This window comes from Vibrio sonorensis, assembly GCF_001854765.1.
Taxonomy (GTDB): Bacteria; Pseudomonadota; Gammaproteobacteria; order Enterobacterales; family Vibrionaceae; genus Vibrio; species Vibrio sonorensis.
In genome coordinates, this window is record NZ_LJJE01000021.1 from 1 (window position 1) to 47,479 (window position 47,479).

General features: G+C 44.0%; 45 protein-coding genes, 7 pseudogenes and 1 riboswitch. Of the genes and pseudogenes, 34 read left to right on the plus strand and 18 right to left on the minus strand.

The genetic code is table 11. The features are described 5' to 3' along the window. Positions 1-7: 7 nt before the first annotated feature. The 5 genes from BLO31_RS03465 to hemC form a co-directional block, all read right to left on the minus strand. The gene (locus BLO31_RS03465) at positions 8-394 is read right to left on the minus strand and encodes a c-type cytochrome (protein ID WP_070962902.1); all 387 of its coding nucleotides are present in this window, start codon (positions 392-394) and stop codon (positions 8-10) included. Positions 395-500: 106 nt separating this feature from the next. Continuing rightward, positions 501-1,679: a heme biosynthesis protein HemY gene (locus tag BLO31_RS03470; RefSeq protein ID WP_070962903.1), complete on the minus strand. Its 1,179-nt coding sequence runs from the start codon at positions 1,677-1,679 to the stop codon at positions 501-503. After that, positions 1,679-3,007 carry a uroporphyrinogen-III C-methyltransferase gene (locus tag BLO31_RS03475; protein WP_084659589.1) on the minus strand — a complete coding sequence of 443 codons (1,329 nt, stop codon included), beginning with the start codon at positions 3,005-3,007 and terminating at the stop codon, positions 1,679-1,681. Before BLO31_RS03475 ends, BLO31_RS03470 begins: the two co-directional genes overlap by 1 nt. Positions 3,008-3,009: 2 nt before the next feature. Further along, positions 3,010-3,753 carry a uroporphyrinogen-III synthase gene (locus tag BLO31_RS03480; RefSeq protein ID WP_070962904.1) on the minus strand — a complete coding sequence of 248 codons (744 nt, stop codon included), beginning with the start codon at positions 3,751-3,753 and terminating at the stop codon, positions 3,010-3,012. 5 nt (positions 3,754-3,758) lie between these two features. Continuing rightward, the gene (gene hemC, locus BLO31_RS03485; protein WP_070962905.1) at positions 3,759-4,697 is read right to left on the minus strand and encodes a hydroxymethylbilane synthase; all 939 of its coding nucleotides are present in this window, start codon (positions 4,695-4,697) and stop codon (positions 3,759-3,761) included. Between the two features lie 338 nt (positions 4,698-5,035). Here hemC and BLO31_RS03490 point away from each other — a divergent pair, with 338 nt between their 5' ends. Then, positions 5,036-7,570, plus strand: coding sequence for a class I adenylate cyclase (locus BLO31_RS03490; RefSeq protein WP_070962906.1), 2,535 nt, complete (start codon positions 5,036-5,038; stop codon positions 7,568-7,570). A gap of 29 nt (positions 7,571-7,599) precedes the next feature. Here the strand turns inward: BLO31_RS03490 and cyaY are convergent, their stop codons facing one another. Next, the gene (cyaY, locus tag BLO31_RS03495) at positions 7,600-7,914 is read right to left on the minus strand and encodes an iron donor protein CyaY (RefSeq protein ID WP_070962907.1); all 315 of its coding nucleotides are present in this window, start codon (positions 7,912-7,914) and stop codon (positions 7,600-7,602) included. 75 nt (positions 7,915-7,989) lie between these two features. Here cyaY and lptM point away from each other — a divergent pair, with 75 nt between their 5' ends. From lptM to yigB, 6 genes and pseudogenes are all read left to right on the plus strand, one after another. Further along, positions 7,990-8,109 (plus strand): LPS translocon maturation chaperone LptM, encoded by a 120-nt coding sequence (lptM, locus tag BLO31_RS25110; RefSeq protein WP_425425262.1) that lies wholly within the window; start codon positions 7,990-7,992, stop codon positions 8,107-8,109. A gap of 28 nt (positions 8,110-8,137) precedes the next feature. Continuing rightward, positions 8,138-9,390 (plus strand): annotated as a pseudogene (gene lysA / locus BLO31_RS03500) (diaminopimelate decarboxylase). A 10-nt stretch (positions 9,391-9,400) separates the two neighbouring features. Next, positions 9,401-10,231, plus strand: coding sequence for a diaminopimelate epimerase (dapF, locus tag BLO31_RS03505; protein ID WP_070962908.1), 831 nt, complete (start codon positions 9,401-9,403; stop codon positions 10,229-10,231). Positions 10,232-10,234: 3 nt separating this feature from the next. Further along, positions 10,235-10,956: pseudogene (locus BLO31_RS03510) on the plus strand (DUF484 family protein). After that, positions 10,925-11,878, plus strand: coding sequence for a tyrosine recombinase XerC (gene xerC, locus BLO31_RS03515; protein WP_070962909.1), 954 nt, complete (start codon positions 10,925-10,927; stop codon positions 11,876-11,878). The pseudogene BLO31_RS03510 and the gene xerC overlap by 32 nt, the downstream one beginning before the upstream one ends. Continuing rightward, positions 11,875-12,585: a 5-amino-6-(5-phospho-D-ribitylamino)uracil phosphatase YigB gene (yigB, locus tag BLO31_RS03520; RefSeq protein ID WP_070962910.1), complete on the plus strand. Its 711-nt coding sequence runs from the start codon at positions 11,875-11,877 to the stop codon at positions 12,583-12,585. Before xerC ends, yigB begins: the two co-directional genes overlap by 4 nt. Here the strand turns inward: yigB and BLO31_RS03525 are convergent. After that, on the minus strand, positions 12,574-13,164 hold the full coding sequence (locus BLO31_RS03525; protein ID WP_070962911.1) for a tRNA-uridine aminocarboxypropyltransferase: 591 nt from the start codon (positions 13,162-13,164) through the stop codon (positions 12,574-12,576). The genes yigB and BLO31_RS03525 overlap by 12 nt on opposite strands. Next, positions 13,161-14,668 (minus strand): annotated as a pseudogene (locus tag BLO31_RS25115) (COG3650 family protein). The gene BLO31_RS03525 and the pseudogene BLO31_RS25115 overlap by 4 nt, the downstream one beginning before the upstream one ends. Before the next feature lie 38 nt (positions 14,669-14,706). Between BLO31_RS25115 and BLO31_RS03535 the strand changes: the two are divergent. Continuing rightward, positions 14,707-15,165, plus strand: a complete 459-nt coding sequence (locus BLO31_RS03535) for an EVE domain-containing protein (RefSeq protein ID WP_070962912.1) — start codon at positions 14,707-14,709, stop codon at positions 15,163-15,165. Positions 15,166-15,226: 61 nt separating this feature from the next. Here the strand turns inward: BLO31_RS03535 and BLO31_RS03540 are convergent, their stop codons facing one another. Next, positions 15,227-16,054, minus strand: coding sequence for a Cof-type HAD-IIB family hydrolase (locus tag BLO31_RS03540; RefSeq protein ID WP_070962913.1), 828 nt, complete (start codon positions 16,052-16,054; stop codon positions 15,227-15,229). A gap of 140 nt (positions 16,055-16,194) precedes the next feature. Next, positions 16,195-17,190 (minus strand): alpha/beta fold hydrolase, encoded by a 996-nt coding sequence (locus BLO31_RS03545; protein WP_070962914.1) that lies wholly within the window; start codon positions 17,188-17,190, stop codon positions 16,195-16,197. A gap of 77 nt (positions 17,191-17,267) precedes the next feature. Between BLO31_RS03545 and rhtB the strand changes: the two genes are divergently transcribed. The 6 genes from rhtB (at position 17,268) to BLO31_RS03575 (ending at position 22,341) form a co-directional block, all read left to right on the plus strand. Then, a complete protein-coding gene (rhtB, locus tag BLO31_RS03550; protein WP_070962915.1) occupies positions 17,268-17,885 on the plus strand; it encodes a homoserine/homoserine lactone efflux protein in 618 nt (205 codons plus the stop codon). Positions 17,886-18,080: 195 nt separating this feature from the next. Continuing rightward, complete coding sequence (locus BLO31_RS03555; protein ID WP_070962916.1) at positions 18,081-18,422, plus strand: metalloregulator ArsR/SmtB family transcription factor; 342 nt, start codon at positions 18,081-18,083, stop codon at positions 18,420-18,422. Positions 18,423-18,434: 12 nt separating this feature from the next. After that, on the plus strand, positions 18,435-19,436 hold the full coding sequence (locus BLO31_RS03560) for an ArsJ-associated glyceraldehyde-3-phosphate dehydrogenase (RefSeq protein WP_070962917.1): 1,002 nt from the start codon (positions 18,435-18,437) through the stop codon (positions 19,434-19,436). After that, positions 19,436-19,939, plus strand: a complete 504-nt coding sequence (locus BLO31_RS03565; RefSeq protein ID WP_070962918.1) for a cyclin-dependent kinase inhibitor 3 family protein — start codon at positions 19,436-19,438, stop codon at positions 19,937-19,939. The genes BLO31_RS03560 and BLO31_RS03565 overlap by 1 nt, the downstream gene beginning before the upstream one ends. 55 nt (positions 19,940-19,994) lie before the next feature. After that, entirely contained in the window at positions 19,995-21,218 is a 1,224-nt protein-coding gene (gene arsJ, locus BLO31_RS03570; protein WP_070962919.1) for an organoarsenical effux MFS transporter ArsJ, read from the plus strand. 109 nt (positions 21,219-21,327) lie between these two features. Further along, positions 21,328-22,341 carry an acyltransferase gene (locus BLO31_RS03575; protein WP_070962920.1) on the plus strand — a complete coding sequence of 338 codons (1,014 nt, stop codon included), beginning with the start codon at positions 21,328-21,330 and terminating at the stop codon, positions 22,339-22,341. Here BLO31_RS03575 and BLO31_RS03580 read toward each other — a convergent pair. After that, positions 22,338-22,667 (minus strand): DUF2500 domain-containing protein, encoded by a 330-nt coding sequence (locus BLO31_RS03580; RefSeq protein ID WP_070962921.1) that lies wholly within the window; start codon positions 22,665-22,667, stop codon positions 22,338-22,340. The genes BLO31_RS03575 and BLO31_RS03580 overlap by 4 nt on opposite strands. A gap of 242 nt (positions 22,668-22,909) precedes the next feature. Here BLO31_RS03580 and BLO31_RS03585 point away from each other — a divergent pair, with 242 nt between their 5' ends. The 4 genes from BLO31_RS03585 (at position 22,910) to BLO31_RS03600 (ending at position 25,782) form a co-directional block, all read left to right on the plus strand. After that, entirely contained in the window at positions 22,910-23,278 is a 369-nt protein-coding gene (locus BLO31_RS03585; protein ID WP_070962922.1) for a DUF4145 domain-containing protein, read from the plus strand. A gap of 894 nt (positions 23,279-24,172) precedes the next feature. After that, on the plus strand, positions 24,173-24,793 hold the full coding sequence (locus tag BLO31_RS03590) for a lysoplasmalogenase family protein (RefSeq protein WP_070962923.1): 621 nt from the start codon (positions 24,173-24,175) through the stop codon (positions 24,791-24,793). Positions 24,794-24,856: 63 nt separating this feature from the next. After that, positions 24,857-25,093: a YecH family metal-binding protein gene (locus BLO31_RS03595; RefSeq protein ID WP_070962924.1), complete on the plus strand. Its 237-nt coding sequence runs from the start codon at positions 24,857-24,859 to the stop codon at positions 25,091-25,093. A gap of 104 nt (positions 25,094-25,197) precedes the next feature. Continuing rightward, positions 25,198-25,782, plus strand: a complete 585-nt coding sequence (locus BLO31_RS03600) for a YhgN family NAAT transporter (protein WP_070962925.1) — start codon at positions 25,198-25,200, stop codon at positions 25,780-25,782. Positions 25,783-25,799: 17 nt separating this feature from the next. Here the strand turns inward: BLO31_RS03600 and BLO31_RS03605 are convergent, their stop codons facing one another. Continuing rightward, positions 25,800-26,081: a DUF1145 domain-containing protein gene (locus tag BLO31_RS03605; protein WP_070962926.1), complete on the minus strand. Its 282-nt coding sequence runs from the start codon at positions 26,079-26,081 to the stop codon at positions 25,800-25,802. A gap of 2 nt (positions 26,082-26,083) precedes the next feature. After that, entirely contained in the window at positions 26,084-26,677 is a 594-nt protein-coding gene (rsmD, locus tag BLO31_RS03610; RefSeq protein WP_070962945.1) for a 16S rRNA (guanine(966)-N(2))-methyltransferase RsmD, read from the minus strand. 220 nt (positions 26,678-26,897) lie between these two features. Between rsmD and ftsY the strand changes: the two genes are divergently transcribed. The 6 genes and pseudogenes from ftsY (at position 26,898) to glpG (ending at position 32,341) form a co-directional block, all read left to right on the plus strand. Further along, positions 26,898-28,088 carry a signal recognition particle-docking protein FtsY gene (gene ftsY / locus BLO31_RS03615; protein ID WP_070962927.1) on the plus strand — a complete coding sequence of 397 codons (1,191 nt, stop codon included), beginning with the start codon at positions 26,898-26,900 and terminating at the stop codon, positions 28,086-28,088. A gap of 42 nt (positions 28,089-28,130) precedes the next feature. Further along, complete coding sequence (ftsE, locus tag BLO31_RS03620; protein WP_070962928.1) at positions 28,131-28,805, plus strand: cell division ATP-binding protein FtsE; 675 nt, start codon at positions 28,131-28,133, stop codon at positions 28,803-28,805. Further along, complete coding sequence (gene ftsX, locus BLO31_RS03625) at positions 28,795-29,763, plus strand: permease-like cell division protein FtsX (RefSeq protein WP_070962929.1); 969 nt, start codon at positions 28,795-28,797, stop codon at positions 29,761-29,763. Before ftsE ends, ftsX begins: the two co-directional genes overlap by 11 nt. Positions 29,764-29,935: 172 nt before the next feature. Next, positions 29,936-30,793: an RNA polymerase sigma factor RpoH gene (rpoH, locus tag BLO31_RS03630; protein ID WP_070962930.1), complete on the plus strand. Its 858-nt coding sequence runs from the start codon at positions 29,936-29,938 to the stop codon at positions 30,791-30,793. 386 nt (positions 30,794-31,179) lie between these two features. Then, positions 31,180-31,500, plus strand: a complete 321-nt coding sequence (gene glpE / locus BLO31_RS03635; protein WP_070962931.1) for a thiosulfate sulfurtransferase GlpE — start codon at positions 31,180-31,182, stop codon at positions 31,498-31,500. 2 nt (positions 31,501-31,502) lie between these two features. Beyond that, a pseudogene (gene glpG, locus BLO31_RS03640) lies at positions 31,503-32,341 on the plus strand (rhomboid family intramembrane serine protease GlpG). Between the two features lie 33 nt (positions 32,342-32,374). Here the strand turns inward: glpG and BLO31_RS03645 are convergent. Further along, positions 32,375-32,782, minus strand: coding sequence for a flagellar basal body-associated protein FliL (locus BLO31_RS03645; RefSeq protein ID WP_070962932.1), 408 nt, complete (start codon positions 32,780-32,782; stop codon positions 32,375-32,377). Positions 32,783-32,946: 164 nt separating this feature from the next. Here BLO31_RS03645 and BLO31_RS03650 point away from each other — a divergent pair. Next, positions 32,947-33,485, plus strand: a pseudogene (locus tag BLO31_RS03650) (chorismate lyase). After that, on the plus strand, positions 33,486-34,340 hold the full coding sequence (gene ubiA / locus BLO31_RS03655; protein WP_070962934.1) for a 4-hydroxybenzoate octaprenyltransferase: 855 nt from the start codon (positions 33,486-33,488) through the stop codon (positions 34,338-34,340). Positions 34,341-34,407: 67 nt separating this feature from the next. On the opposite strand, the pseudogene plsB reads toward ubiA, so the two are convergent. Beyond that, positions 34,408-36,839: pseudogene (plsB, locus tag BLO31_RS03660) on the minus strand (glycerol-3-phosphate 1-O-acyltransferase PlsB). A 175-nt stretch (positions 36,840-37,014) separates the two neighbouring features. On the opposite strand from plsB, the gene BLO31_RS03665 reads away from it, so the two are divergent. The 3 genes from BLO31_RS03665 (at position 37,015) to BLO31_RS03675 (ending at position 39,004) form a co-directional block, all read left to right on the plus strand. Then, positions 37,015-37,377 (plus strand): diacylglycerol kinase, encoded by a 363-nt coding sequence (locus BLO31_RS03665; RefSeq protein ID WP_070962946.1) that lies wholly within the window; start codon positions 37,015-37,017, stop codon positions 37,375-37,377. A 111-nt stretch (positions 37,378-37,488) separates the two neighbouring features. Next, positions 37,489-38,106, plus strand: coding sequence for a transcriptional repressor LexA (gene lexA, locus BLO31_RS03670; protein ID WP_070962935.1), 618 nt, complete (start codon positions 37,489-37,491; stop codon positions 38,104-38,106). Positions 38,107-38,185: 79 nt separating this feature from the next. Next, complete coding sequence (locus BLO31_RS03675) at positions 38,186-39,004, plus strand: class I SAM-dependent methyltransferase (protein WP_139158928.1); 819 nt, start codon at positions 38,186-38,188, stop codon at positions 39,002-39,004. A gap of 44 nt (positions 39,005-39,048) precedes the next feature. On the opposite strand, the gene sthA is transcribed toward BLO31_RS03675, so the two are convergent. Then, positions 39,049-40,449: a Si-specific NAD(P)(+) transhydrogenase gene (sthA, locus tag BLO31_RS03680; protein ID WP_070962937.1), complete on the minus strand. Its 1,401-nt coding sequence runs from the start codon at positions 40,447-40,449 to the stop codon at positions 39,049-39,051. A 276-nt stretch (positions 40,450-40,725) separates the two neighbouring features. Between sthA and fabR the strand changes: the two genes are divergently transcribed. Together fabR and BLO31_RS03690 are read left to right on the plus strand one after the other, a co-directional pair. Next, on the plus strand, positions 40,726-41,367 hold the full coding sequence (gene fabR / locus BLO31_RS03685) for an HTH-type transcriptional repressor FabR (protein WP_070962938.1): 642 nt from the start codon (positions 40,726-40,728) through the stop codon (positions 41,365-41,367). Next, the gene (locus BLO31_RS03690; RefSeq protein ID WP_070962939.1) at positions 41,367-41,771 is read left to right on the plus strand and encodes a YijD family membrane protein; all 405 of its coding nucleotides are present in this window, start codon (positions 41,367-41,369) and stop codon (positions 41,769-41,771) included. Before fabR ends, BLO31_RS03690 begins: the two co-directional genes overlap by 1 nt. A gap of 44 nt (positions 41,772-41,815) precedes the next feature. Here BLO31_RS03690 and trmA read toward each other — a convergent pair. Next, a pseudogene (trmA, locus tag BLO31_RS03695) lies at positions 41,816-42,921 on the minus strand (tRNA (uridine(54)-C5)-methyltransferase TrmA). 154 nt (positions 42,922-43,075) lie between these two features. Next, a riboswitch (cobalamin riboswitch) is annotated at positions 43,076-43,274 on the plus strand. A 49-nt stretch (positions 43,275-43,323) separates the two neighbouring features. Between trmA and BLO31_RS03700 the strand changes: the two are divergent. Genes BLO31_RS03700 through murI form a run of 3 tightly spaced genes read left to right on the plus strand, consistent with a single transcriptional unit; the run spans position 43,324 to position 46,725 of the window. Next, the gene (locus BLO31_RS03700; protein WP_070962940.1) at positions 43,324-45,147 is read left to right on the plus strand and encodes a TonB-dependent receptor domain-containing protein; all 1,824 of its coding nucleotides are present in this window, start codon (positions 43,324-43,326) and stop codon (positions 45,145-45,147) included. A 50-nt stretch (positions 45,148-45,197) separates the two neighbouring features. Further along, positions 45,198-45,869: a Dph6-related ATP pyrophosphatase gene (locus tag BLO31_RS03705; RefSeq protein WP_070962941.1), complete on the plus strand. Its 672-nt coding sequence runs from the start codon at positions 45,198-45,200 to the stop codon at positions 45,867-45,869. 52 nt (positions 45,870-45,921) lie between these two features. Further along, the gene (murI, locus tag BLO31_RS03710; RefSeq protein ID WP_070962942.1) at positions 45,922-46,725 is read left to right on the plus strand and encodes a glutamate racemase; all 804 of its coding nucleotides are present in this window, start codon (positions 45,922-45,924) and stop codon (positions 46,723-46,725) included. Here murI and BLO31_RS03715 read toward each other — a convergent pair. Continuing rightward, positions 46,654-47,115 (minus strand): RNA recognition motif domain-containing protein, encoded by a 462-nt coding sequence (locus BLO31_RS03715; RefSeq protein WP_070962943.1) that lies wholly within the window; start codon positions 47,113-47,115, stop codon positions 46,654-46,656. The genes murI and BLO31_RS03715 overlap by 72 nt on opposite strands. Between the last annotated feature and the right edge of the window lie 364 nt (positions 47,116-47,479).

Genomic DNA, 47,479 nt, shown 5'->3' on the forward strand with positions numbered 1-47,479 from the left:
CAGACACTTATTCTTTTGCTAAGGTTTGTCTAGAAAAATTCTGGTTGTCTAATATGACCTTATCCAAGTTAATTGTTCGCAGATACGCAAATATCTCTTTGACGTCTTGAGGTGTCAGTTGAGATCGCCAAGCAGGCATCGTGCCTTCTCCGCTTAAAACCGTTAGTTCAAGATCGTTATCACTTGTGTACCAAGTACTCAGGGCTTGGTTCATGTTCGAAGGTGGTTTAGAAAGTGTTTTCGCGAGTTTTCCATTGCCTTGCCCTTTTTCGCCGTGGCACGACATGCACAGTTGTTGGTAGTTCAGCTTGCCATTATCAAAGTTAGCTTGTGCTGGTAGGGTTGCGCTCAGGCTTGCACTTGTCAATATTGCATAGATGGTGGTTCTATTCACAGTGGCTTCCTTTTACTGGTTTGTCTAAACAGTAACGGAATAGGGGTGAATTTTAAGTGGACAAAAAAGCCAGCTTTAATAGCTGGCCTATGTTGATGGATTTGCCTTATTGTTGCGCGAGACTTAGCGCCTTACGGGAGACTTCGCTTGCTGCCTTTGATAAGTTTTGCTTTTCTAAAGCATCAGCCAATGAGGCGTAATCTGACACGCTTGAGCGTAGCGAGAGTGCTTTTTCTAAATGCTGCTGAGCTTCTGTCCACTCCGAGTTACGCAGTTTTAACTGTCCAATGGCACTATGTGCTTCAGCATTGTTCCCGTCTTTGCGCAGTGTGTTTTCTAGCAAAGTAACGACAGGGTGTGTATCACTCACTTTTAATTTTGTAAGTAGTTGATATAACTCGGCGTTAGGGTGTTTTTTTAGTGTCTCTTTTACGATGGTAAACGCTTCGTGGTCAGCGTTCCTAGCAATAAGCTGCTTGGCAAAACAAGTGACCAGATGCGTGTCTTTTTTCACTGCTCTTGGTAAACCATTCCAATGCTTTATGAGACCTTCACTGCCTTGCTGAAGCGCAATGTCTTCCAGTAATCCACATTGGGCAAGTTGCATGAGTCGTTGTTTTTCATCTTTATCGATACACTTTGTTTTGAGCAATTGTGGTAATACATCGATCAGTGGCTGCCACAGTTTAAGCTCTATGTAGACAGTTTTAAGTAAGTTGAGCAGAATGGCGTTGTTCGCGTGGTTGTGCTTAAGAGTCGTAAGCGTATCAAATGCTTCGCTGTAGAGGCACTCTCTTACCTGCTGCTTGGCCCTTGTTAGCTCAACAGCCAATTCTGAATTCTCTTGTTCTGAGGCAAGTGCTAGGTACTTATCGCGTAGTTCTTTATTACCTTGTCCTTGGGCGGCCTCAGATGCAACTAAATAACACAGCAATGGCATATCGTGATGTTTAGCCCACTTAGTGACTTTCTTCTCTGCCAGCTTAAAATCACCTTCAAGTAGCTTAATGATCCCTTCGTTAGTGTATCGACGAGAGCGTCTCATCTTACGAACACTAAACCAGTTCCAAGTTGCTGAGCTAGCTGATAGTGCTTTTTTAATCAGATATTCTAGAGCAAACAATCCCGCTAGAGCTGCAATAACGAATACAACCAGCGTAGTTACACTCATTTCGATGGTTTTATTGGCAACGTTGATCAATACGTAGCCTTGATGACCGGCGAACTGAGTCCCGGCAAACAGCCCCGCCCCTAATACAACAAATAGGAAGACAAATCTAAACATTACTTCTCCTCCGTTACGAATGTTGTAACTTCGCGTCTTAAACGCTCACGTATCACGTCTGAAAGTAACTGCTGAGTTTCTAGTTTAACTGGATAGTCGACTTGGATAGTTTGTTTCGATAGTGACTGTAGTGCCTTATTAAACTCTGCTACGGTATTGTCATCGATATTGAAGAACGAGTTCGACCAAGAATCGGCGGTTGTTAATGCCGTTGTATAGATTTCCTGTTGTTCGACATAAACGGCTTTAATTGCTGTTTCAATCTTCGCTTTTAAGTTTTCTTTCAGAAAGAAATGTTGCTCGGGTGATAGCAATGGAATTACGTTGCCATCACGGCTGCGAAAAGTGATAAAGTTTTCGGAAAAATCTTTTAAAGACGTTTTTAAGTTGGCCTTCCAATCGTCGATATTATCGGAGACGATACGCTCTTCTATGACTTGTGCTTCTGGCAAAATAGCATTTGCGAGGGGTAACCCATCTACTTGTTGCTGCAGTGATGTCAGCCTAAGTACTAATCCGTCTCTATCGATTAATGGTACGGATTTAAGTTTCACTATGTCGTTTGCCATCGATTGACGAAGTGGCACTAAACTTGGGTCGTTTAATGCTGCAATGCGTTGGTCGGCACTTTCCATTAAGCTTGTTGCGCTCGAGACATCGTGCTCTAAGAAGAGTTTACGGCCGGCGAGTTTCACTAAGTAGTCTGCTTCTGCGAGAAGCCAGTCGTTAGGTCTGCGGCCTTTTACGTCTGCAACAGCCACTTGTAAGCTTTCGATGCTTTGTTGCTGCTGCTTTAATGCTGTTGCAGTTTTTAGTGTTACTTGTTCTGCTTGGTTGAATACGTGTTTTTTCGTTTCTGACAACTCGCTTTGTACCTGTGATCGAGTTTGCTCAAGCTGGGAAGTGAGCGCTTTGATTTGTGCTTGGTACTGGGCATCTTTTTGTTGAATATGGAAAGCTAAACCACCAGACAGAACAATGGAAAGAATGATAGCTATGGTAGCGACTTTTACGCCTTTTCTATCTGTTTTTTTAGCTGGAGCCTGTGCTTTTACTTGAGCAGTGGCTTTTTTGTTAGATATTTTGTTTAACTCGTCATCAGACTCAGTTTTAATACTTTCTTTAGAATCTTTAGAATCTTTAGAATCTTTAGAATCTTTAGAATCTTTAGAATCTTTAGAATCTTTAGAATCTTTAGAGCTTAGCGGTGTTTCCTCGGCTTTAATTGGTTCAGCAGCGTCTACTTCAAGCGCAGCATCTTGAGCAACTTTGCTTTCTGTTGCTTCTTGGCTTGTTTCTTTTTCGTCTTTTTTGCTTTTGTTTGTCATCGCTAATCGTCCTGTTTGTTTAGCCGGAGAGCAGCCAGTAGTTCTTTGTTGGTTGCAGAACCCACATTGGTAATGTAAACAAACCCCAATGCTTTGGCCTGACGGGCTATACGTTCGCTAGGAACATATAGCTGTAATGTTTGTATCCAGTGGATTTGCGCTGAAGTTAACTGTGAGAGGAAGTGTGTTAACTGATCGCTACTGGTCACCACTAGGTGTGACACCTTGGCTTCTTGCCACTGAATCACCTTGCTATCAGAATTGAAATCTAAGTGTTGCCGTGTGTAAGTTTCGACGTAACTGACGTCAGCCATACGCTTATCGAGCGTTTGATAAATTAACTCTCGGCCGCTATTACCACGCAGTATCACAATTTTTTGATGAGCAACGTTTTGTAGTTCATCCAATTCAAGTAAATGTTCGCTATCACTTTGCGACGGATAGTTTACTTTCTGTTGACTTAACTTGCTTAATAACTGTGCGGTTTTTTGACCCACGGCAAGATAGTGACTGGTTTTTGGCCAGTTTAAAGCGTGTTCTTGAAGATATTGATGTGCATAACTAACTGCATGTTGGCTAACGGCTATAACAATGTCAGCGCGTTGTAATGCGCGATCGAGCCCAGTTATCTTTGAACTGGGTTCGATGTTTATCAGCGGGTGGTGCAAACTCGCAATACCACTTTCGTTGAGCATCATGCATAGTTCATGACCTTCGACATTTGGGCGAGTGACCAACACTACCATTGCTATTACTCGTGTTCGCAGTACAGTTTTTCTAGGATCTCTTTCGCACCTTGGTTTAGTAGTTGATTGGCTAACTCAATACCTAACTTCTCTGCATCAGTGCGAGGGCCGCGAATTTCGCCACGTACAATTTTGCTGCCGTCAGGTTCTCCAACCAAGGCTCTGAGCCATATGTCTTCACCCTCAAGTAATGCATAACTGCCAATGGGAACCTGGCAACCGCCTTCCAAGGTTAGGTTCATCGCTCTCTCACACTTTACTCTGTCCGCAGTGTCGTCGTGATTGAGTGGGGCGAGTAATTCAAGCAAGCGCTGGTCGTCAGTTCGGCACTCGATACCTACGGCACCTTGTCCAACCGCTGGAAGAGACTGCTCTGGTTCAATAAAACTTTGTATACGTTCTTCCAATTTGAGGCGTTTCAATCCTGCCGCAGCAAGAATAATGGCATCGTACTCACCAGCATCCAGCTTAGATAAGCGAGTGCCCACATTGCCGCGAAGCTCTTTGATCTGAATATCTGGGCGGTAGGATTGCAATTGACATTGGCGGCGCAAGCTACACGTACCCACAATTGCGCCTTGAGGAAGCTCGTCGATACTTGTGTATTGATTAGACACAAATGCGTCGCGAGGGTCTTCACGCTCACAAATGGTGACCAGTCCTAAGCCTTCTGGAAAATCGACGGGTACATCTTTCATCGAGTGAACGGCGAGATCGGCTCGATTTTCTAACATGGCAACTTCTAGTTCTTTCACAAATAAGCCTTTGCCACCCACTTTAGCTAGCGGAGTATCTAAAATGATGTCGCCTTTGGTTACCATGGTAACCAGCTCGACCTCTAATCCGGGATGAGCAGCTTGTAAAGCATCCTTTACATAATGGGCTTGCCAAAGCGCAAGTGGACTTTTTCTTGTTGCGATACGAATTGGAGTATTTTCAGCCATGGTTCTTCTAGCGTAGTGATATTTAGATGTCTCATCCTACCATTGTCGCCGTTAAAGTCTTATAGATAGATTCGCTCGATGATAAATAGAATAGGCATTAGCACAAAACCATTAAAATAGTGTGATGGGTGTCTCGTTTGTAAAATAGGCTATTATTAGAAAGTAGAGTTACGTACCACACTATGTCGCAACAATAAGAAAAAAGAACCTGATGTCGATTGGATCGTACATTTCTTTACCAATGGAAAGAAAAGTGTTAAATTGATCACGTTTTGATAGTGCTTTAGCACGAAATATAGTCAGGCACTTAACTAGGTTTACTATTCAAGGAACATACCTTGCAGGCTTACACTGAGACTTTAGTTCAAAGATTAGACGGTCTTAACCAGCAACGCAGAGCGCGTGCGCTGGCGCTTATGGATTTACAGAGTCAACGTGTATTCCAACTGATTCCTGCCCTTCTTCACTTCAATCATCCCGTTATTCCAGGCTACTACGCAAATCCAGTGCCCTATGGTGTGTATGGGTTAGATGATGAACTGACGGATACTCAGCAACAGTTTATCAAAGATACTGAGTTGACGATTGGTGAACAGCTTCAGTCCCCTTGTGAAGCCGCTATTCTCGGTTTGTATACTATGGGTAGTACTTCTTCTATCGGCCAGAGTACCTCTTCTGATCTGGATATATGGGTATGTATCGCCCCTTCCATGAATAGCGAAGATCGCGAGTCTCTGACCAACAAGTGTTTGCTTATTACTGAATGGGCGCAAACCCAAGGTGTTGAAGCTAATTTTTTCTTGATGGACGAAGACCGCTTCCGCACCAATCGCTCTGAAGAGATGACGGGTGATAACTGTGGTTCTTCTCAGCACTTGCTTCTACTCGATGAGTTCTATCGTTCTGCGGTGCGTCTGGCAGGCCAAAGACTCTTATGGCAAATTGTGCCGCCAGAAATGGAAGAGTGTTACGACGATTACGTGAAAGAGCTATGCGCACAGGGCCAAATAAACTGCTGCGAGTGGATCGATTTTGGTCAGCTTGATCGCATTCCCGCGGAAGAATACTTTGGTTCTAATTTGTGGCAACTTTATAAGAGCATCGATTCGCCTTATAAGTCGGTATTAAAAGCCATCTTGCTAGAAGCCTATTCGTGGGAGTATCCACATACGCAGTTACTTAGTTTAGATACTAAGCGTCGCTTTTTTGCTCACGAGCCTGATCTCTATGGTATGGATGCATACTACTTGATGCTTGAGAAAGTGACTCGTTACTTACAGCGTATCAATGACCACACGCGTTTAGATCTTGTTCGTCGCTGTTTCTACCTGAAAACTCATGAAAAGCTCTCAAGAGAACCGGGGACAGGATCGGTAGCGTGGCGCCGCGAAGCTTTACAAGACATGATCAAGTCTTGGAACTGGAGCGACGACGTTATTCGCGAGCTTGATGACAGACGAAACTGGAAAGTTGAGCAGGTCAAAGTTGTTCACCACTCTTTGCTTGACGCTTTGATGCTGAGTTATCGCAACCTGATTCAATTTGCTCGCCGCAACGACATTACCTCGGCTATCAGTCCGCAAGATATTAGTATTCTAGCGCGTAAGCTCTATGCTGCGTTTGAAGTGTTGCCGGGTAAAGTAACGCTGCTAAACCCTCAGATCTCTCCAGATTTGCACGAGCCTGACCTGTCATTTATTGAAGTTCGTCCCGGCAGAACCAACAAACCCGGTTGGTACTTATATAAGCAGCCATTAACCGCTCATCGCTTGGTTGGGCAACCAAGTCTTGAACATAATGAATATCTGAGCAAGTTGGTTGCTTGGGCATTCTTTAACGGTTTGATTACTGAGTCTACTCGCCTTAACTCGGTGATTCGAGATGCGCACCTCGATATCGATAAGTTCTATCAAATGGTGAGTGATTTGCGCAACACCTTCTCATTGCGTAAGCGTCGTCCAACGATGCAAGCCCTGGCTAGCCCATGTGAGATAAGCCAGTTGGCAATGTTCATTAACTTTGAGAATGATCCAACCTCAGAGCTTGATGGTAAAACGCAAAAGATAGATCTAAAGAACACCGATATTTTCAGTTTTGGCCCGCACCAAAAGTGTTTAGTGGGCAGTGTAGATCTGGTTTATCGGAACTCTTGGCACGAAGTCCGTACCCTGCACTTTAAGGGTGAGACTGCGATGTTAGACGCATTGAAAACCGTACTTAGCAAAATGCATCAAGATGCGATCCCACCAGAGTCCGTGGACGTGTTCTGCTACAGCAAAAACATGCGAGGCGTGATGCGCAATATGGTTTATCAGTTACTCGCTGAGTGTATAGACCTAAGATTGAAACCCATTGAACAAGAGAAACGTCGTCGCTTTAAAGCACTTCGAATTGGTCATCAGACATACGGTCTGTTTTTTGAACGTCGCGGTGTGTCAGTACAGAAACTCGAAAACTCAGTCGATTTTTATCGAAGTATTTCAACCAACAAACTGAAAGGTTCACCTTTGCTCATGCTGGATAAAGAGCAGGACTATCAGATGCCAGAAGTGGTAGACAGCTTTGCAAGTGAAGGTTTGATTCAATTCTTCTTCGAAGATGACGAGCAGGGCTTTAATATTTATGTGTTGGACGAAGCCAACAATGTTGAAGTTTACCACCAGTTTAGTGGTGAAAAAGATGAAATGATTACGAGTGTGAATAGTTTCTACACATCCGTTCACGATGAAAGCGACGTGAGTGGTAAAATCATTAACTTTAACTTGCCTCAGTTTTACCAGATAGTGCACCCAGAAGATGGCCACTCTTATATCGTTCCATATCGCAGTGAATGTGCTAACTCGGTAAAGACGACGCGCGTGGTTAACGCGTAAAAAGATAAAAGAGCACTAAGTGCTCTTTTTTATTGCCAGTCAATGTCTTCGTTGGCGTGCTTTTCACATTCTTGTTTGACCATATCGAAGAAGATCAGTCCGGTTTTAGAACACGTCCATTCGCCATCAACTAGCTTAAAGTGAAAACCACCAGACTTTGATGCTAACCATATCTCATGCATAGGTTCTTGGCGGTTGATAATGATTTGACTGCGGTCTTCAAAATCCAAAGTCATAACGTTACCAGTTGTTTCAAAATCGATGTCTGCGCCTGAGTCATCTATGGCTTCTTCTATGGTTTGCAGTTGAATATCGACTAATTGGTGAAATTCAGTGTCGTTCATCCCATCTATCCTATTGCTTTTCCTGAGTGTGGTGCGATTATAGGGGGCATTGAAAGAATAATCACGAATAGACTCATGAAAAAAATCATTGCAACACTATTTATATTTTCAATATTGGGATTGGCAGGGTGTGGACAAACGGGCCCACTTTACATGCCAGAAGATGCACCTCAAAATGAGCAGTCGTCACAGTAAATAACCATCGCATTTAAGGGAATCAATTTTGGATTACTTCAACTATCAGGATGATGGCCAGCTTTGGGCTGAAGGCCTTCCCCTAACTAAGTTGGCGGAGCAATACGGCACGCCACTATACGTCTACTCACGTGCAACTTTAGAGCGTCACTGGCATGCATTTGATAAGTCTGTTGGTGAGCACCCACATTTGGTTTGTTATGCGGTTAAAGCGAACTCGAACCTAGGTGTACTAAATACCTTGCGAGACTCGGCTCTGGCTTCGATATTGTATCTGGCGGCGAGCTAGAAAGAGTGCTGGCTGCTGGTGGTGATCCAGCTAAGGTCGTTTTCTCGGGTGTCGGTAAGACATCAGACGAAATGAAGCGTGCATTGGAGCTTGGTATCAAGTGCTTTAACGTTGAGTCAGAACCAGAGTTGGAGTTATTAAACCAAGTCGCAGGTGAGTTAGGCGTTGTCGCGCCGATTTCATTGCGTATTAATCCCGATGTTGATGCGAATACCCACCCTTATATTTCAACAGGACTGCGTGATAACAAGTTTGGTATCGCCTTTGATAGAGCGCCTGCGGTATACAAGTTCGCAAGCAGCTTAGAAAACCTAAAGGTCAAAGGCATTGATTGCCATATAGGTTCGCAGTTAACGGATATTGAACCCTTTATTGACGCCACGGATCGACTTCTAGCACTGATAGACGATTTAAAAGAGCAGGGTATCGAAATCGAACACCTTGATGTCGGTGGTGGTTTAGGTGTGGTCTACAACGACGAAACACCACCAGCCCCTTCGGATTATGCGAAAGCACTACTTGGTCGTTTGACTAACCATCAATACCTAGAATTGATCTTTGAACCGGGTCGAGCGATTTCCGCCAACGCCGGTGTTCTTTTGACAAAGGTAGAGTTTCTAAAACACACCGAACACAAGAACTTCGCTATTATCGATGCCGCGATGAACGATCTTATGCGTCCAGCCTTATACCAAGCATGGCAAGATATTGTGCCTGTTGTTCAACGTGAAGGCGAAGGGGAAACGTATGACCTAGTAGGCCCAATTTGTGAAACGGGTGACTGCTTAGGTAAAGATCGCAAACTGAACATAAAGCAAAGCGATCTGTTGGTCATTCGTTCTGCAGGCGCGTACGGGTTCGTAATGTCTTCTAACTACAACACTCGCGCACGAGCTGCGGAAGTGATTGTAGATGGCGAACAATCTCACTTGGTTCGTCAGCGAGAGACTGTCAATCGCCTGTGGGAGCTGGAAAGCGTACTACCGGAGTAATAGCTAACTTATGCATTTCCATTTTTCAAAAATGCACGGATTGGGTAATGACTTTATGGTCGTTGACTGCATTACCCAAAACGTATTTTTCTCACCAGAACTGATCCGTCGTTTGGCGGATCGGCACACTGGGGTGGGCTTTGACCAACTGCTTGTGGTTGAAGCGCCTTATGATCCAGAAACCGATTTTCACTACCGCATTTTTAATGCAGACGGAAGTGAAGTTGAGCAGTGTGGTAATGGTGCTCGCTGTTTTGCTCGTTTTGTGCGAATGAAAGGTTTGACTAATAAGTTCAGCATTTCAGTAAGTACCAAAAAGGGCAAGATGATCCTGAACATCGAAGAAGATGATCAGGTGACGGTAAACATGGGTGAACCCGAGTTTGAGCCTGGCAAAATTCCTTTTCGAGCTAAGCAGCAAGAAAAAACGTATATTCTTCGCGCCGACGATAAGACCTTGTTCTGTGGAGCAGTAAGCATGGGCAACCCGCATGTAGTAACCGTTGTCGACGATGTTGATACTGCGGATGTAGATACGCTTGGTCCGCTACTAGAATCTCATGAACGCTTCCCTGAGCGTGTTAACGCTGGCTTTATGCAGGTCGTGAGCCGCAATGAAGTGAAACTCAGAGTTTACGAGCGTGGTGCTGGTGAAACTCAAGCTTGCGGTAGCGGCGCATGTGGCGCAGTTGCGGTTGGTATTTTACAGGGCTTACTGGATGAAAGTGTTGCGGTGCACCTTCCCGGAGGGACACTCAAGATCCGCTGGAAGGGAGAAGGTACTCCTCTCTACATGACCGGCCCAGCAACCCATGTTTTTGATGGCCAGTTGAGCTGTTAGGTTATGAATAGAGAAGAACAGCTAACCGAAGTTGTCGCAGACGAGTTAACCGCAGAGGCGGTGGCAGAGTATTTGAGAGACAACCCTGATTATTTTTTGAGTCGTCGAGAGCTGGTGGATCGCTTAGCTTTGCCCAATCAAGAGCAAGGTGCGGTCTCTCTAGTTCACGTTCAACTAAACCGTCAAAGACAGCGCATTGAAGAATTGGAAGAAGAAATTACCGCTTTGATGTCATTGGCCGCTAGCAACGATAGGACTTTCCATGAATTTATGGATGTTCAAGAGAGAATACTAAGTTGTGACTCTCTAAGTGAAGTGGTGGAAATGATTGAAGATAAGGCGATGCAACTTGGCTTGAAAGCACACGTTCGCTTGTCAGAAAACGCGCCAGAACCTTATGTTCTCAATACTGAATATGCTCGACAGTTTGTCACTCGTTCTTTTAATGGGCGTGATGCTATTTGGGACGAATGAGAAAAGTCGATAGAGATAATTTGTTTGGGGAGTACAACGAAACACCAGAAATGGGCTCCTATGTGTTGCTGACCTTAAATCGCGGTGGTTTCCAAGGGCTATTGGCGTTTTCGAGCGAAGATGGTGGTCATTTCCAGCCTAGTATGGATACCTTATTCCTGCGTCATCTGGCGTTGGTACTCTCTCATTTAGTCTCGACTCTACCTTGGCAGGTGAATCATGAAGAGCGATGCTCCAGCCCACTTGCCTAAAGGCTTTGAAGAACACCTTCAGCTCTTTTATCAGTATCTAAACAACGAAAAAGGGCTGAGTCTTCACACTCAACGCAACTATCGTCAACAGCTAGAAACCATGGCGCTACACCTTTCTCAAATGGGGCTATCTCGTTGGGAACAGGTCGACGCCGCTTGGGTTAGGCAATTGGCGAGTAAAGGTATGCGCGAAGGAATGAAGTCCAGCAGTATTGCGACACGACTATCGACTTTGCGTAGCTTTTTCGACTTTCTTGTTTACAAGCATGTCCTTGTGGCAAACCCAGCAAAGGGGGTGTCTGCCCCTCGCAAGCAAAGACCGCTACCCAAAAACTTGGATGTTGATGAAGTTGGTCAACTCTTAGAAGTCAACGAAGATGACCCACTAGCAGTGCGTGATCGAGCTATGATGGAGTTAATGTATGGCACGGGTTTGCGGTTGGCAGAGCTGGTAAGCATTGATGTCAGTAATGTTGAGCTGTGGTCAGAAGAGATAAGAGTCATCGGTAAAGGCAACAAAGAGCGTAAAGTTCCCTTCTCTGGAAAAGCCAAAGAGTGGGTTGAAAAGTGGGTCAAAGTACGTTCTTTAATGGCTAAAAGCGACGAACCAGCGTTATTTGTTTCTAAGTTGGGAACTCGAATTTCTCACCGCAGTGTGCAAAAGAGGATGTCTGAGTGGGGTCAAAAACAGGCGGTTGCCAGCCACATTAGTCCACATAAATTGAGGCACTCTTTTGCTACCCATGTTTTAGAGTCGAGTAACAACCTCCGAGCCGTTCAAGAACTGCTCGGCCACGAGAACATTTCAACGACTCAAATCTACACTCACTTGGACTTTCAACACCTAGCTGAAGTGTATGACCAAGCGCATCCGAGAGCGAAAAAAGGCAAGGGTAAAGATAAAGAGAAGGACGACGAATGAAGTATTATCGCGCAATAGGTCCAATTAGAGCGATGACGTTTGATTTGGACGATACTCTTTACGACAACTGGCCAGTCATTCTTCGGTTAGAGAAAGAACTGCAATCGTGGTTTGCAAAGCATCACCCTATTTATTTCCAAAAAGACCATACTTGGTGGCAGAGCTTGAAAAAGCAGGTGGCGATAGATAATCAAAGCCTTATCCATAACTTATCGGCGTGGCGACAAAAGTATCTAGAAGAGGGTTTTCGCCAACTGGGTTATAGCGATGCCAAAGCTGTGCGAGTCGCCGAGGAAGCGATGGTAGAGGTATTAAAATGGCGCAATCGAGTGGATGTGCCAGATTCCACTCATAAAGTGATGCGCGCGTTAGCAAACAAGTACCCCTTAGTTGCTATTACGAATGGCAATGTTGACGTTAAAAAAATTGGTCTAGAAACGTATTTCTCTTGTGTTTTGAAAGCTGGCCCAGATGGCCCCGCGAAACCTTTGCCCGATCTATTCACAAAAGCGGCCCAACATTTGGGGCTTCCTGCCAAACAGATTTTACATGTGGGAGATCACCTGATTAGTGATGTAAAAGGTGCGGTGGACAGGGGCTATCAGGCATGTTGGATTAACGATCACCAAAAGTGTCTCCGTCAGGAGAGGGCGACACTTGTTCCTCATATTGAAATCACTGAACTGTCACAGTTACTACTTCTTTAGCGCGTGACCACTTTTGTCAGCCTTAAACGCGAGTGTGTATTGTCGCAGAAACTCATTGAGCTGTTTGGAATCTCGTGTGTCGAGATTTGCTTCGAGCAAGCAAGCGGCAACCTCTAGAGTGCAAAGATTCCCGTCTTGCTGGTTCCGTCTAAGTTGATACTGAGATTTCGGCGTATTTTCTACAACAACAACGGGAAGGCTCTGTAGCCAAGGGCTCTTGCGATACATCTTGCCCGCCTCTTGCCACGTACCATCAAGGATAATAAATAGAGGTTGTTGGCTTTCCTCGTTGGCGAGCTTGATCGCTTGTTGTGGCACAAGATATTTTTCTGAAGGAAAAACAAGGTAGGGCGCGTAATTAGGATCTTTAATTTGCTGGATAAGCGCCTGAGGTGGCTTCACTCTATCCCAAATATGCATTTGGCATGAAGAGAGAGCATCGACCACCCAGCGGCCAGTGTTTGTGTCTCTTTGCAGTTCATTGCTATGGGTTAACATAGCAATCGCCAATGTCGACTTTATACTAGGGATCTCTGGGCAAATACACTGATGTTTTAACTGGCACTTAGGGCAGCTCATTGCAGATCAATTCCTTTTTGGTATGGAGAAACCACGTCAGAAAATAAGAGCGCGTCTATATCAGGATCTTTTGCCAATGGAGCAGTACTCGGATTGATTGGATATTGATTGCCTTGGTAATGTAATTGATGGCGCGCAGGCTCTGCGCCACCGCCGCTTACGTTAACAATCAAATGACGCCAACCCATACTCTTGTTTACGCTCACTTCGATTGGTGTTCTGACTAAAGTAATACGACTGTTGAATACCCAGTTGTTATTGCTATTCTCGAAAACCAATACTGTGCAACCACCACTACCGCACCAGTTGAGTTCAACCAAGAGCTCATGGGCGTTATCGCCATTGAGATCATAGGTCAACCAACGGTATCGAGAGTTGTCAAAAGGCAAACGGTTTTGTTGAAAGAAGCTTCGCACGGCTTGGTCAACCTGGTGATTGAACTCATTGCTCGACGGCACTTGGATCTTTGTATCAACAGCAACGGATGTTTCTGGCCGAGCGTCGGAGCGATACAAGGTAAGACCTTGAGCTATGGTATACAGCTTGCCGGAAATCTTCTCTTTGTCCGCCGTAAGCTTGTCATTATTTCGGGTAAAAATGCGCTCAGAGATTAAGTATTGCTGCTGGTGGTGAGTCATTACCACTTGTACTTGATTGTTATTGAGCTGCTGCCAATAACCGTGTTCTCTGGTTTCACTCTTACCGTTATCGTAAACATATGTCGTTGTAGCAGTGTGGTCGGAATTTAACTGCATATCGACACTAAAGTTGTTTTGCTTAGTCGATTTTGCCAAATAGCGGCCAGCCCATGATTGCGTGGCATCTAGGTTTGATAGACTTGCACACCCTTTATAGCTTGTGCCCTTCAGGTTGAGAACAGAGCGCCATCCAAAGAGAGAATCGCTCATTGAGTCTTTACAGCTCTGAGCCGATAAGGTTAGTGAGCCTTCACTTAACTGATAGACGCGTTCACTCGGAGTAAAGCGCGAGCTGATTATATCGAGTGCTACGGACTCTTCACCCAGTGGTGAAAATTGTACTGATTGACTGGAAAAGTGCGCAGACCAAAAAGGTTCATTACCAAATGCTCGGGTGGTTTTTCTTTTTGTGTACACCTTTGAGGGTTTTCGGTACTTAAGTGGTTCACTTGTGTCACAACAAAGCGGGCGTGGTAATCGGCTCCAAAGCCGCCATTACTCGGTGGTTGAAGGTATCCAATTAACTCGCCGTAAAGTGGTTGATAAGGTTGTTGAACTAAGTTTAAGGCTTGCTGAAAGCGGTCTTTGGGAAGATCTATCCAGTATTGTTGATGACTATTACAGGGCGTGATGGCTCTGACTTCATGACCTAGCGTCACCTCCCCTCTGATAATAAACGTGGGGATCGAGGTGGTATTAGCTTCCGTCAGTGAGATTGTGTTGCTAGAAGCGGGAGTAGGAGACGAGCCACACGCTTGAATTAATGCCAGAGAAGAGAGAACCATTAGGTTTCCGAGAAGCTTCATGCTATACCATCCAGATGAAATAGAGACTGGACGTTATTATGGCATATTGGCTTTTTAAAACCGAACCTGACACGTTTTCCATTGATACTCTGAGAGTGCAAGGCAGTTCTTGCTGGGAAGGGGTTAGAAACTACCAAGCGAGAAATATGATGCGAGATTTAGTAAAAGAAGGAGACTTGGTTTTGATCTACCACTCTTCTTGCAAACAAGTGGGTGTTGCGGGCATTGCGAAAGTGACCAAAGAAGCCTACCCGGATCATTTCGCTTTGGACCCAAACAGTGAGTATTTCGATCCTAAGTCGGACCCTGAAAACCCCAGATGGGTTATGGTGGATATTGAGTTCGTTAGGAAAACCAAGCGACTTATTCCTTTGGCAGTGATGAAAGCGATGCCAGAGCTCGCGGAAATGCCATTAGTGAAAAGAGGTAATCGACTGTCGATAATGCCGGTAAGTGAAAGCGAGTGGCAGGCGATCCTCGATAAAGAAACGCGATAACTTGTCTATAAGAAAGGCTACCAGAGGTAGCCTTTTTTCAATCGATAAGTTCTGCTTTTACTTAGAACAGGTGCTCGTGCAAGTAGTGTGCAACGGCATCATCGGCATTGCTGCCTATCACTTCATTTTCAGGAAGCGCTTGTTTAACCTTGTCATGAGAAGAACCCATAACAATGCCTTTTCCTGCCATTTTTAGCATTTCATAATCATTCATGCCATCGCCAAAGGCAATGCAGTCTTTTAAACCAAGACCTAAAGTTTCAGCCACGGCTTGCAGGGCTTCGCCTTTAGATACTTCCGCGGCCATCACTTCTAAACACCACGGGGTAGAGAAAGAGATGTTTAGCTTATCGCCAAAACGCTCATTCAAAAGCTCTTCGTATTTTACCAACTGTTCGTGGTCTTGATCTGGGTTGGTAAAGAAGATTTTAGCAATACCAGTATTTGGTGTTTTGTTGGCATTAAATACGGTGTAAGTGAAACCAGAATCACCGTGGAAATCACGTAGGAACTCATCTTCCTTGTTTAATAGCCAAGCATCGTCTTGGTATAAGTGGATGAATAAGTTGTCATCGTGCTTTACAACATCCACAACCTGCTGAACTAAGTCGGTAGGTACGTTTTGACTATAGAGTAATTGGTCTTTGGTATCGTGGACGCGCGCTCCATTAGAAGTAATCATGTAAGCAGGAATACCCACGATTTCTCGGATACCAGCAACGTCGACGTGATGACGACCAGTAGCAAAGATAAAGGTATAGCCTTTTTCGTGCAGCTCTTTGAGAGTCTGCTTAGAAAAAGTTGTCAGTTGGTGGTTCGGCGCAAGCAAAGTGCCATCGAGATCAGAAGCTACAATACGGAAAGGACTTTTAAGTTGTACGTCGGTCATATCACCCTCGTTGTCGGACTATTGGCAAACTACAACACTTCGAGTTTGCGAAAGCTATTTTACTTCAACTAAAGGGGAGAAAAGAGGGTAAAAAAACACCACATTGATTTCCTGTTTTTTAAACAGTGTATAAATCACAATTATTTATGGTGTTGGCAGAAGAAATCTAGCGTACTTTGAATTGCACTGTTTCGATAAACATCTTTTTCAAACAACACTTCATGTTTAGAGCCGGAAATGACTTTCATCGCGCAATTTGGATTGGTTTTAGCCAGTTTTTTGATAAACCTAGATTGAGCCTCATTGGATACAATGGCTTCGTTACTCGCTTGCAGCAACAGCAATGGAATCTTGATTTGGCGGCTCAGTTGAATGCACTGTTTTGCTGCCATTAATCCCTGCCAAACCCAGTGTGTGGATGGGCCTCCGATTTTTAACTCTGGCATCTGTTCATACAAGTCGCGAAACCAAGAGTAGCGCGCTTTGCTTTGACTAAGAGGGTTAATCTCAAACGGCTTTGGGTAATAGGCTTGATACCCGGGAGCATAGGTTGGCTGAGAGTAGAGTGCACTCATTATTTGGCTGAGAGGTAGTGCAACCGGTCTAAAATACCACGGCATCGAAACACCAAACATTGGAGCACTGAGAGAAATGGCGCTAAAAGGTGTGCTACTGCGAGTTTGAAGGTATCGAGTGGCTATTGTGCCCCCCATTGAATGCGCCAACAGGTAGCTATCTTGGTAGCGTTCGAGCTGAAAATGTTCGACCATTTGAGCCATATCATTCACATAATCATCAAACTCATCCACATAGCCCATCTCTTTGTCTTCAATTAGCCGTTCAGAAAGGCCTTGGCCCCTATGGTCAAAAGAGTATATGTCATAGCCTTGTTGAAATAGGTCGTAAAAGAGCTCCTGATACTTCCAACAACTCTCTATCCTGCCATTAACGACAAAGATGGCACGCGTGTGGTGTTTCGCCGTCATTTTTACCCAAAACAGCTGCTTTTTATCTTTCGATTTGATGTAACCTTGCTCTCGTTCTTGCCAGAAGAGAGAAATCTTGGTATTGATGACTTGCTCAAAATCCGCCTCTTGAGTATAAGAGGGAGCTACCGTATCGCTGGATGCGTTCATATTATTGTTTTGTGGCTAAGTGATATCACTCTTTGAGATTATCATAGCCAATAGTCGTGAAGTCGAGGAGAAATTCCATGGATATGCATGTTTGGTTTGCTTATGTGCTCACTGCCATAGTGTTTAGTTTGGCTCCAGGCTCAGGAACGGTGAACTCAATCAGTAATGGGCTTAGCTATGGCGCTAAAAAGTCTTTGGCTGCGGTCGCAGGATTACAGCTTGGGCTCTCGATACATATTGTTCTTGTCGGTGCTGGTATCGGAGCACTGGTGGCGCAATCGGCTTTGGCGTTTACCATTATTAAATGGGTAGGGGTGGTTTACCTGATTTGGTTAGGTGTTCAAAAGTGGCGTGACCGCTCTGATCTTACCGCAGACATTGAGCAAAACCAGTTATCTTCTTGGCAACTGATGCGCAATGCGACGCTGATTAACTTAACAAACCCCAAATCGATCGTTTTTCTTGTCGCTCTATTCCCTCAGTTTATTAACCCATCACAGCCACAGCTTATTCAGTTTTTCATTTTGGGTGTTACCACGGTTGTGATTGATACCATTGTTATGGTTGGGTACACCAGCCTTGCTGCTCAGATGGGGCGATTTATTCGCTCAGAAAACATGATGAGTCGAATCAATAAGGTATTTGGTTCCATGTTTGTTGGCTGTGGCGCGCTTCTCGCAACCGCCAAAAGTTAATACTCTTGCGCTGCGCTCAATCGAGTGCAGACAATGATTTTTCTTTCCAGCCGAACACGACTTTATCTGCACTCTGCTTACTTAGCTGACCTCTTGTCGTAGATGAAAGTTTTGTGACATTAACTCCTCACCTATTGCTATTTCAATCGAAAATAGATAAACATATACGCATATCCATATATGAGTATGTATCTAATGCTTCCACACCAGTTTTTTAAAGTGCTTTCAGATGAGACCAGAGTGCGACTTTTAATGTTAATCGTCAGGGAAGATTGCCTTTGTGTGGCTGAACTGACTCAGGCACTTAATGAAAGCCAACCGAAAATTTCTCGTCATCTTGCACAGTTAAGATCACAGGGGATTTTAGTGGATGTTCGACAAGGTCAGTGGGTGTTTTACCGCTTGTCTAACAGCCTACCGGGATGGATGAAAAAAATGATAGATGATCTGGTTGCTTCAAACTGTTTAAAAACAGAGTACCAGAGTGATTTAGAGAGATTGAGCGAGATGAAGTCTCGTCCTGTCTGTTGCCAATAGAGAGAGCACGTCATGACAATTAAAGTAGGTATTAACGGTTTTGGACGCATTGGTCGACTAGCAATGCGCGCGGCATTTGACTGGCCAGAACTAGAATTTGTACAGATAAATGATGTAGCCGGTGACGCGAAAACACTGGCGCATTTGCTGGAATTTGATTCGGTACAGGGTCGCTGGCACCACGAAGTCGCTGGTCAAGATGGTCTATTAGTCATCGGAGACCAAAAGATCGTATGCAGACAAGAAAAGAACATCGATGCGATTGATTGGTCAGGCTGTGATGTGGTTATTGAAGCAACAGGTGTGCACCGCAAAACAAGTTTCTTAAACAAATATCTTGAGCAAGGTGTCAAACGCGTTGTGGTGTCTGCACCTGTTAAAGAAGATGAAGTAGCAAACATAGTGGTAGGGGTGAACGACAGTATCTTCAACCCAGAGAAGCATCGAATCGTAACAGCGGCATCTTGTACTACCAACTGTATTGCCCCGGTAGTGAAAGTGATTCACGAGAAACTCGGTATCGAGCAATCTTCATTCACGACTATTCATGACCTTACCAATACGCAGACCATTTTAGATGCGCCTCACAAAGACCTTCGTCGCGCACGTGCTTGTGGCATGAGTCTGATACCAACGACAACAGGTTCAGCAACGGCTATCGTTGAAATCTTTCCCGAGCTAAAAGGCAAGATTAATGGCCATGCGGTACGCGTTCCGTTGGCGAATGCTTCTTTGACGGACATTATCTTTGATGTAAAGAAAGACACGACGGCAGAAGAAGTAAACCAATTGCTAAAAGAAGCATCGGAAGGTGAGCTAAAAGGCATTTTGGGTTTTGAAGCGCGACCATTAGTTTCTATTGATTACAAAGGTGACCAACGCTCAACGATAGTTGATGCACAATCCACTATGGTTGTCGGCTCTCGCATGGTGAAAATCTATGCTTGGTATGACAATGAAATGGGGTATGCCACACGTACAGCCGAGTTAGTGCTAAAGGTGGGACAAGCGTAATGACACAAGAAAACCAACATCCAATTTGGCAGTTACCTCTGGAGAGAGGTGGCTTAGTATTGACGCCTTGCCCGGGTACAAAAGGTGTGGACCTCGATACTTCTCTCGCTCAACTAAAAGCCGAGTGTGTATCGACATTAGTGACGGCGATTTCCTCGCAAGAAATGGACAATAAAGGCGTGAGTGAACTGGGTTATAAAGTACAAGCGTTAGGGATGCAGTGGTACCACCTAGTGATCGAAGATGACTGCGCTCCAGACCAAGACTTCTCACAGCGATGGGAATCGGCGAGTACTTCTCTACATCAAGCCATTGAACAAGGCCAGAAAGTTGCCATGCACTGTATGGGAGGTTCGGGTCGAACGGGCTTGCTAGCGGCGCACTTTCTGTTAGAGAAAGGTTGGCAACTGGAAGAGATCATCTCGAAAGTGCAAGCGCTTAGACCGGGCGCGTTTACCAAGCAAGTACAGGTTGATTACATCAAGCAAGTCGCGAATGCGTAGCAAATTTAGCTTTTGGCCTACGATAGGTCAAAAGCTCTTTTAGTTAGGGTAAGTTATGTTTGCCAGTCTTAATCGCAACGTTCGCCAGTATATGCTGGTCACGTTTAACTACTGGAATTTCACTGTAACCGATGGTGCACTGCGCATGCTGGTGGTGCTCTATTTTCACGATTTGGGGTACTCCACCTTAGAGATCGCATCCCTTTTCCTCTTTTATGAGTTTTTTGGTGTTGTTACTAACTTGGTTGGAGGTTGGCTAGGTGCAAGGTTAGGGCTCAACAAAACCATGAACCTTGGGCTAGCGATGCAGATCCTTGCGTTGGGAATGCTGACCGTTCCAGATGTTTGGCTGACTATACCTTGGGTGATGGCAGCTCAGGCATTGTCTGGTATCGCAAAAGACCTCAACAAGATGAGTGCAAAAAGCTCAATTAAGACGTTAGTTCCGGATGAAAAGCAAGGTGCCTTGTATAAGTGGGTTGCGATTTTAACTGGCTCTAAGAATGCACTCAAAGGTGTGGGCTTTTTTGTGGGCGGATTACTGCTGACCACGGTCGGCTTTAAATATGCCATGGTGTTGATGGCAAGTGTATTGAGTTTAGTACTTATAGGCAGCTTAATCGGCTTAGATAGCGGTATGGGTAAGGCGAAGAGCAAGCCTAAGTTCAAGCAGATCTTTTCTAAGTCTCCTTCTATTAATATTCTGTCCGCCGCGCGTATGTTTCTATTTGGCGCTCGTGACGTGTGGTTTGTCGTCGCACTGCCTATCTATTTAGGCAGCGTATTTGGGTGGGAACACCTATGGGTTGGCGGCTTTCTTGCTTGTTGGGTTATTGCTTATGGCTTTGTTCAAGGCTTTGCTCCCAAAATTACCGGTAAATCTGAAGGCAAAGTCCCCGATGGCAAAGCTGCGCTATTCTGGGCGGGATTGCTCGCATTGGTCACTGGCGTGATCGCTTATGGCGTTCAGATCCAATGGCAACCTGAACTCGTGATAGTAGGGGGGCTGATGATCTTTGGTGCTATATTTGCCGTTAACTCATCATTGCACTCTTATTTGATTGTGAGTTACGCCAAAGGCGATGGCGTGTCGTTGGATGTAGGTTTTTATTACATGGCAAATGCTATGGGGCGCTTGATTGGCACCATACTTTCCGGCTGGATTTTCCAAGTAGCAGGGTTTGCCGCTTGCCTTTGGGTTTCGTTTGCCTTTCTCGCCATCACCACACTGATCTCTGTTCGATTACCAAAAAGAAAATCTCAGGCTGTTACTCAGTAAGCCCTATTATGACTTAACGCTGACTTGCGCAAGGTGCGGTCAGCCTTTTTATTGGTATAGTAATACTTTCATTGATTTAGCGTTTATCGGTATTGTGTAGGGGAGCGAGATGAATCAGAGAGAGTTGGCTTTTGACCTTATGAGGTGTGTTGCCGCCGTCGCTGTCATCGCCATACATGTATTGGCCCCTTATCGGCAGGAGTTTGGAGTGATCCCTTTTAATGAATGGAACACGGCCATTGCAGTAAATGGTGCAAGCCGCTGGGCAGTACCTGTTTTTATTCTTATCTCCGGTGCTTTGCTTCTCAATGATCCTCGCCCCTTTCAACTCTCTTATTACTTAAAGCGGCGTCTCTTTAAAGTATTGATACCCTTTATAATATGGTCACTGTTTTATGCGTTGTTCTCAGGTTTAAGTGCACAAGGCTATGATTCAGCGCTCGCGACAAAAAAACTGATGTCTAGTCACGAACACGCAACTTATTACCATTTGGGCTTCTTCTATTACTTTATCCCACTCTATTTTTTAGTGCCTTTTTTCCACTATATGGTGAAGCAAAACCAAGAACAGGTGCTTAAGGCATATGTTGCTATTTGGCTGGTCACGAGTCTCTTGTACTTGCTCGGTATAGATGGTCTCTGGAGTAACCAGATGTGGCTGTACAGTGGCTACTTACCTCTCGGATATTTGCTTTATCAAAGATTGGAAGTGACTACTTCGACCGCTTTACTGTCGACCATATTAGGCTTGCTGTCGGTTACTGTTACTGTGGTTATGGTGGTTTTATTGAGTCATGAGCATGGCGAGTACACCGTAGGTCGCTGGTTATCCTACAAAACGTTTAATGTTGTCGTTGTTGCGACTGCCGTATTTATTTTATGTCGGTTCGTTAGCGGCAAGGTGAAAGGGCGTTGGTCTGTTTGGGTTGAACTGATTAGCCGACATAGCTTGGGCATTTATTTACTACACCCGATTTTTCTATGGCCAATGAAGACGTTTGGATGGTATCAAGGACACCCTATGTGGGTGATACCGGTATGGGTCGTTGTCAGTGGTGCTGGCGCGCTATTGCTGAGTGTGGGGATCGCACGCCAGAAAGGGCTTAAATGGTTGTTGCCTTAGCGTTTCATCGCAAAATGCAGGAACTTATCACCTTGATAAGTGAGCTCTCCCTTATCTCCGGGGTTCAGTGCATTAAAGTAGTGTATACCGACTTGGAATTCGCGTTTAGGGCCTAATCTTCCGCGTTGAACGTATATCCAATACTCCTGATCATCTTGTCCCGGTTTTGCGTCTTCAACTTCAATGGCTTGCTTGTCGAGAATGGTGACTTCAACCTTTTGCTCAGGTGCGTTTTCACCTAGTGTGTGCTGACGATAAAACTTTACTGCTAACCACCCTGCAGCGAGTGCAAGAAATACTAAAGCTAAGAAGTAAGTTACTGGCATGAGGTCTCTCCGTTAATTCGCCCTATATTCTAGCGATTTTGTCTGGGTCTTGCTGTTACTTGGCATTCTGTTTGCGTGGTTTTTATCCACTGAAGTCGAAACTTCGACGTGCTTCACGTTACTAGACTCAGTGTTAACTGTTGATTGCTTTACACAAATTGACACGAAAAAGGTCGAATTTACACTTAGAATATAGAAGAATGAGAATTCACCCCCTAAACTTTAAAGGGATGGAGGTAGTCATGTCAGATATTGAAAAAGTGGTACTACGCACCCGCAAGATAGAAAAGCTACTTAGGATGCAATATCACGCTGAAGGAAAGGGATTACACCAGCTAATTACTAGCTGTGAGGAACGTTTGCCTCATGATGTCATCGCTAAGCTCAGATATATAGCGACTATCCGCAATAAAGTGGTTCACGAAGAGGACTTTAAACTCGATAACACTCAAGATTTTTCAGGGGTCTGCGATGAGTGTGAGAAGGAGTTAACGCCGAGGAGTGGGCGCTTTATATGGAGGACAGCGGTAATGCTGATGATGTTAATCACTACTGCTGCACTGTTTTTTTACTACGCTCATTGGGATGTACTGAGCCGGCATTTCCCTTAGTTATACCCTGTTTAGTTTTGAAACAAAAAGGGACGCTTTTGCGTCCCTTTTTTGATCTTTAGTACAGCATTGGCAGCGTCATTAGGCCGACAACCACTGCAATCATTACTAATCCCTGCACTTGTGAAGATGTGATCATTACGCTGCTCCTCTGTATTAATTTTGAACTTGCACTTACTTTAGCAAACTTTTGATTGTTTGATCAAGTTTATTATTTGTAGGTGCTAAAAAATCAACTTTTCTATGTGTATTGATGTCAATTCTTGTCAATTTAGTGTCATTTTTTGTTTTGTAATTTCGTGTCTCTCATCTGGTTTGTAAGTTATGGTGGGGTTAAGTTGTTGTTTTTGTTGGCTAATTTTTGTGGTTTTCAATTGGTTAAAAGTTGACATTGCTATTATAGGGGCTTTGAGTTTTTTAGTGTTGTTTTTAAGATAAAATGGATTTTGCTTGTGTGGTTGTTTGGGTTTAAATGATATTGGTTCTCACTTGTAGGTGTGGATGAGGTTTTAATTGCTGTTTAATTATCAAGAATGGAGTTGGGTTTTTAAAATTTTCTCGTACTGTTGTTTTTGTGAATTAAGTTTGTAACCTTATGTTATTAAATGGTTTTATTTTAACTTTGAACAAAAACCTATGTGCTTTTTTGGCCGTTTTTTCATGATTTTTATAAAGTTAAACTGTCAATTAATGGAGGTTTATGTGAAGGATTGGTTTAGTTTCCTAAATGTGGGGTACGGTAAACAAGGGTAATGAAATGACAACAAAATGACAGTGTTACTATTTTGTACGATACAAAATTAACTATTATCAAGATCCAAATTTTATTCATTGTGTCTGGACATCTTTAGTCACCATCCTAAACTGGCGGCGAATGTTTGAAGAGGTGCGCTCATGTGGAGCTTGTTGTCTGTTGCTCTATCAGGCTATATAGGTGTTACCGCCCAACAAGATGGTAACAGTAAAAAATCGCTACTGTTTAAAACGCTGACTTGTCTGATGCTGATGTGGTTATTGGTGTTCTCCAATGAGATGACCAATGCCAGGTACTGGGTTGTCGGTGGCTTACTTATTTCTCTCATTGCAGAAGCGGGCTATCTATTAAAGAAACATTCCAAATTCAGTTTTACTGCTCTTATTGTCGCTCAGTTGTGCTTTAGTAAGTCGTTTTGGATGCAATTGTCCGGTGATATTATCTGGTGGCTTCCCGCTTTGTTACTTGGCAGTGCGATAGTGGCTTTTTTCCTATTACTTCCTAAGTTAGATCGGCTTGTTTTTCCAGTTATTACGATGGGGATCATACTGATACAACTCAATTGGGCAGCTGGTGAAATTTGGTTGCTAGAAGCAAGTTGGCAAGCTGGTACCGGCTTTCTGGGTACATTGTGCTTAGCTTTTGCTGCTCTTCAGTTTGCGGTAGAAGACTACGGCCGAAAAGTTTCGATTAGACGGTACTACAGTGCGTATCTTCATTTGGCCGCTCAGGCTCTGATAACTGCATCATTGATTATCTAAAATCAATAAATCGTTTCTCAAACAAACTTAAAGTGTGGCTATTAGTAGGAAAGAGAGAAAACCATGGCTAATCGTATCCACGCTCATAGCGTATTAAACCTTCTTCAAGAGTCACCTATGACAAAAGACGACCTTACTGCCAAAGTGCTTGAGGAGTTTGGGGCTGACGCGTTATTTCATACTTGTTCATTAAGTGATTTGGACTTTGACACTTTGTTTAGTTTCTTTGTCAATCGACAAAAAATAGTCGAAGCAGAGGGAAAATGGGCACTAAACGCAGCCCGAGTCTGTAATCACTAAAACATTTAGCTTGGCATTTGTCCTCTCGGTTTATAGTGCTGTCTAGCATCCTATAGTGAGTTGGGTATATACTTCGCGCATTCTTGTCAGCGAAGGTGATTTTCATGGATATTATCTCAGCGGCAACCATGTTATTCCTTATCATGGACCCGCTAGGCAATCTGCCAATTGTTTTATCTATTTTAAAGCATTTAGATCCTAAGCGTCGCCGTAAGACATTGATTAGGGAGCTGTTTTTTGCTCTTCTGATCTTGATGTTATTCCTGTTTGCAGGGCAAAGCATTTTGGGATTCTTGCATGTACAACCGGAAACGCTCAGTATTTCTGGCGGTATTATCCTGTTTATTATTGCTATCAAGATGATCTTTCCTAGTGCGGGAAGCATAACTGGACTGGCGGCCGGTGAAGAGCCATTTATTGTACCAATGGCGATACCAATGATTGCAGGGCCATCGGTTATTGCCGCTTTGCTTTTGTTATCAACGCAGCATCCAGAGCGCATGCTAGAGCTATCGGCAGCGGTGTTGATAGCTTGGGGAGCAACATTTTTTATATTGATGTTCTATGGATTCTTCCACCGAATTCTTGGTGAGAGAGGCCTAAAAGCGATAGAAAGGCTGATGGGACTATTGCTGGTTATGATCTCGACGCAGATGTTCCTCGATGGCGTTAAGGGCTATCTAAGTTAGAAAAGCAAAACGCCACATTATGTGGCGTTTTCTTCTTTTAAGTACTTGTTTCTGATATGGAGCAGAGAAAAGACGCCAAAGACCAATATCGACCACTTTTCCCAAGTCGTCATGTTTATTTTTTGCCCAAATACCTTCACAAACATGAGCATCTGAATACCGTGCATAAAGAACAAACACGCGGTAAAGATATAAAGCGCAACAGCGGCATTGCCGGCAAAAGGCTGAATAATGTTATAGAGCAACACTAACCAAACACCAGCAAACAGAGCTTTTCCAAGCCAGATTACAATCTTCATTATCACGTCCTTTCATATAGTCGATAAGCAACTTGCCCAGCGGTTTTCTCTCTATGTAGATGCCATTGGCTTGGCATTTCTGGAAGGACAAGTTCTTTCTCGGTTTCAATATAAATCATGGCATCTTTGGCCAGCCATTGGTTTTTTTCGAGTAGTTGAATGACCTCTTCAAGTAACCCTTTTCTAAATGGAGGGTCAATAAAGACAATGTCATAGGGTGTGCCTTCTCGCGAAAGAAAATCCAGAGTATTTTGATTTAATGCCTCTATTTGGGAGGTATTCAGCGCCTTGATGTTTTGTTGCAACTGCTTATGAGCATCCGCGTTTAGCTCTAACATGGTGACTATTTTTGCTTGGCGTGATGCGGCTTCAAAACCGAGCCCGCCCGACCCTGCAAAAAGATCTAAACAGCGTGCATGGGGAATGTCTTGTGCTAACCAGTTAAACAGCGTCTCTTTAACTCTGTCTGTGGTTGGGCGGAGTCCTTCTGCATGGTGAACGGGTAGCTTTCGTCCCCTCCAAAGTCCGCTTATTATGCGAATATGCCCATTGGATGGCTTTTTTTGTGATGTGTTTTGATGGCGACGTCTTACCATAGATTTTTTGACCGCTAATAAAGTGATACTATATCCAGTCGTTCTGGTTAAAACGCCAGGAATAGCCATATTTTAAAGTCAGAGTTTATACCCATTTCAAGTATAGATACATGCTTGATTGTGGTGGTTTGTGATTATCGCTCTGGCTCTATTATTGATCTCACGGTATAAGGTGGGATAAGACTTATTACACAGTTTAGGATATCTAGGACATCACCAGATGACGGAAAGAAAAAAGCGCGGATTACTTTCGTGGTTAGGTTTCGGTGAAGAAGACCAGTCAAAAGCAGAACAAAACCAAGAGCTCGAACAAGAAGTCGTTCAAGGATCTGAAGAAACAGCAGAAGAAATAGAGCAATCAGTGGTAGCGGATGCTGTCGCAAACGAAAACACTGAAGAAGCAGAAGCAGAAGCAGAAGCAGAAGCAGAAGCAGAAGCAGAAAGCCAACCTGAACCAGTAGCAAGAGTCGAAGAACAACAAAAGCCGACCGAAAGCTTTTTTGCACGCCTTAAAAGAGGTTTGGCAAGAACTAAAGCTAACATCGGTGCTGGTTTCTTTGGTCTGTTTCAAGGCAAAAAAATCGATGATGACCTGTTTGAAGAGTTAGAAGAGCAGCTTCTTATTGCTGACGTTGGTATGGATACCACGGTTAAAATTATCGAGAACTTAACGGAAAAATCTTCACGCCGCGACTTAAAAGATGGTGAAGCACTGTATGGTTTGCTCAAAGAGGAAATGGCGGAAATTTTATCCACTGTAGAGCAACCGCTGGTGGTTGATACTGAGAAAACGCCCTACGTCATTCTTATGGTCGGTGTGAATGGTGTTGGTAAAACAACCACTATTGGCAAGCTTGCGAAAAAGTTCCAGTCGGAAGGTAAGAAGGTCATGTTAGCAGCGGGGGATACCTTTAGAGCGGCTGCGGTTGAACAATTGCAAGTTTGGGGTGAACGCAATAGCGTCCCAGTGATAGCGCAACATACGGGTGCCGATAGTGCGTCTGTTATTTACGATGCCATTGAAGCGGCAAAAGCTCGGGGTGTCGATGTGGTTATCGCCGATACCGCCGGACGATTGCAGAACAAGAGCAATTTAATGGAAGAGTTGCGTAAAATTGTTCGCGTAATGAAAAAGATAGACGATTCAGCGCCTCATGAAATCATGCTCACTCTCGATGCAGGGACAGGGCAAAATGCAATCAGTCAGGCAAAACTGTTCAGTGAAGTCGCGCCATTAACGGGTATCACACTCACTAAGCTAGACGGTACCGCAAAAGGTGGTGTTATCTTTGCTATTGCTGATCAATTCCAAATACCAATTCGTTATATTGGTGTTGGTGAAGGTATTGATGACCTGAGACCATTTGAGACTCAGGAGTTTATTGATGCCCTATTTAGTAGAGAAGAGTAATTAATCCGGCAAAATATCAGCCCCGTTTAAGAGGAAGGTTGGGTGATAAAGTTTCAGCAAGTCAGTAAGGCGTACCGTGGTGGAAGACAAGCCCTACAAAAGGTGGATTTTCACCTACGCAGAGGTGAGATGGCCTTTTTAGGCGGACACTCTGGTGCGGGAAAAAGTACCTTATTAAAACTGATTTGTGCCATCGAAAGACCAAGTGATGGGCGCATCTGTTTTAACGATCACGATATAACGCGAATTCCGGCGAAGGATATCCCTTTCCTGCGCCGTAATATCGGGATTGTGTTTCAAGATCATCGTCTTTTGATGGATCGAACGGTCTACGACAACGTGGCTTTGCCAATGCGAATTGAGGCTATCTCAGAAAGTGAAATCAAGCGCCGCGTCGGTGCTGCGCTTGATAAAACGGGTTTGTTAGATAAAGCCAAATGCTTGCCAAGTCAGTTATCGGGGGGTGAGCAGCAGCGTGTTGGTATAGCAAGAGCCGTGGTTAACCGTCCTACTCTATTACTGGCCGATGAACCCACAGGTAACCTAGATCCAGAGTTATCTAACCGCGTACTAAAGTTGTTTGAAGAGTTCAATCGAGCGGGTGTCACCATACTTCTGGCTACCCATGATATTGGGTTGGTTAACACGCGTCCTCAATATCGTCACCTAGAGCTCAACCAAGGTTTTCTCAGCGAGGTAGAAGACTATGGCCACTAATACGCGAAATAAACGCACCAATAAAAAGCGTCATAATAATCAAGCGAAGCGAGACAACTTCTTAAAAGTTCATATCAATCAAGCCAAGATGTCATTTTCTCAGCTTTGGACTCGACCTCTGGGCAACCTACTCACGCTTGCGGTTATCTGTATGGCGTTGGCTTTACCCGCGTGTTTGTACTTGTTGGGAAAAAACGTTTCAGCTGCTTCTGAAAATGTCACAAGTCCCGCTCAGGTTAGCGCATACCTTCAAGAAGATACTCCTGATGCGCGTGCAATGGTTTTGAAAGACCAATTGGAAAGCATGTCCGAAGTTGAGACCGTGGAGTATATCTCTCCACAACAAGGCCTCGATGATTTAAGCCAATACTCTGGATTTGACCAAGCGCTATCACTATTAGATGACTACTCTTTACCCGGAGTGCTCGTTATCACACCTGCTCAAGATGATCAGACACTAATTAAGGCATTGGCAAAAAGCTTAAATGAGCAAGAGGTCATCACTGATGTTCGTCTGGACGAAGATTGGTTGACTCGCCTAGATGCGATTCGCACCTTAGTTACAACGATTGTGATTGCTCTTTCTATCCTGATGTTAGGATCAGTATTCTTGATTGTGGGTAATACGCTTAGGTTTAATGTTCTTGCCAATAAAGATGAGATTCAAACGATGAAACTTATCGGAGCGACCGATAGTTTTATTTTACGCCCGTATTTGTACTCTGGAATGTGGTTTGGACTTTTGGGGGCTTTGAGTGCTTGGGTTGTGACGGCGTTAATTACTATTCTTCTCAATATAAGCGTAGAAAAGCTTGCCAGTCTTTATGACAGTCAGTTCCGACTCATTGGTTTGAGTTGGGATGAATCTCTATTGCTGTTGATGTTAGGGATTTTCCTTGGCAGCTTAGCAGCCAAAGTCTCTGCTCAGAGGCACTTAAGAGAAATTGAACCAGTATAAATCTGAGTTGTCCTACTAAAAGTGGAAAAGTACACGCCACCGTATACTTTTTTACTTGTAAGTCGAAAAAGTTTGTGGATAATGACTGATCCCTGCTTGAAACCTATGCAATTTGGGTTCAAGATTGATCGGCTAAAAAATAAAATCCAGATCAGAACTGATGAGGAATGGAATGGCAAACCAAGCATATCCAATGGCGGTTGTCACACAAGACAGTTTAGACAGCTATATTCGTTCAGTGAACAGCTACCCAATGCTGAGCGCTGAAGAAGAACGCGGGCTGGCTGAACGTCTTCATTACAATGGTGAAATTGAAGCAGCAAAAGGGCTGATTCTTTCTCATCTGCGTTTTGTAGTCCATGTGGCTAGAGGTTATTCCGGTTACGGGCTACCTATGGCTGACCTAATTCAAGAGGGCAATATTGGCCTCATGAAAGCAGTGAAACGCTTTAACCCAGAGGTTGGTGTTAGATTGGTTTCATTTGCTGTTCACTGGATCAAAGCCGAAATCCATGAGTACGTTTTAAGAAACTGGCGTATTGTAAAAATCGCGACAACCAAAGCGCAGCGTAAACTCTTCTTTAACTTGCGTAAGTCGAAGAAGCGCCTTGGCTGGTTTAACAATGGTGAAGTGGAAACCGTTGCAAAAGAATTGGGTGTAGAACCGTCAGAAGTACGTGAAATGGAGTCTCGCCTTGCTGCGCAGGACGCGGCATTTGAAATGCCAACGGATGATGACGATACAGGAGTTTCCTACTCTGCACCGATGTTTTACCTTGAAGACAAAGCATCAGATGTCGCAGAAAACCTAGAAGCTCAGAACTGGGAAGCGCACACGAACAACCGTTTGAGCATGGCTTTGTCCACTCTTGATGAGCGCAGTCAGCATATTGTCCGTTCTCGTTGGCTAGATGAAACTAAGGCTACCCTTCAGGAGCTGGCAGAAACTTATGGTGTTTCTGCGGAGCGTATTCGACAACTTGAAAAGAACGCGATGAAAAAGCTTAAGCTTGCTGTTGGCGACTTTTAAACGCTAATCCTCAATCAAATACTAAAAAACCGAGATCAAAATGATCTCGGTTTTTTTCGTTATAGGGATCAATCTGGTGCAATTTGCCTGTGGGTAACTCTGTGGGGAATTTCTTTGCCAGCTGTCAGAAATCACGTTGAAATAAGGGTTCATAGCCGATTCTTCTTTGGGGATAGTTGTTGATTTACACACAGATAGATCAAGATCATCACTACATATAGTGGATCAATTACAAATGAAATACTTTATCAACGCAATTCACAGATTTATCCACAGTTGATTAGGAGTTGATCAGAAGTGGATAACCCTAAAGTTAGCGAGTACTTGTTGCGCACTGGATAGGTTACAATGGTCAAAAAACAAGTAGCAATGAAGAGAAAGTAAAAATGGACCAGTTTAAACACATCGCAGTCGCCGATGCGCATCAAAAATTACAGGAAGAGAACACGCATTTAGTCGATATCCGCGATCCTCAATCTTTTGCTGTTGCTCACGCGACAGGCGCTAAGCACCTGACCAACGATACGATTGTGGCTTTTATGGAAGAAGCGGAGTTTGAAGACCCTATTTTCGTTATGTGCTACCACGGGATCAGTAGCCAAGGTGCCGCCCAATATCTGGTTAACCAAGGTTTTGAAACCGTATATAGTGTCGATGGTGGTTTTGAGGCTTGGCACCGAGCGGAGCTTCCTATTCAACAAGGATAACTATGCAGCGAATAACCAGCCTGAACAACCCTCGGTTGGCACAAGCTTTTATTGACTATATGGCTTGTCGAGGTATTGAAATACAAATGATGCCCGAAGGGGAGGGGATGTTCGCATTGTGGCTTTTTGACCCTCAACACGAAGTTGAAGTCCTGGCCGAGCTTGAGCAATTTTTGTCGGATCCAATGGCAGCCAAATACCGCAGTGCTTCGTGGGAAATGGCTGAGACTCGACCTAAAGTGTTCAATTATGGTTCTACTAATTGGTGGGCTTTGATATCTGAGAAAGCGGGTTTACTAACCTGACTGTTATGGGGCTATGCATTGTTGTGTTTGCATTGTTGCAGTTAGGTGTGCAGTCAGAAGTTTTTGCCACTCTTCACTTTCCCGCACACGCTAGTCAACAATGGCAATTGTGGCGTTGGTTTACCCATGCCTTCCTTCACTTTTCAGTCATACATATTGCCTTTAATGTACTGTGGTGGTGGCAATTAGGCGGTGATGTAGAGAAAAAGCTAGGGGCAGGTAAGCTTTTATCACTGTTTCTCTTTTCGGCTGCAACCTCTGGTTTGGGTCAATACTGGGTAGAAGGTGCCAACTTTGGCGGCCTTTCCGGCGTGGTTTATGCTCTTGTCGGATATCTTTGGATGCTTGGCTACTACGCACCAAAGCTCGGCCTAGGTTTATCTAAACCTATCGTCGGATTTATGTTGGTTTGGTTGGTGTTGGGTTTTGTTCAACCTTTTATGGCCATTGCTAATACAGCTCATCTAGTTGGCTTACTTTGTGGCGTCGCAATGGGGCTATTGGATGCAAACAAGTTCAATAAAAAAGCAGCCTGATGCTGCTTTTTCTTACCTGGTCGTTTTACTTTTTTACTGATACAAGTACTTGGTAAACAATAGGTCGGCAATAACGGTTTTTCCTGTTTCAGGTAACAGCGTCGAGTTTAGCTGTTCTACCAAAACTTTTCGCAAGTCTTCCCTACCGGCAAGGGAGGTGATGGTATCTTCTGATTGTTTCCCCAAAAGCTCGATGACCGCGTCTCGGATGAGAGGCTGGTGTAACTCAATAATCGATAGGTCTTTGTCGCTGGCAACCATAATGTCGATACGGACTTGGATATAGCCAAGCTTTTTGCCTTTGGTATAGAAGTTGGTAGTAAGATCTGGCTCCAGCGTGAAGTAAGCAAGCTGAGGGCCAGTCTCTTCTTCTGCAAAAACTGACGTGCTTAGCAAGATGCTCAGGATGGTAATTATTTGGACTAGGTAACGTTTAAACATATTTCTGTCTTTTCTTTCTTTTAATCGCGATATTCGAATCGCCTCAGTCTTGTTACAATAGAGCATCTATATGTAATAAAAATGCTTTCAGCATATTAACACGGCTTTTAGGCCAGAGTCGTTGCTCTATTTTACGACGATACGGCTTTTTATTGAATACTAGTATGAATGATTCAACTTCGCTTTATTTATCTGCTTTACGAAAAATTAATTGGCAAGAGCCTGATAAGTTTAGCTTTCTCTCAGAATATGCCAAAGGGTGGTTATTAGAACAGGGCTCGTTATCACGTTTATTGAGTGCAAACTGCCAAAAGCTTACAGTCGATCTTTTACACAATCGCACGGTAAAAGCAGAGAGGCTAAACAAAGCTGAAATAGCATTATTGAGTGAAGAGTCTTGTTTACTGAGAAAAGTGGTACTAAAAGGGGATGACACTCCTTGGGTATTAGGACGAACACTCATACCCAAGTCATCTTTATCAGGTCAATCCTTTGATTTGACACAACAGGGGAATATACCTTTGGGGTTAACGGTATTTAGCACCGAGAATGTAGAGCGTGATGCGCTACAAGTAGGGGTGGTTGAAACACCTGATGGCTATTTGCTTGCACGTCGCTCTCGTCTTTGGATGAATAACAAACCGATGTTAGTCGCTGAACTTTTTTTGCCGCTTCGCCGATTTATTCGAAGGAGTGCCGTTAGATGTCTTTGGCAAAAGTAGAAGCGTTTTGGCAATTAACTCGAATGAATAAACCTATTGGCTGGCTGTTACTCCTTTGGCCAACGCTTTGGGCCTTGTTATTGGCTGCCCAAGGGATCCCAGATCTTAAAGTTACCTTGGTGTTTATCGCTGGCGTAATACTCATGCGCTCGGCAGGCTGCGTAATTAATGACTTTGCGGATCGCAAAGTAGATGGGCATGTAAAGCGCACCAATCAAAGGCCTATCCCTTCTGGTAGGGTGACACCAAAAGAAGCCATTGCTCTGTTTCTGATTTTGGCGGTGGTTTCATTTGCTTTGGTGTTGAGTATGAACACACTGACTGTCCAGCTCTCTTTAGTGGGGATAGTGTTGGCCTTTATCTATCCATTTATGAAGCGATTTACGCACTTACCTCAGCTGTTTTTGGGCTTGGCGTTTAGCTGGTCGATTCCAATGGCTTGGGCTGCTCAAGCAAATGAACTCGCATCAGCGGTGTGGTTTGTTTTTGTGATTAACGTTCTTTGGACAATCGCTTATGACACCATGTATGCCATGGTCGATAGGGACGACGATTTAAAAGTTGGCGTAAAATCCACGGCGATACTGTTTGGCAGAAATGACAAACTGATTATTGGTCTACTGCAATTTGTCACCTTGGCTATGTTTATAGGTTTAGGGCAATGGTATCAACTTGGAGCGGCTTTTTACTGGAGTGTTCTTGTCGCCGCAGCACTGTTTGTCTTTCAGCAACATTTAATCCGTCATCGCGAACGGCCGAACTGCTTTCAGGCTTTCCTTAACAACAACTATGTGGGGATGGCGATTACCCTTGGGTTGTTTATTACTTATTGGTAAACAGTTTGTTGGTAGACGTACACGTATAAAAAAGGCATCCAATTGGATGCCTTTTTGTAATTAACATTTATTCTGACTCGCTGCTCTGACAGATACTCTCTTGGATGGTGAGTTTTATTTCTGGATGCAACAACTCAAATAACAAATCGGCGAGGCACTGTGTTTTCTCATGATGAACATTACCGTCTTGGTCCAGATATCCTTGCTGCTTCAAAGTAGCAAACATGGCTGAGAATACGCCTTTATCGAAAAACTCAGGCGCATTGATGCCGTGCAGTCGACCGAGGCGCTGAGCTATGTCTTGACTTCGCTGTTCAACATCAGTTTTTCCCAACTCGGGGTATTCGGCGAGTAGGTTGAGGGCAATCGAATAACGCTGCAGTGTTTCAGCGATGGTTCTGCCTAACAACATGAGAGTTTGAGTGTTGGTTTGCTTAATACTGACCACATCGCCGTTTAGCTCAATCAGTTCCTGTTCCGCTAATTCACTGATATAGCTATCGACTCGATCGGTTAAGCTATCTTGTTCAATACTCAAGAAAAGCTCTCGCTGTAAGAACGGGTAAATCAACGCTGCTTTTTGTTGGAGCTCATCACGAGTAAGAGATTGATGGCGAATTAACATTTGAGCGATCAATGAAGCAAAGCCAACAAATGAATAATATTGTTGCGATAATAAGTCATCAATATTGATTGGTTGCGATCCAGTGAAACCACTTCACCCATTGAATCTGATTCGATGACAAACTTATCAAGTGAAATAGCATGTTCGACGAGTTGCTCCGCACTCTGAGTAGGACAGGTATAGGTCTCTGAGTATGGGACATTACGCAAGAGTTTAAGGTAACACTCTATTTGGCCAATCAGGTTATCTTTGGAAAGAGCCCGCTGCCGAGATGCCAGCAATGCTGTCGCTGACAAAGTTAACGCATTGGCCGCCGCCGCATCGTTAATGTGAGTCATCATCTTGCTCGCTAACTCATTGACGACTGGATTCAACCATTGCGGTTTGCTTGTCCCCATTGGGTCGATATCTTGTGTCCATTCCGGTGCTTTTTCATTTAAGAAATGATTAAGAGGAATGGGTTCACCAAAGTTTACATAGCCTTGACCGAAGTTGCGGAGCTTGCGAATGGTGCGAAGTACAAGACTGGCGTTTTCTTTCTCTTTTCGCTTGCCACGCAGCTCTTTGGCATATGTTCCCACTTCCATTACGTGTTCATAGCCTATGTATACAGGCACTAAGGTGACGGGGCGATTTAATCCGCGCAGCATGGCTTGAATGGTCATAGCCAACATGCCGGTTTTGGCCTGAAGTAATCGACCAGTACGCGAACGCCCACCTTCGCTGAAGTATTCAACAGAATAGCCTTTTGCGAAAAGTTCTGCCAAATACTCGCGGAATATGGTCGAGTAGAGTTTATTACCTTTAAAGCTACGACGAATAAAGAAGGCACCACCACGTCTAAAGATTGGCCCTGCAGGGAAAAAGTTTAGATTAATACCCGCGGCGATATGCGGCGGTACCATTCCTTCGTGATAGAGAACATAAGAGAGTAACAAATAGTCCATGTGGCTGCGGTGGCATGGGACATAAACAATCTCGTGACCATCTTGAGCAAGCTTGCGAACGACGGCTGCGTTGTTGATGTTCAAGCCTTGATAGATGCGATTCCACAACCAACCCAATACGCGATCACCACTCTTAATTAAAGAGTAAGAAAAATCAGCGGCCACCTCGTCCATAATGGCATGAGCTTCTTTACGTGCTTTTTCGATAGAAATATTTTTACTGCTCGATTCGTCAGCAATCGCTTTTTCGATCGCCTTTGACTTCATTAGTCGAGAAAACAGTACTTCGCGGTTGGGTAAATCTGGACCAGAGGCCGCAAGCTTTTGGCGGGAAAAATGGATGCGAGCAACTCGCGCGAGTTTATGCGCAATAGTGGAGTCCGTTCCGTGAGAGTCCGCCATATATCTCAATGACACAACAGGACTTACTCTGACAAGACAATCGCGGCCCGATAGCAAAAGCGATTTTAACTTTTGGGGACCATTCATTGCTTGCAGATAAGGCTTGTGACGCTCTTCTTTACCGGGCTTACGTCCCCAAAGCACGGTTGTAGGAATGACTTGAACGTCTAACTCTGAATCTAGATTGTGCAGGTGAAGTAGCTCTGAGAAGAGAGCGATAGACTCGCTTGGCGCATCGGAATCGTTTTCCATAATGGTTGCACGCGAAGAAGTAAAGACAAAGCGATTGAAGCTTTTTCCATTGATCTCGACTGGCTCAAGTGGGTCTGGTAAACCCGCCTTGATTACTTGTTTTTGCAGAGTAATTAGATCAACATTTGAGCGAAACGGCAGTGCGTAAATAATAGGCTTTTTTACATCGATGCCGTGGTCGTCAATTGGGTTGGTGGGAATGGTTGTTCCTTTTACCAATACCGACATCGGCAGTTTAAATAGTGAGTGTAAAAGCGATTGTCCAGAAGACATAAGGTTCTTAGCCTCAATTAGAGTATTGCGCCTTACGTCAAAATCGATGACGAAAGGCAGAAATTTTCAGCCAGCAAGCATAGCAGAAACTGGTCTAACCTTTTACTGATTATTGCACACGAAAACGTCAATTTATCGCGAATTGATTCACTCAAAGAATAAAATGGATAGGACTGTGTCACAAAAAACAACACATGGAATCAAACGAATAAAGAAAGCTACACGTTACTCTCTGCAAGGTTTAAAGGTCGCGTTTAAAACAGAGCCGGCCTTTAAAGAAGAAGTGTTGGTAGGCATTTTGATGATTTTTATCGCACTGCTGCTTGAGGTTACGTCGATCGAGAGAAGTCTTCTGATTGGCAGTGTGGTACTGGTGTGGATGATAGAGTTAGTGAACAGTGCCATCGAAGCGGTTGTCGACCGAGTTAGCAAAGCGCACCACCCATTGTCTGGTAGGGCAAAAGATATGGGCTCGGCAGCAGTGATGTTGGCGATTTTTCTATGTGGATATATTTGGATCGAGATCGTCTTCATCTAGGGTTGATAAGAGCAAAAATAGGTAAGTAGTTAAAAATCCATCGATAGTCTTTTCAATTACATACTTACTGTATATACTACCAGTTAACTGTATAAAAAGACAGGTGACTCTATGAAGCCGTTGACGCCACGCCAACAACAAGTATTTGATCTCATCAAGAGCAAAATTGATGATACCGGAATGCCACCTACCCGTGCTGAAATTGCACGTGAACTTGGCTTTCGTTCTGCTAATGCCGCTGAGGAACACTTAAAAGCACTAGCTCGTAAACAAGCCATTGAAATTATTCCAGGTGCTTCTCGCGGGATCCGCATTCTTCTTGATGCGGCGAATGATGAGGAAGGCTTGCCGTTAATCGGTCAGGTCGCGGCAGGTGAGCCTATTTTGGCTCAGGAGCATGTAGAAACGCACTATCAAGTCGACCCTTCTATGTTCAAACCACAAGCGGACTTTTTGCTTCGTGTAAATGGTGAGAGTATGAAAGATATCGGTATTATGGATGGCGATCTACTTGCGGTGCACAAGACTCAAGATGTACGTGATGGGCAAGTGGTCGTTGCACGTGTTGACGACGATGTAACAGTGAAACGCCTTGAACGCAAAGGGGCAACAGTGCTTCTGCATGCTGAAAATGAAGAGTTTGAGCCGATCAAAGTTGACCTTACTTGTCAGCACTTAAGTATCGAAGGACTTGCGGTTGGTATTATCCGCAATACTGATTGGATGTAAGAACTTTACCTCAATTGATCCTATGACTTGTCAATCTAAGTGATATTCATTATCATCTTTGTTCTGTATTAGAAGGAAGATGATAATGGCCACTTCACCGAAGGTTTTATCGAGTCGCTACCAGATTCCAGCTAACTTATTGAAACCTCTCTGGTATCGAAGCCGCGAGAGTTTAGTCGATGGGGGGCTGGTTTATGACCCTATTGCCGCTCGCGCTTGTCAACAATGCCAATTGGCACCGGAATGCTTATCTGGGGATACCGACCAGAAGCAGCTTTTGCATGCCACCCTAACTCGCTTATGCGACCAGCAAGTTAATAAGTTCATTGAACGTTATCCCGATGGATGGATAATTAACGTTGGTGCTGGGTTAGACACGCGTTTTTATCGAGTAGACAATGGTCGCTGCCATTGGCTTGAACTCGATATCACGGAAAACTTACTTTGGCGTGAAAAGCTTTTCCACAAAAGTGAACGCTATCTGCACCGATGCGGCAGTGTGATGGATTTGTCGTGGTTAGACAGCCTTCCAATCAGCGAGCATACGCCGGTACTCATAGTATGTGAGTATGCATTACTCGATTGTGAAGAAAAAGAGGTCGCCCATTTTATTCAGGCTTTAGGACGTCACTTTGTCTCTGCTAGTGCTTGTATGGTACTTGCTGGCGATCTTGCTAACAGCAAACTTGGTCAGAAGCTGGGTGCAGGTGAATATGCTCATGGATATGACGATCCTGGCAGCGCAGTGCTTCACTATTTACCGTGGACCAAATGGGCCAAGACATTTTCACCCCTTGATCGAAACTGTGGGCGTTGGAAGCTTTGGCAACGTTGGCTTAGAAGATTTCCAAAGGTTAAATCTCGCTTAACTCCGGTTCTTGTTCAGATCCGTTGGTAAAAACTAAGCCGCACTAGGCGGCTTATAGATATCAGCTCTGAGCGTTAAAATAATCGATTCAGTCCATTTAAAGCGGCAACTCGATACGCTTCTGCCATTGTTGGGTAGTTGAACGTAGTGTTGACGAAATACTCAATGGTATTTGCCTCTCCTTTTTGTTCCATAATCGCCTGACCGATGTGGATAATTTCTGCTGCACGTTCACCAAAGCAGTGAATACCCAAAATCTCTTTCGTTTCGCGATGGAATAAAATCTTCAAACTGCCGATGTCTTTGCCCGCGATTTGCGCTCGGGCTAAGTGTTTAAAAGAAGAGCGACCGACCTCGTAAGGGACTTTCGCCGCTGTCAGCTCTTGTTCGGTTTTACCTACGGAGCTAATTTCCGGAATCGTGTAAATACCAGTCGGAATATCTTCTATTAGATGGTTTTGAGCCTGTCCTTGGGTGATAGCTTGTGCAACAAATCGACCTTGGTCGTAAGCAGCACTGGCTAGGCTAGGATAGCCAATGACATCACCGACCGCGTAGACGTGTTCAATATCGGTTTGATAGTTTGTGTTCACTTTTAACTGACCGCGAGAGTCAGCTTGCAGACCAACAGCCTCAAGTTTTAGCGCATCTGTATTACCCGTTCGGCCATTGGCGTATAGCAGGCAATCGGCTTTCATCTTCTTACCAGATTGAAGGTGGATAATAACGCCTTCTTCAGTACTTTCGATTTTTTCATAGGTTTCGTCATTTCTAATGACAACACCACTGTTCCAAAAGTGATAAGAAAGGGCATCGGATACTTCGTTATCAAGGAATGCCAATAGACGATCACGAGTATTGATCAGATCGGTTTTCACACCAAGACCTCGGAATATTGAAGCGTACTCACAGCCGATAACTCCTGCACCATAAATGATAATGTGGCGAGGATCGTGCGCCAAACTGAGGATAGAATCGCTGTCGTATATGCGCTCGTCATTAAAATTGACATCGGCAGGGCGGTATGGCCGAGATCCGGTCGCTATCACAAACTTGTCTGCAGTATAGATATCTACCGTACCGTCTTGTTGAGTGACGCCAACGGTATGGGCATCAATAAAGTGAGCAGTGCCAAACAACAACTCGCACTCGTTTCGGTCGTAAAAACCCTGTCTCAAGCGAGTTTGCTTATCAATGACGGTTTTTGCGTGGCCAAGAATGTTGGAAAAAGTGGAGTGGAGGCTAGTATTATTCTTGCAGAATAGAGGGTTGTTATTGAACTCAATGATACGGCTGACCGCATGACGTAAAGCTTTTGACGGTATAGTTCCCCAATGGGTACAACCACCACCGACACTGCTTTCCTTTTCAATAATGGCTACATTCAGTCCCGCTTTGGTCAATCCCATCGCTGCCCCTTCTCCGCCGGGGCCACTACCTATTACGATGACATCAAAGTGGTTGTTTTGGGCCATAGGTATTTTCCTTGTTATATTGCTTTAACATTGCTTTAGCGAGATTTTAACGCATTTATCCACAGGGTAAACGTAAACTGCTGTAGACAGTCGACGTGATCACGCAGAATGTATCGAACTGTGGTGATGTGACGTTAAATGTCTCCAAACCAAACGATACCGTTTGCAAAATTTAACGTAGACGTTTTAATGTCCGGACCATAGGTTAACGCTTATCTCAAATATGAAATCGGGTTATATTAAGCGTACACCAAAATCTGAAACAGAAATCGTTGTATGAAGTCCATGGGAATTCGAGCACAGCAAAAAGAAAAGACTCGACGTTCATTAATTGATGCCGCATTCAGTCAACTGAGTGCGGATCGTAGTTTCTCTAATCTGAGTTTACGTGAAGTTGCGAGAGAAGCGGGAATCGCGCCTACTTCGTTTTATCGACACTTTAAAGATATGGATGAACTAGGATTAACTATGGTTGATGAAGGAGGTTTACTGCTTCGTCAATTGATGCGTCAAGCTCGTCAGAGAATCGTGAAGGAAGGCAGCGTGATTCGCACCTCTGTCGAGACTTTTATGGAGTTCATTGAAAGTAGTCCTAACGTTTTTCGCTTATTATTGCGCGAACGTTCAGGTACCTCTTTTGAATTTCGAGCTGCGGTTGCCAGAGAAATACAACACTTTGTGGCAGAGTTGACAGAATATCTTATGTCTACTGGAGTCAGCCGAGATGAAGCTTATATTCAAGCAGAAGCGTCGGTGACTTTGGTGTTTAGCTCTGGAGCGGAAGCGTTAGATTTAGAAAGACGTGAACGCGATGAGCTGGCCGAGAGATTAATAATGCAGTTACGGATGATCGCCAAAGGGGCATATTGGTACCGTAAAGAACGTGAACGGAATCGATTAAAAGGTGGAATTGATTAATGTCGAACGAAAATAATACCCTACATACTGGTTCTGAGAAAAAAACGCTGATACTGGCGCTTATTGCCGGTATGTGTAGTGACTCTCTTCTCTCTTGGATTACGATGAGTGAAGTCTCTTTCTCTATTTTTCCAGTGATAGCTCTTGTATTGGCGGTTCAGTCCTTGTACCAGGAGTACCTAAAAAATCCGGTATCAGAAGATATCCCATTGATTGGCTTAGCGTGCTTCTTTGTTGGAGCATTAGGTCACTCAGCATTTCTGAAAGCACAGTACCCCGAGTCTGGGTCCAGTATTTTTGCCATCATTGTATCGCTATTGTTGATGCTGTGGGTGGGTAAAAAATTGGGCTACTTTACTAAGGCGAGTGCAGAGCAGAGTAAAACAGAAGAATCCGCAGAATAAAAAAACGAGCCGAATGGCTCGTTTTCTTTATCTCGTATTGAGGCTTATTTCCTTTCCAGTAATACACCGGCTTCCATGTGGTGGGTATAAGGGAACTGGTCAAAGAGTGCAAATCTAGTGATATTGTGAGTTTTGCCTAAAATATCGAGGTTGCTCTTCAGTGTTTCTGGGTTGCAGGAAATATAAAGAATGCGTTCATAACCTTGCACCATGCGGCACGTATCATCATCCATACCTGCGCGAGGTGGATCGACAAAGATGGTGTTGCAGTTATAACTCGTTAAATCAACACCAGCATCTTTTAGGCGTCTAAACTCTCGCTTCCCTTCCATTGCTTGGGTAAATTCTTCTGCTGACATACGGATGATTTGCACATTGTCGATATTGTTCGCCGCAATATTGTATTGGGCAGAATCTACTGATGGTTGGCGAGCTCAGTAGCCAATACACGGTTAAAGTTCTGCGCCAACGCCAAAGAGAAATTACCGTTGCCGCAGTAGAGCTCCAGAAGATCACCTTCGCTGTCTTGGGTACAATCAATAGCCCATTCAAGCATCTTCTCCGCTACTTTACCGTTTGGTTGCGTGAAGCTGTTTTCGACTTGCTGATAGAGATAACTCTGACCATTCACATCTAGCTTTTCAATCACGTAATCACGGTCGAGGACAATTTTCATCTTTCGCGCACGACCAATGATATTAAGGTTAAAACCCTCATCGTTGAGGCGTTGTTTAAGTAGCTTTGCCTGCTTTGTCCATTCTTCGTCTAACTGGCGGTGATACAAAAGGGAAACTAGGATCTCACCGCTTAGGGTAGACAAGAAGTCGACTTGGAACAGTTTTCTTCGCAGAGAATCGTTGCCTTTTACCGCTTCTACCAAGAGTGGCATCAAGTCATTGATTAAACGGCTAGCGGCGGGGAATTGATCAACGCGATATTTTTCACGAGTCTCTTGGTTGAACATGATGTAGAAAAGATCTTCGCCTTCATGCCACACGCGAAATTCAGCACGCATTCGATAGTGTTGCTCTTGGGATTCGAATACTTCCAGTTCAGGTGCTTGGTAGTCTGAAAACATATCGGTCAGACGAGAGACTTTCTCTTGCAACTGAGCTTGGTACTGCTGAGGGTTTACATCTAGCGTGGCCATTTAATTACCTTTTGTGATGCTGGAACGAAACAAGGAGCGCAGATTTTATTCAATCCTCCCCACATGTCCACCCCTGTGCTGCGATTTAGCGTTTAAGTCACTATAAAAATATAGCTTATACGAATTCTTACTAGACAATTTATCAATAGCCTCATAGTATTGCGGCCAAGCTGGTGCCATTTAGATGTATAGATGGCTGAAAAGGGAATCTGGTGAGACTCCAGAACTGACGCGCAGCGGTAAAAGAGAACGAACACTCAATGGACACTGTTGGAAACAATGGGAAGTCGAGTAATAGGTGGAGCTAAGCTCCTTGCTCTTGAGTCCGAATACCTGCCAGCCACTGAACGAAACGCTAATGCGCGTGTTCAGTAGGATTAACGCGATTTAGGATATTAAAAAATGAGAAAGTCTTTTCTAGCAGTGGCGGTGACGGCATCGCTCCTTCCTTATGCATCTATTGCACACGCTCAACAAGCCGCAACAGAAACGGAAACCGTCGTAGTAACGGCTAACCGTTTTGAGCAACCTCTTAGTGAGGTAATTGCTTCAACAACAGTGATTTCTAAGCAGGATATTGAAGCCTCTCAGGCGAAATCCATTCTTGATGTTTTAAAGTCGGCTCCCGGAGTCGAAGTGGCACAAAATGGTGGCCGAGGCCACAATGCTTCCGTATTCCTTAGAGGAACCAATAGTGACCAAACGCTATTTCTTGTCGATGGTGTCCGAATAGAAACGGCGGCTGGTGGAAGTGCGTTTAACCACGTACCTCTAAATCTCATTGAAAGAATTGAAGTTATTCGTGGTCCAGGTGCCGCACTTTACGGCTCCGATGCCATTGGTGGTGTGATAAACATTATTACTATTTCATCGGAAAGTGTAGATGAATCATCAGTTTCATTGGGGGCGGGTTCTGAGCAGTTTAGAGAAGGGAACTTTAGTTTCCAAACAACAGGTGATAATGGTAGCGTTTTCTCATTTGCTGGCGGATATGAAGAGACCGAAGGTTACGATATTAGAAGACCTGCGACAGGTATGAACTTTGGTAACGAGAACCAAAATATACACTTGTCATTCCGTAAACCGCTAAATAATGATTTTTATAGCTTGGTCTCTTTGCGCTGGTTCGATAACCTCGTTGAGTATAGTCGCTCAGGAAAAAGTCTTGGTGGAGATGAGAACCTTAGTTTAACAGGTGAAGCTGGCTATAACGGTGACTCGCTTAGCTCAATTTTTCGACTGAACTATCAATCCATCGAAAATATCAATTATGCAGAAAGTCAGGGTAAAAACTCACCTAGTACCAAAAAAGATATCGATTTTTACAATGCTCAGTTTCTAAACTTATACAAAGTCAACGAGACGTTCTCTGTTGGTGGTGGTGTTGACTTTAGGAAAGAAGAGTTGAAAGACGGTGCAATTGGTTGGGGGACAGGCAAGTTAGCGGGTAAATCTCGTGATACTTTTGGTTTATATACGTCACTTGATGCTGCTTTTGATAGCTTGCGTTTGAACGCTAGCATCCGGAACGATAAACACGACGAGTATGATGACTATACAACGTGGTCTGTTGGTGGTTTGTACCACGTGAATGACAACCATCAATTGCACGCGAGCATTGGCACATCATTTAAGGCTCCAAGCTATAGTGATTTGACTGATAATCCAGATTTACAACCAGAAGAAGCAGATAGCAAAGAGATAGGTTTTTCTGCTCAATATAATTGGTTTGATATTGAAGTGACTGGTTATGACAATCAAGTCGATAACTTGATTATTTGGTTTGAAGGAACGCCTCGCTGGTATACGCGTAACGTAGATGCTGAAATTAGAGGGGTAGAAATTGCGTTAGATTTCTCTACTTCATTTATTGATCATACAGTTATCGCGGAGTTTAAAGATCACAAAGACTCAAATGGTAATAAGCTGGCCAAGCGCGCTGATGAAAATTTCAAATGGTTGGCAAGTGCGTCTTATGAAAATTTTGATTTCAATTTGAACTTCACGTACCTCGGTGAACGCTTAGGTAACCCTAACGAAACTTATGTCGCTGACAATATTTTACCTTCAGTAAGCCTTTGGGATTTCGCGCTTGGTTACTGGGTTACGCCAGAGTTTGTTGTTCGTGGCCGAGTTGAAAACTTAACAGACGAAAATTATGAGACGGCTAAAACCTATACTGCACCTAGCCGACGTTATTATCTAAACCTAACTTACCAGTTCTAAACCTCAAAACCGCCTTCGGGCGGTTTTTCAGTATATGTAGTGAAGAAAATATGAAAAAACGAGTCATCATAAGCTGGTCTAGTGGTAAAGATTCGACACTGACCTTAGAAAGGTTAATGGAAAGCAACGATTATGAAGTTATTGGACTCTACACCACATACGTTTCAGATGAAGTGCCTTTTCAAGCCACGCCTCTGCCAGTATTAGATATGCAAGCAGAGTTATTGGGATTGCCCCTTATCAAAATCGAACTGCCCCAATCCTTTCCAAGTAACGAAGTTTACCAATCAAGTATTATTAATGCATTAAAGCAGAGCCGTTTAGAAATAGAAGCCGTGGCGTTTGGCGATATGTTTTGTAACGGAATTGAAGAGTACCGACGCAGCTTCATTGAACCTCAAGGTTGGGAATGCGTATTTCCACTGTTGGGAGAGTCGAGCCAGTCGTTAAGCGAGGAGATAATAGAAAGGCAGATTAAAACCTTGGTGGTGACGACCGACGGACACTCCTTAGCACCAAGCTACTGTGGCAAATGGTATAACAATAACTATCTCGCTTCACTACCTTCGGACATTGATCCTTGTGGAGAAAATGGAGAGTTTCATACCTTGGTTTGCGAGACTCGAAGTTACTCAGCAAAAATAGAGTTAGCGCTTACCAGTCAAGAAACAGGAGAGAGGTTTACACACCAAAGATACACCGCGAAGATATTGCCAAAATAAAATCAAAGAGTATGATTTGCCCAGATTCCATTGGGGTATAGCAAGCTAGAAAATGACAAGAGTGTTAATCTTTGATTCAGGAGTTGGTGGCTTTTCTGTTTTTCAAGAGATAGAGAAACGTCTGCCATCGATTGATTACTTCTACATCTTCGACAATAAAGCCTACCCATATGGGGAACTCGCGCACGATACATTACTAGCGCGAGTGAACAGTATTGTTACTCAAATGGTAGAGCGGCATCAGATAGACTTGGTTGTTATAGCTTGTAATACAGCAAGTACCGTCGTGTTACCAACATTGCGGAAAAACCTATCTATTCCGGTGGTAGGTGTGGTACCGGCAATCAAACCCGCTTCCAGCATTTCTAGCCAAGCGGTAGGGTTAATAGCAACACCAGCAACAATCACCCGAGAATATACCCAAGAACTGATACGCAACTTCTCAAAGAGTAAACCAGTAGAAATGTTGGGCTCAACGCGTTTAGTCGATATAGCAGAAGATAAGTTGCGCGGGAAAACCGTGTGCCTAACAGAACTCAGCACCATACTGACACCAATTAAAGGTAAAGTAGATGTCGCGGTACTGGGCTGTACGCATTTTCCACTGATTAGAGAAGAGATCGGAGAAATCCTTGGTTCCAAGGTGCAGCTGGTGGACTCAGGAGAAGCGATAGCAAGAAGAGTAGAGTCGCTGGTTAACTCGGTAGTGCCAACCAAACTAGGAAAAAGAGAAGTATTTGCTACATTAAGGCCAAAAGAAGAAAGCGCCCTAAATAGAGCGCTTTCAGTAATGAACTTTAATCCTATTCAGTCTTTCAGACGGAGATTTAGGATCGTTAGCAACGCGAACTTTTAGCGTTCTTTGCATGTAGTCCTTTTCATTTAGTCCATTTATGGCTGCTTTTACATCGCTGGCAGCAACGACAACAAAGCCAAAACCACGACGCTTGCCGGTACGCTTATCTTTCATTAAGCGAACAGCAAAGACTTCCGCGTGTTTACCAAATAACTCCTTAACGTGGGTTTCATTAGCTTTATATGGCAGGTTACCAACATACAAGGTTTTGGTTGCCACTTGGCTCGATGGATTAGTAAGTGGCGCTTTGCTTGAAAAATGGAACGCAAAGGATGCAGCAACAACACCAATAACGAAAGCAACAGCCGGAGAAATGGCAAGCTGCGAGAATATCGCTCCGCCTACAGCGGCGATGGCGACAGTTATAAAAATCAGTTTGTTTGAACTCATATTGCAATACAACTTTTTAGGTCGAAAAAGAATGTGTCTGGTATTAACAAAATAGACACACGGATCTTACGTATAAGCATGTTTATTTTCCAACGTATTGATGTGACATGACTCAAATGTTGAAATTTTATTCTAATTTTAGCGATTTGATTCCTTTTTGAACAAACAGAATTTTTTATTAAAAAAACGCTTGTCATCCATAGTCAGGTCTCTATAATGCCGCCTCACCGACACGGAGTGAGAGTTAACTCACAAAGTGTTAGGGTTGTAGAGTAAGAAAAGTATGAATTACTACTTGACTCTTAAACTACAAGGCGTATGATACGCACCCCTGGCGGCTAAGTAAAATCAGACGTCAAAAGCT

Bases quoted from the DNA above. Each gene is read 5' to 3' on its own strand.
- lexA (WP_070962935.1), top strand. From the start codon at position 37,489: ATGAAGCCGTTGACGCCACGCCAACAACAAGTATTTGATCTCATCAAG.
- BLO31_RS03565 (WP_070962918.1), top strand. From the start codon at position 19,436: ATGACACAAGAAAACCAACATCCAATTTGGCAGTTACCTCTGGAGAGA.
- BLO31_RS03715 (WP_070962943.1), bottom strand. From the start codon at position 47,115: ATGAGTTCAAACAAACTGATTTTTATAACTGTCGCCATCGCCGCTGTA.
- BLO31_RS03590 (WP_070962923.1), top strand. From the start codon at position 24,173: ATGTGGAGCTTGTTGTCTGTTGCTCTATCAGGCTATATAGGTGTTACC.
- BLO31_RS03700 (WP_070962940.1), top strand. From the start codon at position 43,324: ATGAGAAAGTCTTTTCTAGCAGTGGCGGTGACGGCATCGCTCCTTCCT.
- BLO31_RS03605 (WP_070962926.1), bottom strand. From the start codon at position 26,081: ATGAAGATTGTAATCTGGCTTGGAAAAGCTCTGTTTGCTGGTGTTTGG.
- BLO31_RS03645 (WP_070962932.1), bottom strand. From the start codon at position 32,782: ATGTTTAAACGTTACCTAGTCCAAATAATTACCATCCTGAGCATCTTG.
- BLO31_RS03475 (WP_084659589.1), bottom strand. From the start codon at position 3,007: ATGACAAACAAAAGCAAAAAAGACGAAAAAGAAACAAGCCAAGAAGCA.
- BLO31_RS03545 (WP_070962914.1), bottom strand. From the start codon at position 17,190: ATGAACGCATCCAGCGATACGGTAGCTCCCTCTTATACTCAAGAGGCG.
- lptM (WP_425425262.1), top strand. From the start codon at position 7,990: ATGAAAAAAATCATTGCAACACTATTTATATTTTCAATATTGGGATTG.
- ubiA (WP_070962934.1), top strand. From the start codon at position 33,486: ATGTCTTTGGCAAAAGTAGAAGCGTTTTGGCAATTAACTCGAATGAAT.
- cyaY (WP_070962907.1), bottom strand. From the start codon at position 7,914: ATGAACGACACTGAATTTCACCAATTAGTCGATATTCAACTGCAAACC.
- fabR (WP_070962938.1), top strand. From the start codon at position 40,726: ATGAAGTCCATGGGAATTCGAGCACAGCAAAAAGAAAAGACTCGACGT.
- hemC (WP_070962905.1), bottom strand. From the start codon at position 4,697: ATGGCTGAAAATACTCCAATTCGTATCGCAACAAGAAAAAGTCCACTT.
- BLO31_RS03585 (WP_070962922.1), top strand. From the start codon at position 22,910: ATGTCAGATATTGAAAAAGTGGTACTACGCACCCGCAAGATAGAAAAG.
- glpE (WP_070962931.1), top strand. From the start codon at position 31,180: ATGGACCAGTTTAAACACATCGCAGTCGCCGATGCGCATCAAAAATTA.
- sthA (WP_070962937.1), bottom strand. From the start codon at position 40,449: ATGGCCCAAAACAACCACTTTGATGTCATCGTAATAGGTAGTGGCCCC.
- BLO31_RS03535 (WP_070962912.1), top strand. From the start codon at position 14,707: ATGGCATATTGGCTTTTTAAAACCGAACCTGACACGTTTTCCATTGAT.
- ftsY (WP_070962927.1), top strand. From the start codon at position 26,898: ATGACGGAAAGAAAAAAGCGCGGATTACTTTCGTGGTTAGGTTTCGGT.
- BLO31_RS03595 (WP_070962924.1), top strand. From the start codon at position 24,857: ATGGCTAATCGTATCCACGCTCATAGCGTATTAAACCTTCTTCAAGAG.
- BLO31_RS03560 (WP_070962917.1), top strand. From the start codon at position 18,435: ATGACAATTAAAGTAGGTATTAACGGTTTTGGACGCATTGGTCGACTA.
- BLO31_RS03690 (WP_070962939.1), top strand. From the start codon at position 41,367: ATGTCGAACGAAAATAATACCCTACATACTGGTTCTGAGAAAAAAACG.
- BLO31_RS03675 (WP_139158928.1), top strand. From the start codon at position 38,186: ATGATAATGGCCACTTCACCGAAGGTTTTATCGAGTCGCTACCAGATT.
- rsmD (WP_070962945.1), bottom strand. From the start codon at position 26,677: ATGGTAAGACGTCGCCATCAAAACACATCACAAAAAAAGCCATCCAAT.
- yigB (WP_070962910.1), top strand. From the start codon at position 11,875: ATGAAGTATTATCGCGCAATAGGTCCAATTAGAGCGATGACGTTTGAT.
- BLO31_RS03580 (WP_070962921.1), bottom strand. From the start codon at position 22,667: ATGCCAGTAACTTACTTCTTAGCTTTAGTATTTCTTGCACTCGCTGCA.
- rpoH (WP_070962930.1), top strand. From the start codon at position 29,936: ATGGCAAACCAAGCATATCCAATGGCGGTTGTCACACAAGACAGTTTA.
- ftsX (WP_070962929.1), top strand. From the start codon at position 28,795: ATGGCCACTAATACGCGAAATAAACGCACCAATAAAAAGCGTCATAAT.
- BLO31_RS03600 (WP_070962925.1), top strand. From the start codon at position 25,198: ATGGATATTATCTCAGCGGCAACCATGTTATTCCTTATCATGGACCCG.
- rhtB (WP_070962915.1), top strand. From the start codon at position 17,268: ATGGATATGCATGTTTGGTTTGCTTATGTGCTCACTGCCATAGTGTTT.
- BLO31_RS03705 (WP_070962941.1), top strand. From the start codon at position 45,198: ATGAAAAAACGAGTCATCATAAGCTGGTCTAGTGGTAAAGATTCGACA.
- xerC (WP_070962909.1), top strand. From the start codon at position 10,925: ATGAAGAGCGATGCTCCAGCCCACTTGCCTAAAGGCTTTGAAGAACAC.
- BLO31_RS03525 (WP_070962911.1), bottom strand. From the start codon at position 13,164: ATGAGCTGCCCTAAGTGCCAGTTAAAACATCAGTGTATTTGCCCAGAG.
- BLO31_RS03555 (WP_070962916.1), top strand. From the start codon at position 18,081: ATGCTTCCACACCAGTTTTTTAAAGTGCTTTCAGATGAGACCAGAGTG.
- BLO31_RS03470 (WP_070962903.1), bottom strand. From the start codon at position 1,679: ATGTTTAGATTTGTCTTCCTATTTGTTGTATTAGGGGCGGGGCTGTTT.
- dapF (WP_070962908.1), top strand. From the start codon at position 9,401: ATGCATTTCCATTTTTCAAAAATGCACGGATTGGGTAATGACTTTATG.
- arsJ (WP_070962919.1), top strand. From the start codon at position 19,995: ATGTTTGCCAGTCTTAATCGCAACGTTCGCCAGTATATGCTGGTCACG.
- BLO31_RS03575 (WP_070962920.1), top strand. From the start codon at position 21,328: ATGAATCAGAGAGAGTTGGCTTTTGACCTTATGAGGTGTGTTGCCGCC.
- BLO31_RS03480 (WP_070962904.1), bottom strand. From the start codon at position 3,753: ATGGTAGTGTTGGTCACTCGCCCAAATGTCGAAGGTCATGAACTATGC.
- murI (WP_070962942.1), top strand. From the start codon at position 45,922: ATGACAAGAGTGTTAATCTTTGATTCAGGAGTTGGTGGCTTTTCTGTT.
- BLO31_RS03540 (WP_070962913.1), bottom strand. From the start codon at position 16,054: ATGACCGACGTACAACTTAAAAGTCCTTTCCGTATTGTAGCTTCTGAT.